The organism is Burkholderia sp. AU4i (assembly GCF_000466765.1).
In the GTDB taxonomy this organism is placed as follows: domain Bacteria; phylum Pseudomonadota; class Gammaproteobacteria; order Burkholderiales; family Burkholderiaceae; genus Burkholderia; species Burkholderia cepacia.
Map to the genome: position 1 here is coordinate 1 of NZ_ASSI01000013.1, position 43,608 is coordinate 43,608.

Here is a 43,608-nt window from a genome sequence, read left to right on the forward strand (position 1 = left end):
GGCGGCCGGCGCGGGGCGGCGGGCACCGGCGCGCACGCCTGCCGACAGTGCCTGCGCGACCGTCGCGCGCGCAGCGGCTGCGATCCGCGCACACGACGCGGCCGGCGTGAGCGTATCGCCGCTCGATGCGCCACCGGCCGTCTTGACCGTCTCGACATGCGCATCCGGAAACAGCGGCTGCGTTTCTTGTGCGAACACGTCGTCGCCGGAGGCCAGCGCGACGTGCGCGCCGTATTCGCGGGCCAGCGCGCCGTACAGCCCGGCTTCGCCGAGCTCGACGCCGTTCAGCCACACCTGCGTGAACGCGAAGCTGTTGATCGTGTGCGCGAGGATGCCGCGCGTCTGCGATTTCGCGTGATAGCCGATCATGAACACGAGGTCGGGCTGCTGTTCGAGGCCCGCCATCATCCCGAGCGTGCGCGGCTTGCCGAGCACGACACGCGCACGCGCATCGAGCCCGTCGGGCAGCAGGTTGCGGAAACCGCCGTGCGAATCGTTGACCCACACGGCCTGCGCGCCGCCCATGAACGCGCCTTCGATCGCCGCATTCGCCTCGGCGGTCATCCAGCGCCGCGCGCGTTCGTATTCCGGATTGCCGGCACGCGTCTGCTCGGTGGCAAACACGCCGGCGACGCCTTCGATGTCGGTCGAAATCAGGATCTTCATGACTGGATAAGACGTCCTTCGTGGCCTTCGTTGGACAGGCGATCGAGATCGGGCACCGCGTCGCGCAGCGATTGCCGCACGTGGCCGTCGCGCCCGGCCACCGTCACGGCCTGCAGCAACGCATCGGCGATGGCGTGCTCGACGCTTTCGGCGGCCGCCATGAACAGCGGATCGAGCGCCGCATCGGCGACGAGGGCCGGCAGCGCGATGGTCGACGCGTCGTGCGCGATCGTGTAGGCGGTGGAGAAGGCGAGCGCGATGTCGCCGCTGCCGTGCCCGTAGACCGAGCCCGTGCGGGCCAGCCCCGCGCCCGCACGGCGCGCGAGCCGCGACAGTTGCCGCGCGTCGAGCGGCGCATCGGTGGCCAGCAACAGGATGATCGAGCCCTGCTCGGGTGGCGCTGCGTGCGCGGCCTCGGCCGCCCGCCGTTGCGCGACGATGCGCCCGAGCGGCACGCCGCCGAGCGTCAGCATCGGCAGCCGGCCGAAATTCGCGAGCACGAGCGCGCCGACCGTATAGGGCCGGCCGGCCGCGACGGCAACGCGCGACGCCGAACCGATCCCGCCCTTCAGGTCGAAGCACGACATCCCGCGCCCGGCCCCCACCGCGCCGCGCGCGACGTCACGCGACGCCGCGCGGCACGCGTCGTCGTAATGCGCTGCCGTGACCGCGAACGCCTGGATATCGTTCAGATAACCGTCGTTGCACTCGAACACGAGCGGGTTGACGGTCGGCCAGTCGCGGCCGATCTGCGGATTCGCCGCGATCGCCGCGCGGATCTGCGCGTGCGCGAGCGCGCCGACGCCGAACGTATTGGTCAGCGCGATCGGCGTCTCGAGCGTGCCGAGCTCGTCGACCTGCACGAGCCCGACGCTCTTGCCGAAGCCGTTGATCACGGCGGCCCCGGCCGGCACCTTGCTGCGGTACACGTCGCCCGGATGCGGCTTTATGACGGTCACGCCCGTCTGCACGTTGCCGGCATCGAGCGTGCAATGGCCGACCGTCACGCCCGGCACGTCGGCGATCGTGCCGCGCGGCCCGGCCGGCAGCGCCGCCGTCCACATCGGTGCGATGCGCATCAGCGGCGCTCCAGCTTCGGATCGAGCGCGTCGCGCAGCCCGTCGCCGAGCAGGTTGAACGCGAGCACGGTCAGGAAGATCGCGAGGCTCGGGAAGATCGCGATGTGCGGCGCCGTCACCATGTCCGCGCGCGCCTCGTTGAGCATCGCGCCCCACTCCGGCGTCGGCGGCTGCGCGCCGAGCCCGAGGAACGACAGGCTCGCGGCCGTGATGATCGACGTGCCGATCCGCATCGTGAAGTAGACGACGACCGACGACACGGTGCCGGGCAGGATGTGCCGCATGATGATCGTCCAGTCCGACGCGCCGATGCTGCGCGCGGCCTCGACGTAGGTCATGTGCTTGAGCATCAGCGTGTTGCCGCGCACGAGCCGCGCGAACGCCGGGATGCTGAAGATCGCGACCGCGCAGATCACGTTGACCATCCCGTTGCCGAGGATCGCGACCACGCCGATCGCGAGCAGGATGCCCGGGAACGCGAACAGCACGTCGGCCACGCGCATTGTGATGCGGTCCCACCAGCCTTCGTAGTAGCCGGCGAGCAGCCCGAAGAACGTGCCGATCACCGCGCCGAGCGCGACGGAGAAGAAGCCGGCCGCGAGCGAGATGCGCGTGCCCGTGATGATCCGGCTGAAGATGTCGCGGCCGAGCGAATCGACGCCGAACCAGTGCACGGCCGACGGCCCCGCGTTCAGTGCGTCGTAGTCGAAATAGTTCTCCGGATCGAACGGCACGACGTGCGGGCCGACGAACGCCAGCACGACGAGCGCCAGCACGAAGCCGCCCGCGACGAGCGCGACGGTCTGCTTGCGGAACTTGCGCCAGAATTCGCGCCACGGCGTGCGGATCGCGGTGGGTGCGGCCGGCGCCGCGGTCTGGACAGTCGCGTTCATGCGCGCCTCACTTGAACCGGATGGTCGGGTTGATGACCGCGTACAGCACGTCGACGGTCAGGTTGATCAGGATGAATTCGAGCGAAAACAGCAACACGATCGCCTGGATCACGGGGTAGTCGCGCATCGTCACGGCATCGACGAGCAGGCGCCCGAGCCCCGGCCAGTTGAACACGACCTCGACGACGATCGAGCCGCCCAGCAGGAAGCCGAACTGCAGCCCCATCATCGTGACGACCGGGATCATCGCGTTGCGCAGGCAGTGCTTGAGCACCACCATCGGCTCATGCACGCCTTTCGCGCGCGCGGTGCGCACGAAATCCTCGTTCAGCACCTCGACGAACGACGCACGCGTGAAGCGCGCCATCACGGCCGCGACCGCGGCGCCGAGCGTCAGCGACGGCAGCACGTAGCTCCGCCACGAACCGTCCGGCACGACGGGCAGCCAGCCGAGCTTCACCGAGAAAATTTCCATCAGCAGCATGCCGAGCGCGAACGCGGGAAACGAGATGCCCGACACCGCGAGCGTCATGCCGAGGCGGTCCGGCCAGCGGTTGCGCCACACCGCCGACGCGATGCCGATCGCCATGCCGAAGGCCGTCGCCCACGCCATGCTGACGAGCGTCAGCATCAGCGTCGGCATGAAGCGCTCGCCGATCTCGGTCGATACCGGCCGCTTGCTGCGGGTCGACAGGCCGAAATCGCCGTGCGCGATCTTCACGAAGAAGTTCACGAACTGCGCGGGCAGCGGCTGGTCGAGGCCGAGATCGGTGCGCACCAGCGCGACCGTCGCGTCGTCGGCTTCGGGCCCGGCCGCGAGCCGCGCCGGGTCGCCCGGCAGCAGGTGGACGAACAGGAACACCAGCACCGCGACGATCGCGAGCGTGGGCAGCAGGCCGAACAGGCGTTTGACGAGAAAATTCAGCATGGGGCACCGATCGAATCAGCGTGCCGGCGGCTTGCACCGCCGGCACCGCGTGGCGGACGAACCGCCGTCATCACCACTGTCATTTCAGCGAGATTTCGTCGAAGTTGAACGAGCCGTCCGGCATCACGTACGCACCCTGAAGCCGCTTGCTGCGCGCATACACGATCTTCTCCTGCACGAGGAAGATCCACGGCGCATCGGCCCAGATCTGCTTCTGCGCATCGGCGTAGAGCTCGGCCTTCTTCGAGCGGTCGACCGTCTCCAGTGCCTTCGAGAGATCGCCGTCGACCGTGTCGTTCTTGTAGTACGCGGTATTCAGGAGCTTCGGCGGCGCCGACGCGCCGGCGAGCAGCGGCGTGATCGCCCAGTTCGCCTCGCCGGTCGACGACGACCACCCGATGTAGTACATCCGCACCGGCGCCTTCGCCGGATCCGGCGCGCTCTCCACCTTCGCGACGCGCTCGCCGGCTTCCAGCGCCTGCACCTGCACCTTCACGCCGACCTGCGCGAGCTGCTGCTGCACGAACTGGATCGCCTTCTGCGACGTCGAGTTGTTATAGGCGGACCACAGCGTCGTCTCGAAGCCGTTCGGGTAACCGGCCTCCTTCAGCAGCGCGCGCGCCTTCGCCGGGTCGTACGGCCACGGGCCCGGCTTCGTCGCGTAGTCGACGCCCTGCGGCACCACGCCGGTGGACGGCGTCGCGAAGCCGGCGAACGCGACCTTCGCGAGCGCTTCCTTGTTCACCGCGTAGTTCAGCGCCTGGCGCACCTTCGGGTTGTCGAACGGTTTCTGCTGCAGGTTCAGCGACACGTAGCGCTGCACGATCGACGGCCGCTCCACGACGTCGACCTTCGGGTTGCCCTTCAGGTCGGCAGCCTGCTCGAACGGAATGCGGAACGCGAAATCGGCCTCGCCCGTCTTGATCAGCGCCGCGCGCGTGTTGTTGTCGACCACCGGCTTCCAGTCGATCGCGTCGATCTTCGGGTAACCCTTCTTCCAGTAGCCCGCGAACTTCTTCACCTTCAGGTCGTCGGTCTGCTTCCATTCGACGAATTCGAACGGCCCCGTGCCGACCGGATGCAGCGCGATGTCGCGGCCCCACTTCTTCAGCGCGGCCGGCGAGATTATCACGGCCGACGGGTGCGCGAGCGTGTTGATCAGCGCGGAGAACGGCTCGCGCAGCGTGATCTTCACCGTGTACGGATCGACCACTTCGGTCTTCTCGATCACGCGGAACATGTTGTAGCGCTTCAGGTGGTTCGCGGGATCGGTCACGCGGTCGAAGTTCGCCTTCACGGCCGCCGCGTTGAAATCGGTGCCGTCATGGAACTTCACGCCCTGGCGCAGCTTGATCGTGTAGGTCTTCGCATCCGGGCTCGCGTCGTAGCCGGTTGCCAGCACGTTGACGAGCTTCATGTCCTTGTCGAAGCCGAACAGCCCCTGGTAGAACGACTTGACGACGGCCTGCGACACCGTGTCGTTCGCGTCGTACGGGTCCATCGTCGTGAACGTCGAATCCACCGCCATCACCGCGGTCTGCTGCGCGAACGCGGGCACCGCGGCCGACAGCGCGAGCGCGCCGGCACCCGCTGCGAGCAGTGCGCGTGGACGGAACATCGGGAACGAATACGGCTTGTTCATCTTGCTGGGCTCCTGTGGGTGATTCGATAACGCGTGGTGAGAGTCGCGGCGGGACGGCGCCCGCTCGGGGAAAATGCGTCGGTTCCTCGCTCGTGCGCAGCTGCGGTCCATGGCAACCTGCGCGTGTTCAGTACGCGCCGCCGACGCGGTGCGTCGCGACGTAGTGATCGGGGCCGACCGCGACGAGCGGCGCGACCACCGGCTCGTCGCCGGCCGCGCGGATCGGGCTCGGGATTTCGTCCGCCGCGAGCTGGCGCGGGGCGTGCCGGCGCGCGGGGTCGGCCACCGGCACCGCGCTCATCAGCTTCTTCGTGTACGGATGCTGCGGCGCCTCGAACACCGCGCGGCGCGGGCCGATCTCGACGATCTGGCCGAGATACATCACCGCGACGCGATGGCTGATGCGCTCGACGACGGCCATGTCGTGCGAGATGAACAGGTACGCGACGCCGAGTTCGCGCTGCAGGTCGAGCATCAGGTTGACGATCTGCGCCTGCACCGACACGTCGAGCGCCGACACCGATTCGTCGGCGATCACGACCTTCGGGTTCAGCGCGAGCGCGCGCGCGATCGCGATCCGCTGGCGCTGGCCGCCCGAGAATTCATGCGGATAACGCCGCGCGGCCTCGGGCGGCAGGCCGACCTTGTCGAGCAGCCAGTCGACCCGCGCCTGCGCGTCGCGGCCGCTCGCGACACCGTGCACGAGCAGCGGCTCCATGATCGAGAAACCGACGGTCAGGCGCGGGTTCAGCGATGCGAACGGGTCCTGGAAGATGAACTGGATGTTCCGGCGCAGCGCCTGCAGGTCGGGGCCTTTCAGCGCGCTGATGTCGCGGCCGTCGAACTCGATCGAGCCGCTCTGCGATTCGACGAGGCGCAGCAGCGAGCGGCCGGTGGTCGACTTGCCGCAGCCCGATTCGCCGACCAGCGCGAGCGTCTCGCCCGCGCGCAACTCGAAGCTCACACGCTCGACCGCATGCACGTATTGCGATACGCGGCCGAACACGCCGCTCTTCACCGGGAAGCGCGTCACGAGATCGCGCACGCGCAGGATCGGCGACGCGGATTGATCGAAGCCCGGCTGCGCATCGTCTTTCACCGCCGGTGCGGGCGCCGGTGCGGGCGCCGGTGATGCCGCCGGTGCTGCCGTGTTTGCGCCCTCCACCTTCAGCAGCGGGAATTTCTCGGGCGCGTCGGTGCCCTGCATCGAGCCGAGCTTCGGCACGGCCGCGAGCAACGCACGCGTGTAGCGATGCGCGGGCGCCGCGAAGATGCGATCCGACTCGCCCTCTTCGACCTTCTCGCCGCGATACATCACGAGCACGCGGTCGGCCACTTCGGCCACCACGCCCATGTCGTGCGTGATGAAGATCACGCCCATGTTCATTTCGTCCTGCAGCCCGCGCACCAGTTGCAGGATCTGCGCCTGGATCGTCACGTCGAGCGCGGTCGTCGGCTCGTCGGCGATCAGCAGCGCGGGCCGGCACGACAGCGCCATCGCGATCATCACGCGCTGCCGCATCCCGCCCGACAACTGGTGCGGATAGCGCGCGAACACGCGGCGCGCCTCCGGAATGCGCACGAGTTCGAGCAGCCGCAGCGTCTCCGCGCGCGCTTCCGATGCACTCTTCGACTGATGCAGCGCGATCGCCTCGCTGATCTGGTCGCCGACCGTAAACACCGGGTTCAGCGACGTCATCGGCTCCTGGAAGATCATCGCGATGTCCGCGCCGCGAATGCCGCGCATCGTCGCACCGCTTGCGTGCGCAAGATCGACGAGCGCGCCGCCGCGCCGGCGGAACGCGATCCGGCCGTTCGTGATCGCGCCGCCGCCGTGCTCGACGAGCCGCATCAGCGCGAGCGACGTGACCGACTTGCCCGAGCCCGATTCGCCGACGATCGCGAGCGTCTCGCCGCGATCGACGTGAAACGACACGTTGCGCACCGCGTCGAACGTCGCGCCTTCGCGGCGGAACGTGACCGACAGGTCGTCGACGGCCACCACGCGCTGCTCGGGCAGCACCAGGCCGGACGGGTTACGGCTCGAAGTCATCGTGGCTCTCCTCTTCATGCTGGCCGGGATCAGGCGGTGTCGTCGTCGCGATAGATGCCGACCACCGGCGCTTCACCGACGCGCGCGTAACCGCGGTACATCCCTTCGGTGTTGAACGGCATCGCAACGTTGCCCTGCGCGTCGACCGCGATGATCCCGCCGCGGCCCGCGAGGCGCGGCAGCTTGTTCATCACGACGTCGTGCGCGGCATCGGCGAGCGACGCGCCGCGATACGCAATCTGCGCGGCAACGTCATGCGCGGTCGCGAGCCGGATGAACATCTCGCCGGTGCCCGTCGCCGACACCGCGCAGGTCGCATCGTCCGCATAGCAGCCGGCGCCGATGATCGGCGAATCGCCGACACGCCCCGGCTGCTTGTTCGTGATGCCGCCCGTCGACGTCGCCGCCGCGATGTGGCCGTGCCGGTCGCACGCGACCGCGCCGACCGTGCCGTGCTTGCGATCCGGATCGAGCGGCTCGGCCGGCTGCGGTTGCGACGGTGATTTGCCGAACGCGAACGTCGCTGCGTCGTGGTCGAGCATCGCGCCGGCTGCCGTGCGCGCCTTGACCCACTGCGCGTGACGCGCTTCGGTGTCGAAATAGCCGGGCTCCGCGAGTTCGAGCCCCTGTGCGGCCGCGAACGCATCGGCCCCCGCGCCGGCGAACAGCACGTGTTCGCTCGCCTCCATCACGCGCCGCGCGGCGAGCACCGGATTGCGCACGCGCGTCGCGCAGCAGATCGCACCCGCGCCGAGCGTCGCGCCATCCATGACCGCCGCGTCGAGTTCGTGCTTGCCTTCGGCCGTATAGACGGCACCGCGCCCGGCGTTGAACAACGGACAGTCCTCGAGCATCCGCACCGCGACGGTGACGGCGTCGAGCGCGCTGCCGCCGTCGGCCAGCACCTGCTGGGCGGCCGTCAGGATCGCGGTCAGCTCGGCACGGTACTGACGTTCGGTGTCGGAATCCATCGCATCGCGCAGGATCGTGCCTGCGCCGCCGTGAATCGCAACGATCGCGGATGAAGTCATGTTTTTTTCGGACGGTGGGAAGAAGGGTTGGCGGCCGGCTGCGTCGCTTGCGGCTGCATGAGCCACGGCAGCAGGAATTCGGTCATCTCGGCGGCGGATTTCGCGGACCGGTGCGTGCGCAGCGCGACCGCGTCGATCAGCGCCTCGATCATCGTGAGCACCGCTGCTTCCGACGTGGCCGCGAAGCGCCGTTCGGCCTTGACGTACAGGTTCAGCGACGCGATCGGCGCCAGCGGCGATTGCGGGCCGTCGGAGATACCGAGCACGCGTGCGCCGCGCGCCGCCGCGCGGCGGGCCAGTTCGATCGTGTCCTTCACGTAGCGCGGAAACGCGAGCGCGATCACGAGATCGCGCGAGTCGGCCGTATAGAGCCGCCGGGCCGCGTGCGACGGGCCGCCGAGCAGCGCGAGCGACTGCACGTTGTCGTGGCAGACGGACAGCCCGTGCTCCATCAGCCCGGTGAGGAACGCGCTCGACCCCGCGCCGAGGATCAGCACGCGCCGCGCGCCGACGATCGCCTCGACCGCGGCCTCGACATCGGCCGCGTCCAGTTGCGCGCGCGTGTTCTCGATGTTCGCGACGGCCTGGTCGAATACCGCGTCGATCCATGCGGCACCGCGTACCCCGGACTCCTGCTCCTGCGCGGAACGCAGCCGTTCGACCGGCCCGAGCGTCGCCTCGAAGCCGCGCACGAGCGCCGCGCGCATCGCCGGATAGCCGTCGAAACCGAGCGCCTTCGCGAAACGGTTCGCGGTCGCGATCGACGCATTCACGGCCTGCGCGAGTTCGTCGATGCGCATCGTCGCCGCGCGGAACGGATTCGCGAGCACGAACTCGCCCATGCGCCGGTGGATCGGCGTCATCAACGGCATCGCCGACGCGATCCGTTCGGCGATCGCGGGTTCGTCGTGACTGGCATCGTGCGGAGCGAGAGACGTCATGCGAAGGGTCGTTGAAAGAATGATGGAAATGAATTTACACAATCAATGTCGCGAAAAGAAATAAATTTTCATCAGCGTTGTCACGTCCCGTTCCGGCGCCCCGCGATCGCCCGACGCCCGCACAGCCCCGCCGCACGGGCCTTTGGCATGAGATCGCCGCAGGTCTGCGCGTGCGTCGCCTGCGCCCGCCTATCGGGAAAACCCCGAGCAAGTTCGTTCGAATGCAATTTCGCGTTGACCGGATTCGAATTCGAACATAGGATGTTCGAAAATGATCAGTCGTCAGATAACTTCGGACTTCGATGACGGCGAAGTGTTCGCTTGAACGCCATCATTCCACGTCAAACCGGGAAATCTGGCGCCCCTCAAGATCGGACATCGTACAAATAAAGCGAATCAGGCCATCCCCAACGGATGGTCGTCATGGATCGGCCCGGCGCCGCGCGCCGGCCCTGCCCGACAGGAGACAGCAGTGAAGACAGTCAAGGCGTTGCGCTGGTGGATCATCGTGCTCGTATGTCTCGGCACGATCCTCAACTACCTCGCACGGAATTCTCTCGCGGTGCTCGCCCCCGAGCTGAAGCACGTGTTCGCGATCTCGACGCAGCAGTATTCGTACATCGTCGGCGCGTTCCAGATCGGTTACACGATCATGCAGCCCGTGTGCGGTTTCATCGTCGACCTGATCGGCCTGCGGCTCGGGTTCGCGCTGTTCGCGATGCTGTGGTCGGTGGTCGGCGTCGCGCACGGCTTCGCATCGGGCTGGCTGTCGCTCGGCATCCTGCGCGGCCTCCTGGGCCTGTTCGAAGCCGCCGCGATTCCGTCGGGGATGAAGGCGGTTGCGGAATGGTTTCCCGATCGCGAAAAATCCGTCGCGGTCGGCTATTTCAACGCGGGCACGTCGCTCGGCGCCGCGATCGCACCGCCGCTCGTCGTGTTCCTGTCGATGCGGTTCGGCTGGCAGGCCGCGTTCATGGCCACCGGCGCGCTCGGTTTCCTGTGGGCGGCGCTCTGGTACACGCAATACCGGTCGCCCGCCGACCATCCGCGCATCACGCCGCAGGAGCGCGCGCTGATCCGCGACGGCCAGGCGACGATGCCGCCCGTGTCGAAGCGCCGCATTCGCGACGTCGTCACCGCGCGGCGCTTCTGGGCCATCGCGCTGCCGCGTTTCTTCGCCGAGCCTGCGTGGCAGACCTTCAGCTTCTGGATTCCGCTGTACCTCGCGACCGAGCGCCACATGCCGCTCACGCAGATCGCGATCTTCGCGTGGATGCCGTTTCTCGCGGCCGACGCCGGCGGCATCGCGGGCGGTTACCTGTCGCCGTATCTCGCGAAGCGGTTCAGGCTGCCGCTCGTGTGGTCGCGCGTCGCCGGCGTCGCGCTCGGCGCGGTGCTGATGCTCGGGCCCGCGATGATCGGGCTCGTGTCGTCGCCGTACACGGCCATCGCGCTGTTCTGCGTCGGCGGCTTCGCGCACCAGATGATCTCCGCGCTCGTCAACACGCTGTCGGCCGACGTGTTCGATTCCGAGGAAGTCGGCACCGCGAGCGGCTTCGCCGGGATGGCCGCGTGGATCGGCGGGCTCGGTTTCTCGCTGCTGGTCGGCGCGCTCGCCGACAAGATCGGCTATGCGCCGCTGTTCGCGTGCCTCGGCCTGTTCGACATCATCGGCGTCACGCTGCTCGCGGTGCTGATCCGCGGGCAGTCGAAGCAGGAACGCCTGCTCGCACGGCACGCCTGACCTTCGCCCTTAACAGGAATCGCACTCATGACTTCGCTTCTTCATCCGCCCGTGTTCCGCGTCGCCGGCCAGCACGCGAACCGTGTGCTGCTCGCGTCCGATACGGGCGCGACCCTCGAGATCTTCGTGCTCGAGGACGACATCGTGCGGGTACGCGTGCTGCCCGACGCGACGGCGCGCAACCCGCGCACGTGGACGATCGCGCCGGGCCTCGACGACGTGCCGCTCGAAGGGCGCGACCGCCTCGACCTCGATGGCTTCGCACTGCCCGCCTTTTCGCTCGCCGAAGACGACGACGGCCTGCACATCGAAACCGAGCAGATCCGGCTCGCCGTGCGCCGGCACGGCGGCCACTGCACGTGGTCGATGCGCGGCGCCGACGGCGCGTGGCGCGTCGCACTCGCCGACCGCGCGACGCAGGCGTACAACTTCGGCTGGTGGGACGATCGCGCCTATCACTATGTCGCCCGCGAACGCGGCGACAAGGTATTCGGCCTCGGCGAACGCGCGGGCGAGCTCGACCGCACCGGCGCGCGCTTCGAGATGCGCAACATCGACGCGATGGGCTACAGCGCGAAGCACACCGACCCGCTGTACAAGCACATCCCGTTCTACATCACGTGGTCGCCCGATGCGTGCCAGGGGTTCGGGCTGTTCTACGACACGCTGTCGGATTGCACGTTCGACATGGGCCGCGAGCTCGACAACTATCACGGCCCGTACCGCTACTTCGTCGCCGAGCATGGCGATCTCGACTACTACTTCATCGCGTCGCCCGACACGCCGCTCGCGGCCGCGCGGCGCTTCACGTGGCTCACGGGGCGCCCCGCGCGCACCCCGAAATGGGGGCTCGGCTACTCGGGCTCGACGATGAGCTACACCGATGCGCCGGACGCGCAGCAGCAGATGAACCAGTTCGTCGAACAGTGCGACACGCACGACATCCTGTGCGACTCGTTCCACCTGTCGTCGGGCTATACGTCGATCGGCGCGAAGCGCTACGTGTTCAACTGGAACCGCGACAAGTTTCCCGACGCGAAGGGCTTCGTGCAGCATTACCGCGACCACGGCATCCGCCTGTGCGCGAACATCAAGCCGTGCCTGCTGCGCGACCATCCCGCCTTCGAAGACGCGGCAACGCGCGGGCTGCTGATCCGCTCGGCGTCCGGCGAGCCGGCCTGGGTGCAGTTCTGGGACGAGGTCGGCGCGTATCTCGACTTCACGCAGCCGGACGCGTACCGCTGGTGGCGCGAGCAGGTCACGTCGGCGCTGCTCGAATACGGGATCGAGTCGACCTGGAACGACAACAACGAATACGAGATCTGGTCGCCCGACGCGATCGCGCACGGCTTCGGCCAGCCGTTTCCCGCGCGCGAGGCGAAGGTGCTGCAGACGATGCTGATGATGCGCGCGTCGCGCGAAGCGCAGCGCGCGCATGCACCGGCGCAGCGCCCGTTCCTCGTGTCGCGCTCCGGCGGCGCCGGCATGCAGCGTTATGTGCAGACCTGGTCCGGCGACAACTACACGTCGTGGGAAACGCTGCGCTACAACCTGAAGATGGGCCTCGGGCTCGCGCTGTCGGGCGTGTCGAACATCGGCCACGACATCGGCGGCTTCTCCGGGCCCGCGCCTTCGCCCGAACTGCTGCTGCGCTGGGTGCAGTTCGGCATCTTCATGCCGCGCTTCAGCATCCATTCGTGGAACGACGACGGCACCGTCAACGAACCGTGGATGTACCCGGAGATCACCGCGCAGATCGCGGCGCTGATCAAGCAGCGCTACCGGCTGCTGCCCTACCTCTATCACCTGCTGTGGCTGTCGACGACGCGCTGCGAGCCCGTGCTGCGGCCGACCTTCGCCGATTTCCCCGGCGACGCGCGCTGCTACGACGCATGCGACGACATGATGCTCGGCGACGCGCTGCTCGTCGCGCCGGTCGTCGATCCGGGCCTGACGGAGCGCACCGTCTACCTGCCGTCGGGCGCGCGCTGGATGTGCTGTGCGAGCGCGCGGTCGTTCGACGGCGGCGCGAGCGTGACGCTGCCCGCGCCGCTCGACACGCCGGTGATGCTGCTGCGCGAGGGCCGCGTGCTGCCGCTGAACGTCGCGGAACAGTATTTCGGCGCACGTGCCGACGCGCGCGGCTTCGTCGTCGCGCCGCGTATCGAGGACGGCGTCGCGTACGGCGAATGCATCGAGGACGACGGCGAGACGGAAGCATGGCGCGACGGCGAATACGGGCTGTGGCGCGTCGAAACCGGCCGCGAGGCGTCGGGCGTGCTCGGCGTGTCGGTGCGCTGGGACGGCCGACCGGCACGCCCGGCCGACCGCGTCGAGATCCTGCTGCCCGCGTCGGTGCAAGGCGCGGTCGCCGTGCGCGGCGCCCGCATCGAACAGGATGCGCAGAGTGGTACATGGCGCCGCATCGTCGTCGCCTTCGACTACTGAAGCAAACCCGATCGGGCGGGCCGTTCATGCGGCCCGCCGCCCGCTGCAGAGGAGGCGACCGAGCCTCCCGCCCACCTTGAAAAGATGAAGAGACCTGGAGATCGACAATGAAAGCACCCGTCAACTGCTATGCAATCCTGATTTTGTCGACCGCGTCGCTCGGCGCGACCGCTGCCCATGCGCAGAGCAGCGTAACGCTGTACGGCGTCGTCGATGATTCGCTCGCGTACGTGAACAACCAGCAGGGCCATTCGAACCTCTACATGCGCGACGGCAACCTGTATGCGTCGAAGTTCGGGCTGCGCGGCGACGAGGATCTGGGCGGCGGCACGCATGCGATCTTCGACCTGCAGTCCGGCTTCAACCTGAACAACGGCGCGCAATCCGCCGCCGGCCTGATATTCAATCGCCAGGCCTTCGTCGGCCTGCGCAACGATCGCTACGGCACGATGACGGCCGGCCGCCAGTACACGCCCTACTTCCTGTTCGTCGGCCCGTATGCATCGAGCAGCTGGCTGACCGGTGCGACGGGCGCGCACCCGGGCGACATCGACGGCCTCGACACGACGATCCGCGTGAACAATTCGGTTACTTATACGTCGCCGACCTTCGCCGGACTGACCGCGAGCGCGATGTACGCATTCGGCGGCATTGCCGGCGCGACCGGCAAGGGCAACACGTTCAGCGCCGCACTGCGTTATGCGAACGGGCCGATCGGCGTCGCGGCCGGCTACCTGCGCATCAACAGCTCGGGCTCGTCGGCAGGCTTCCTGAATCCGGCGACCGCCGCGTCGGGCAGCTTCGCGGTGTCCGTGCTGAACCAGGGTTACCTGACCGCGAAGGCCGTCGAGCAGGTCGCGGCGGCCGGCAACTATACGCTCGGCAACCTGACGATGGGCGTGAACTATTCGAACGTGAAGTATCTGCCCGGCAACGGCTCCGCGTTCACGGACACGGCCGTGTTCAACACCTACGGCGCGCTCGCCGCATACCGTTTCACGCCGGCATTCTCGGTGGCCGGCGCGTTCGCGTACACGCTCGCGTCGAAGGCGAACGGCATCGACAGCGCGGCCCGCTACCAGCAGTATTCGCTGAAGGAGTCGTACAGCCTGTCGAAGCGCACGACGCTCTATGCGCTGCAGGCGTACACGCATTCGAGCGGCCGGACGCTCGGTGCGCAAGGTGCCGGCCACGTGATCGACGCGGCGCCGATCGTCGGCGATTCGCAGCAGCTCACGCCTTCGACGACGCACGGCCAGTTCGTCGGCATGGCCGGCATCGCCGTCACGTTCTGAGCCATCGCGGCAGCGCCTTCGGCGCGCTGCCCCTGCCCCGGGCGACACGTATTTCGCCGATGCCTCGCGTGCTGTCCGGGCATCCGATACGCGGCCGCCGCGGGGCGTTTTCAGCACCCCGTCCGCGCACCGCGCAAACTGCACGGGTTTTCTCGATCCCCTCGATACCTTACAATTCGTCAGGTTCACCCATCCTGCATACCCCTTCTTGCAGTCCTGACACCGCGGTACACTCGACGCACGCCGTATCAGGGTCCGACGCGCGACACGCGCGCCGGGCGGCGTCGCGCCTCGTTGCGCCCACAACTGGATGCCAGCCATGCCAGATTCCCGCCCCTCGCCCCGCACGACATTCAAGCCGCAGGTCGTCCTGCCCGCGCTCGCAGTCATCGGCGCACTGCTCGTCGTGTGTGCGCTGCTCCCGAGCGAAGCCGGCGCGCTGTTCTCCGCCGGCCAGCAATGGGTCGTCGCGCGCTTCGACTGGTTCTACGTGCTCGCCGTCACCGGCTTCCTCGTGTTTCTCGTGCTGATCGCCGCGAGCGATTTCGGCAACATCCGGCTCGGCCCCGACGATGCCGAACCCGAATTCAGCTTCGTGTCGTGGACGGCGATGCTGTTCGCGGCCGGCATGGGCATCGGCCTCATGTACTTCGGCGTCGGCGAGCCGATGCAGCACTTCCTGAAGCCGCCGACCGTCGACCCCGGCACGCCCGCCGCCGCCCGCGAGGCGATGCTGATGACCTTCTTTCACTGGGGCTTCCACGCGTGGGCGATCTACGGACTGATGGGGCTCGTGCTCGCGTACTTCGGCTTCCGCTACAACCTGCCGCTGACGCTCCGCTCGGGGCTGTATCCGGTGCTGCGCGAGCGTATCAACGGCTGGATCGGCCACACGGTCGACGCATTCGCGCTGGTCGGCACGGTCGCCGGCATCGCGACGACGCTCGGCTACGGAGTCATGCAGATCAGCGCGGGCCTGCATACCGTCGCCGGCTGGGATACGGGCAGCAATGCGTTTCGCATCGGGCTCGTCGCGCTCGTCGTGATCCTCGCGGGGCTGTCGGCCGCGAGCGGCCTCGACAAGGGTGTGCGTCGACTATCCGAACTGAACCTGCTGCTCGCGTTCCTGCTGCTCGCGTTCGTCGCCGTCACGGGCCCGACGGCGTTCCTGTTGCGCGCGCTCGGCGACAACATCGGCCAGTATCTGTCGAGCCTCGTCGACCTGTCGTTCCGCACGTACGCGTATGCGTCGCCGCGCGAGGAAGGCTGGTTCGGCGGCTGGACGATCCTCTACTGGGCATGGTGGGTGTCGTGGTCGCCGTTCGTCGGCATGTTCATCGCACGCATCTCGCGCGGCCGCACGATCCGCCAGTTCGTGATCGGCGTGCTGCTCGTGCCGACCGCGTTCAACCTCGTGTGGATGACCGTGTTCGGCAACAGCGCGATCTGGCTCGATACGCATGGCGCGGCCGGCGCGCTCGCGCAGACGGCCACCAATGTCGACGCGCTGCTGTTCCGCTTCTTCGATTTCCTGCCGCTGTCGCAACTGCTGTCGATCGCCGCGATCGTGCTGATCGCGGTGTTCTTCGTCACGTCCGCCGACTCGGGCGCGTTCGTGATCGACCAGATCGCGACGCGCGGCCACGCGCACTCGCCCGTCTGGCAACGGCTGTTCTGGGCGTTGCTGCTCGGCGTGACGGCCGCGGTGCTGCTCGTCGCCGGCGGGCTCGGCGCATTGCAGGCGATGACGCTGATCGCCGCGCTGCCGGTAGCGATCATCATGATCGCGCTCTGCTACGGGCTGTGGCGCGGGCTCGCGGCCGACCGCGTGCACTATTCGCAGGACGTCGCGCCCGCGACGAGCTTCTGGACCGGCCAGCACTGGCGTCACCGCCTGACGCACATCCTGCGGCAGACGACCGAAGCCGAAGCACGCCAGTTCGTCGCCGAAACGGTCGAGCCGGCGTTGCGCAAAGTCGCCGACGAGTTGCGCGCAGGCGGCGTCGATGCGCACGTGCAGCGCGACAGCGACGACGCCGTGCGCCTCACCGTGCCGACCGCCGACCACCGCGATTTCGTGTACGGCGTGCGCGTGACGGTGAAATCCGCGGCCGCGTTCCTCGTGCGCGAGACGGCCGGGCCGGAAGCGGCACGAGCTCACGTGTACGGGATCGTCACGTTCTTCGAGGACGGGCGGCTCGGCTACGACGTCGAATACCTGCGCGGCGACGAAGTGATTGCCGACGTGTTGCGCCAGTACGAACGCTACGTGTCGCTCGCGGCCGACAAGCGCACGCATCTGCTGAGCCGCGCGCCGGGGCATGCGACGGAGGCCGAATGAACCTGCCCGCCGTCTTTACTGCGCCGCGGCGACCTGCCATGCCCGACGGAGCCGCACGATGACCGGGCTCCTGCAAAGCCGCGCCTCCGACGTCATCGCGCTCGGCACGCTCGCCGTGCTCTATCTCGGTGGAGCCGGCATCGCACTGTGGCGGATCCGCGCCGCGGCGCCGCGCGGCAAGGTCTACTGGATCGTCTGCGCGGCGCTGCTCGCCGGCGGCGCCGTCGCGATGGGCATCAACCTGTCGCCGATGCCGGACACCGGGGACATGCCGCCCGGGTTCGCGCTCGGTGTCGAGGCCGTCCTGCTCGGTCTCGCATTGGTCGCCGGCGGTTGCGCGTGGCTGATGCTGCGCGCGCGGCGACGCTGACGCGCGTATGTCGTGCGGCCCGGCCACGTCCCGCGCGAACGACGACGCGCGGGACGTGGCCGCCCCTTCCCCGATCCGCTTCCTTGCCGCCGCGCGTCACGCGGACGGTGCACGCGCCGTCACGAGCCAGCAAGCCGCGTCGAAGCGCACATCCGCGCCGTCGACGTAAGGCTCGAACGCGGCGCGCATCGTGTCGACCACGCGCCGCCGCGTTGCGTCGTCCACTTCCAGCAACGCCAGCCCGACCGGGCCCAGCCGGGTGATGTAGTCGTCCAGCGCGGACGCGGGTAGCGCGCATGCCAGTTCGACCGGCTCGATCGCCACGTCCGCCCAACCGCTGTCCGCCAGCACCGACGCGATCCGCTGCCGGTCGCCGAACCCGAACTGCCCCGGCGCGCCGGGCCGCCGTGCGGGCAGGTTCGGCAGCAACGGCGCCGCGGCCCGCTCGGCGATCGTCATGAACGGATTGTCTGCCGCGCTGCGCCATGCGACGAACCGCATCCGCGCATCCGGCCGCGCCGCATGGCGCAGATTCGCGAACGCGCGAACCGGATCGTCGAAGAACATCACGCCGAGGCGCGACACGATCAGGTCGACGCTCGCGGGCTCGAACGCGTGCGTCTGCACATCGGCACGCACGAAGCGGGCGTGGACGCCGCTGCGTTCGGCACGCGCCTGCGCAGCGTCGATCATCCGCGCCGAGATATCGATGCCCGTGCATTGCGCATGCGCGCCGAGCCGCCGCGCGATCGCAACCGTGACCGCGCCCGTGCCGCAGCCGACATCGAGCACGCTGCGCGCGGACGACGTGGCAACCGCCTCCACGAGCAACCGCTCCAACGGCTCGAACATCCGGTCGATCAGCGCCTGTGTCTCGACCCAGGCGCGGCCCGACGGGCCGTTCCAAAGCGCGGATTGTTCGTCATTGGGCCGTCTGGTTTCCATCGTCGATTCCCCTTCTGGTTCATTGATCGTGCCTCGCACTCTGCTGCTTCAAGCCGGCTTGAAGTCAAGCCCCTCCCGGCTGCGACCTGCCGCCGCAACGGCGACGCCCTGCCGGCGTGCGAGTTCTCGTTACGCGCCGTAGTTTTCACATTTCTTACATTCGCGCTGCGTATCGTTGACGACTTTCCCACGGTGCCTCCCATGCGACGACTCCTCCCGCGCGCGCTGCTCGTCCGCTGCGCTCCCCTTGTTGCTTTCGCCGTGCTGTCCGCGTGCTCGAACCACATCGATTCGCCGGACGATCCGGCGAGTGCGTCGGTCAACGTCCAGGCCGCATGGGTCGAGATCGGCGATACGAACCAGGCGATCGCGCGCGTCATCACGAACTACACCCCCGCTTCAACCGGCGATCCGTTGTGCCCGCAACTGAGCGTCGACGGCAAGCTGTCGCGCATGTCCCTGCGCGCGGGGGCCGCGACCATCGCCCAGCGGCCGACCGCCAGCGATCCGTCCGATTCGAAGCCGTCGAGCTTTCCGGTGTCCGTCTGCGAGGCAACGCTGCCGGCCGGTGCGCAGGCGGCGAGCGTCGCGGGCCACACGCTGCCGCTGCCGAAGGCGCAGCCGCAACGTATCGCGATCATCGCCGACACCGGCTGCCGCATGAAGAAAGCCGACAACGCATGGCAGGCGTGCAACGACGCGACGGTCTGGCCGCTCGACACGATCGCGGCCAGCGTCGCGAAGCTGTCGCCCGACCTGGTGATGCACATCGGCGACTACCACTACCGCGAAAACGCATGCCCGCCGGACATCGCCGGCTGCAAGGACAGCCCGTGGGGCTACGGCTGGGATACGTGGCAGGCCGACCTGTTCCGCCCGGCCGCACCGTTGCTCGCGAAGGCCCCATGGGTCGTCGTGCGCGGCAACCACGAGGAATGCGCGCGCGCGGGCCAGGGCTGGTTCCGCTTCCTCGATCCGCGCCCGTATTCGGCCGCGCGCTCGTGCGACGATCCGGCCAACGACAACAACGCGAACTATTCTGAACCCTATGCGGTATCGCTCGGCGGCGGCTCGCAGGTGATCGTGTTCGACACCGCGAAGGTCGGCCGCACGCCGCTCAAGACGACCGACGCGCAGTTCGGCATCTACCAGAAGCAGTTCCAGACGGTCGCCGCACTCGCGTCGAAGGCCGGCATGACGACGACGATCTTCACGAACCACCATCCGATCCTCGCGTTCGCGCCGATCGCCGGCAGCACGCCCGCGCCGGGCAACCTCGCGCTGCAGTCGGTGATGGCGAGCCTCAACGCCCAGGCGTACTACCCGCCCGGCGTGCACGTGGCACTGCACGGGCACGTGCATGATTTCCAGGCGATTAACTTCTCGTCCGGGCACCCGGCGACGATCGTGTCCGGCAACGGCGGCGACAACCTCGACGTCGCGCTGCCCGACCCGTTCCCGGCCGGCCTGACACCGGCACCGGGCGCCGTGATCGAGCGGCTGTCGCACAACAACAGCTTCGGCTTCCTGATCATGGAACGCCGCGCCGCCCCGGCGACCGGCTGGGTCTTCCACGCGTATTCGGCGGCCGGCAAGCTGCTCGCGTCGTGCAACCAGTCGGGCACGACGCTCGCCTGCGACAAGACAGGGTTCATCGCGCCGTGAGTGAAGGAGTTCGATGTGACGGCCGCCATGCGCGCGGCCGGCAAGCGCTGCGCACGCTGGCCGCTGCCGTGCTCGCGGGCCTGACGCTCGCGGCGCACGCCGCGCCGGCCGAAACCGTCCTGCTTCCCGGTGCGCCGCCGTCGCGAGTCGTCGACACGATCGGCAACGGCACGCCGCAGGTGACGGGCAAGATCGATGCGGCGACCGCGCGCTTCGCCCCCGACCCGACACTCGTCGCGCTCGGCCGCCGGATCTTCTTCGATTCACGGCTGTCCGAGCCGCGCGGCATGTCGTGCGCGGGCTGCCACGACCCGGGCCACGCGTTCGCGCCGACGCTGTCGGCCGCCTCGCTCGCGGGGCCCGGTGTGCCGGAAGGCAGCCGTCCCGGGCGTTTCAGCCGGCGCAACGCGCCGTCGCTGCTCTATGTGCGCTACGTGCCGCGCCGCCACTTCTACCAGGACGACGACGCGCCCGCACCGTCGCCGTTCGGCGGCCTGTTCAGCGACGGCCGCGCGGATACGCTCGCCGAGCAGATCCGCGGGCCGCTGTTCGATCCGAACGAGATGAACAACCGGTCGCCGGCCGCGCTGCTGCGCAAGGTCGACGCGACCGAACTCGCGCCCGATCTCGCCGCGCGCTTCGGCGCGTCGGTGCGGCGCGATCCCGGGCAACTGGTGCGGGCGCTGGGCCTGGCCGTCGAGGCCTATCTGCAGAGCGACGAGATGGCGCCGTTCACGTCGCGTTTCGACGCGTTCCTGCGCTCGCGCAAGCCGCTCGCGCCGGCCGAGATGCGCGGCCTCGCGCTGTTCCGGAATCCGGACAAGGGCAACTGCATGAGCTGCCACACGCTGTCGGAGACGTCGAGCCGACCGGAACGTTCGCTCTTCACCGATTTCGGCTACGACGCGATCGCGGTGCCGCGCAACCGCGCGCTGCCGGCGAACCGCGATCCGCGTCATTTCGACAACGGGCTGTGCGACACCGCCCGGCGGCTGCGCTGGCCCGAGCCGACGCAATGGTGCGGCTACCTGCGCACACCGGGGCTGCGCAACGTCGCGCTCAAGCAGACGTTCATGCACAACGGCGTGTTCACGACGCTGCGCGACGCGGTCGCGTTCTACAACACGCGCTCGACCGACCCGGGCTTCTGGTATCACGGGGCCGGAACGTTCGACGATGTGCCGGCCGCCTATCGCGGCAACATCAACGTCAACTCGACGCCGATGAACCGCCGGCCCGGCACGCCGCCCGCGCTGACCGACGCGGAGATCGACGACATCGTCGCGTTCCTCGGCACGCTGACCGACGCGCGCTATACGGAGGGCATCGCCTCCGCGGCTCCCGCTGCCCCGGTCGCCCCTGCGGCCGCTGTTACCCGGGTCACACGCACCGCCGCGCCGGCTCGCTGATCCTGGCCGAACGGCCAGCCGCATACGCACCCGCTTGCGGTCGCCCCAAACACTGGTTATATTTACAGTACTGTATTTATGAACAGTGAGGTGCGTGATGGAACAACTAGTTCGTATCGTCAACGACGCCGATCGCCAAGTGCTGGCATGGCTCCGCGCCCAGGTCGGCGACGCCCGCGTCGAGCGCGCGGCTCGCCAGCTCGGGCATACGCGCAAGCCCTTCCCGTCCGCCGTTTGCCGTTACCTGGGCATGAGCGCACCGGCCACGCTGCGCCAGGCCGAACGGCCGCGCGCCGCGCGCGATTTCTCGGTCGGCGATCGTTACCTGTCGCTGATCCGCCAGCACCTCGCCACACACTCGGCCAGCCGATGAAATGGCGGCGGCTGGCCGCGTCGATGGCCCGGAAGACCAGTGCAATGGCGGTTTCGCAAGCCCGGCCGGCGGCCACCGCGCTTATCTGGCCGCCATGGCTTCCCGTACGAGGCGGCCGAGCGTTTCGAACGCCGCTTCGTGCGCTGCATCGAACACGCGCGTGCAAGCAAGCCGGATATAGCCGTCGAAGCGGTCGGAGTTCGAGAAGATCGCCCCGGGCGCGATCCTGACCCCGTGCGCCAGCGCGGCATCGAACAGCGCCTCGGAGCGCACGCCGTCCGGCAACGCGATCCACAGCAGCATCCCGCCCGGCGGCCGGTTCATCCGGGTTCCGGCCGGGAAATGCCGTGCGATCGCGTCGATCGTTACGTCGCGCTGCACGCGCAACTGTTCGCGGAACTGGCGCAGATGTCGATCGAACGCGCCCGAACCGACGAATTCGGCCGCAACGGCCTGCAACAACGCGGCGTTGTGCCGGCTGTGCGCGAATTTCAGCATCTTCACGCGCGCGTGCCAGCGCCCCGCGCTTATCCAGCCGAGCCGCATCCCGGGGGCCAGCACCTTGTTGAACGACGGGCAGTAAATCACCGTGCCGTCGCGATCCCATGCCTTGACCGGCTTGACCGATTGCGGCGCCTCGACGAGTTCGCGATAAGGCTCGTCCTCGATCACGGCCACGCCGTGGCGCGAACAGAGCGAGACGAGCGCGGCCTTGCGCCCGTCGGGCATCACACAGCCGAGCGGGTTCTGCAGGTTCGGCACGACCACCACGGCGCGAATGTCCGGATACGCGGTCAGCGCCACTTCGAGCGCCTCGATCGACAGGCCGGTCGTCGGGCTGGCCGGGATTTCGAGTGCGCGCAAGCCGAGGCTTTCGAGCAACTGGATCAGGCCGAAGAACGCTGGCGATTCGATCGCGATCGTGTCGCCGGGGCGCGCGACCGCACGCAACGCGAGATTCACCGCATCGACGCCGCCGCTCGTCGACATCACGTCGTCCGGCGTCAACGTCACGCCGTAAGACAACGCGCGCTTGGCCATCGTCTGCCGGAACTCGGGCGAACCGCCGACGGGCCCCGCATCGGTCAGCAAGGTGGGCTTGCGCCGCAACAACCGGATCGCGAGCGCCTGCAGGCGCTCGGCCGGATACAGCGTGGCCAGCGCGGACGCTCCGCCGAGATTCAGCGCATCGGGTGTCGCGTTGGCGCGGTCGATCACACGCGACACGCGCTCGTGCAGCCCCGCGAACGGCGGCTCGACGCTCAGCGGCGGCCCGTCGCTTTCCGGCAGCGTTTCGAGCGCGACTGCCGCGCGGCGCCGCACGAAGTAGCCGGAGCGCGGCTTCGCCTCGCACCAGCCCGTATCCTCGAGCCGCCGGAACGCCTGAATCGCGGTCGACAGACTCACGCCGTGCTGTGCCATGAACGCCCGCACCGACGGCATCCGGTCGCCGGGCGACAGCGTGCCGGCCGAGATGATGCGGCGGTAATGCTCGGCGAGCCGTTCGTAAAGCGGCTCGCCGTCCATCGGCAACGGTGGGCGGGATGAATCGGTGAAAGGCGTCATGCAGGCGATCGTGCCCGCGCGGCCGATGGCACGCCAGATACAGATTCCAGGGAAACCCACCGATACAGCGGCGCAAAATCGTCATCTGCACCGCAACAGATTCCCGTCCCCTGAATCTGTCGTGCCGGTGCCCGTTTCCCTAACCTGACTGCACGCTGTCGCCTCGCCGTCGCGAGGCCGCGCAATCGCGAAAGGGAATCGCCATGCGAACGCATCACATCCGGCTCGACGCCGGGCAAAGCCACTTTGCGTGGTTCGACAAGGGCAGTCAGGTGATCGTGCTGGACGGCGCGCTTGCGGTCACGCTGCGCCACGGCGGGCTCGACTGGCTGCCCGACGCGCCACAGCACATCCGCCGCTTGCTCGGCGAAGGGGAATGCCTGACGCTCGAGACAGCCGGCCACGTGGCGCTGTCGGCCGGTGGCGCGGGCGCGGTCAGCATGGCCGTCGTGGAACCGGCAAGCCGGAGCGGCTGGCTCGTGGCATGGCGCGCGATCCTGCGCCGGTTGTCCGGGAGGATGCGCGGCGGCCATCGTGTACACGAGCATTCGTGAAATGGAAACTTGCCGTGGCGTCATGGAGGAGCGTCACGCCGCGCCGCATCAGCCGATGGAAATCCGGCGCGATCCGGTGGGGCCGTGCTCATGCGGATCGACCGACCTTGACCACCGGCGCAACCGCCGCAGCGCGCCTCCGGCATGCGGCGGTCACCGCATCACCGCACGCTTCTGCGCCGTTCGAACCACTCGAAGATCGCCATCCCGGCCAGCATCGCGACGACGAACGCGATCCCCTTCGCCGACCCGAAGCCGATCGACACGATCGCGGGCCCCGGGCAGAACCCGGCGATCCCCCAGCCGATGCCGAACACGGCACTTCCGGCAACCAGGCGCACGGTGATCGCCCGCAGGGCCGGCAACTGCATCGGCAGGCCGAGCCATGACCGCGTCCGGCGCTTCGCCCATGCGAACGCGAACACGGCCACCCCGGTGGCGCCGGCCATCACGAACGCGAGCGATGGATCCCAGCGGCCCGCCAGGTCGAGAAAGCCGAGCACCTTCTGCGGATTGGCCATGCCCGACACGATGAGGCCGATGCCGAACAGCAGCCCCGCCAGAAACGCGAATCCTGCCTGCATGTCAGCCTCCCAGCACGTGCCGTCGCACGAATACGGTCGCGAAGCCCGCGACCATGAAGACCGCCGTCGCGACCACCGAACGCAGCGCGCCGCGCGACATCCCGCACACGCCGTGGCCGCTCGTGCAGCCTCCCGCGTACCGCGTGCCGATTCCGACCAGCAGCCCGGCCGCCACCAGTTCGAACCAGCCCGCATCGACCTGCGGCGTCAGGCTGTTCCCTGCGACGCGCATCGCAAGCGGTGCCGCGACCAGCCCGGCGACGAACGCGGCACGCCAGCCGCGCTCGCCGGCGCGTGCCGTGAGCAAGCCGCCGACGATGCCGCTGATGCCCGCAATCCGGCCGTTGAACGCGACGAGCCACGCGGCGGCAAGCCCGATCAGCACGCCGCCGGCCAGCGACAGCCACGGCGTGAAATGAAGCGCATCAAGCTGCATCGCGCCGCCCCTTCGCGGCCGGGCCGCAGAACTGTTCGTACAGCACGCCCATCACCGCGATCGCGGCGGGGCTGTCGAGCGAGTAGTGGATGTTCTTGCCGTCGCGGCGCGTGCGGACCAGCGCGTTGTCGCGCAACACGCCGAGCTGCTGGGACAGCGTCGGCTGACGGATGTCCAGCGCTGCCTCGAGATCGCTCACGCAGCGCTCACCCTGGGACAGCTCGCAGAGCAGCATCAACCGGTCGGGATTCGACAGCACCTTGAGCAGCGCGCAGGCCGATTCGGCGGCCGCGCGCATCTGGTCGGGTTCCGGAAACCCGGCGGAAAGATCGTCGTTCATCGGCACTGGGAGACAATTAAAAAATCAATATTATATTGATTTATATAATGTTGCATCTCCCTGTCTGCCGACGAGCGGCCTTGCGCCCTCCTTCACTCAGGCCCGCTCGCCCGCCATCGTCTTCGCGGCGGGCACGCGCGCCGCACCGGCACGAACCGCGCCGAGCGCGAGCACCGCGATCGCGGCGATCACGCACGGCGCCGCGACGACCCCAAACGCGGTCGACAACGGCACGCCCATCGCCAGCATCGCCCCGCCCGCCATCGATCCGACGACCGAGCCGCCACGGCCGATCCCGTTCGCCCAACTCACACCGGTGGTGCGGCACTCGGTCGGATAGAACGCGGCCGACAGCGCATTCGCGCCGACCTGTGAACCCGACACGCAGAAACCGGCCGCGAACACGGCGAGCGCGGCGCCCCACGGCGACGCGGCAACCACACCGATCGCCGCGACGAACACGCCGGCCGCCGCGTAGCTGCAGGCCAGGACGCGATGCGGGTCGAAACGGTCCATCAGCCAGCCGAGGACGATCGCGCCGAGCGTGCCGCCGACCTGGAACATCGCGGTCACGTGCGCGGCCGTCCGCAGCGTCGCGCCGGTCGTGCGCAGCAGCGTCGGCAGCCAGCTGGACAGCAGGTAGATGACCAGCAGGCTCATGAAGAACGTGAGCCACAGCAGCAGCGTGCCGCGCAACAGGTCGGGGCCGAACAGGCGGCCAAGCGGCGATCCGGCCGGCTTGCCGGCGGGCGCGGTGAACGACGCGTTCGCAAGCCGGGGATCCGGCGCAATGCGGCCCAGCATCGCTGCGATCCGCGCGGAAGGTGCGTGTCGATTGACCATATAGCGCACCGATTCCGGCAGCCGCCACGCAAGCACCGGCAGGAGCAGCAGCGGCGCCGCGCCGCCGACGACGAGCACCGCACGCCAGCCGTGGTGCTCGATCAGCGCAGCGGCCGCGAGCCCGCCGAGCGCGGAGCCGATCGTGAAGCCGCAGAACATCGTCGTCACCAGCAGCGAACGGCGCCGGGCCGGGCAGTACTCGGACGTCAGCGTGATCGCATTGGGCATCGCGCCGCCGAGCCCGAGCCCGGTCACGAAACGCCACGCGATCAGCTCGGTCAGGCCGCCCGCGCTCGCCGACGCGGCACTCGCGATGCCGAAGCACGCGACGCATGCGAGCAGCAGGCGCTTGCGGCCGAACCGGTCGCCGAACGGCCCGAACACGAGCGCGCCGGCCATCAGCCCCGCGAGCCCCGCGCCGAACACCGGGGCGAGCTGCGCGGGCGACAGGCCCCATTCCGCGCGAATGACGGGGGCGATGAAACCGATCGAAGCGGTATCGAAACCGTCGATCGCGACGATCAGGAAGCACAGGACGACGATCGCGGCCTGAAAAGGCGCAACGCGATGCCGGTCGATCCATTCGCTGACGTCGATGGACAGCGTATCGGTCATGGTGATGTCTCCTCCAGGAAGGCGGTCGCGCGTCGTGTCGTTGAATTGCGCGCCGCCGGAATCGGGCTCGTCGAGCTGCGTCACGCAGCCGGCGTCAGGCAGTCCTCCGCGCGCCAGCCGTGCAGCCAGTCGAGCGCGTCGTAGAACTGCGCCTGCGTACGGCCGACCCAGAGCCCGTTGCGCACCAGCCGCTCGACGCCCTTCGCGTGATAGACCCGCCCCATCTCGCGCGCCGAATACAGCACGCGCGCGGTGCGCGGAATCCGCACGCGTTCGTACAGCGCGAACGCGGCCTCGAAATCGCCGTCGGCCTGAGCGACGGCCGCACCGAGCGTCACCGCGTCCTCGAGCGCCTGGCACGCGCCCTGCGCAATGTATTGCGTCATCGGATGCGCGGCGTCGCCGAGCACCGTCGCGCGGCCCTCGCTCCAGCGCTCGACCGGATCGCGGTCCGCGGTCGCCCAGCGTTTCCACGACGTCGGCCGGTCGAGCATCTGCTTCGGCAGCGGATGAATGCCGTCGAAGTACGACAGCACCTCTTCCTTGCTGCCCTCGCGCACGTCCCAGGTTTCCTGCTCGCGGCTGTGGAACGTGACGACGAGGTTGTACTGCCGCCCGCCGCGCAGCGGATAGTGGACGAGATGGCAATGCGGGCCGGCCCACACGACCGGCGCATTGATCTGCAGATCCTTCGGCATGTTGTCGACGTCGACCACCGCGCGATACACGACGTGGCCCGTCACGCGATGCGCATCGCCGATCAGCGCGTGGCGGATCGCGGATTTCACGCCGTCGCAGCCGATCACCGCATCGGCGCGATAACGTTCGCCGTGCTGGTCGGTCACGGTCACGCCGTTGCCGTCCTGCTCGAACCCGCACACCTGCGTGCTCGTCCGGAACTCGATCAGCGGATGGTCCTTGACCGCCTCGTAGATCGACAGGTGAATGTCCGCTCGATGAATCACCGCATACGGATTGCCGAAGCGCTCGCGGTACGCGGCGCCCGTATCGATGCGCGCGACCTCGCGCGCATCGACCGCATCCATCAGTTGCAGCCAGTCGGTGAACACGGCCCGGCTGCGCGCGGCCTCGCCGACACCCAGCGCATCGAGCGCGTTGAACGCGTTCGCCGCGAGCTGAATCCCCGCGCCGATCTCTCCGATCTGCTCCGCCTGTTCGAGCAGCTTCACGCGGATGCCCTGGCGTGCGAGCGCGAGCGCTGCCGCGAGCCCGCCGATGCCGCCGCCGATCACCAGCACGCGCCGGCCGTTGTCTTGTGTCTCGCCCATCTTTGTCTCCTGCTTCGTGTTACGCGACGTAATCCGGTTGCCGCTGCGGCTGCGCCGCGTCGAACGCCGGCTCGTGCCGTGCGTATTCGTACACCGCGAGGCTGCGGGGATACGCGCTCAGGTCGCAATCCATCCGCAGCGCGTTCGCGACCTGCGGCACGAGGCACACGTCGGCCAGCGTCGGCGCGTCGCCGAAGCACCACGGGCCCTCGTCCGCGCGCGCGAGCAGCCGCTCGACGCCGGCCATCCCTTCCGCGACCCAGTGCCGGTACCACGCGGTCTTCTGCTGCGGCGTGATCTTCAGCTCGCTGTCGAGATAGCGCAGCACGCGCAGGTTGTTGATCGGATGGATGTCGCAGGCGATCAGCGCCGCGAGTTCCAGCACGCGCGCACGATGTCGCAGTTCGAGCGGAATCAGTCGCGGCGCCGGCTGGATCTGGTCGAGGTAATCGACGATCGCGAGCGACTGGCCGAGACCGAAATCGCCGTCGACCAGCGCCGGCACTGCCGCGGACGGGTTCACATTCGCGACGTAGGCCGCGTCGCGATGCTCGCCGGTGCGGATGTTCACCGGCAGCGTGTCGTAGGGCAGCCCTTTCAGCGCGAGCGCGATGCGCACCCGGTAGGAGGTCGAACTGTTGAAGAAGCTATGCAGTTGCACGATGTCGCCTTTCGGGGAAGATGCGTCAGACCACGCGCACGGCCAGTTCGCCGAGCCGCTCGACGCCGACCTTCATCACGTCGCCCGCGACCACCGCGCCGACACCTTCCGGCGTGCCCGTGAAGATCACGTCGCCCGGTTCGAGGCGGAAGAATTTCGACAGGTCGGCCACCGTTTCCGCGACCGACCAGATCAGGTGCGACACGTCGCTTTTCTGCTTCGTCGTGCCGTTGACGGTCAGCCACAGGCCGCCCTGTTCGAAATGGCCGACGTCGCTCGCCGGATGCACGGGGCCAATCGGCGCCGAGCGGTCGAACGCCTTGCCGATCTCCCACGGCCGGCCCATTTCGCGCATCTTCATCTGCAGGTCGCGACGCGTCATGTCGAGGCCGACCGCGTAACCCCACACGTGTTCGAGCGCGCGTTCGAGCGGAATGTCCGCCCCGCCCTTGCCGATCACCGCGACGAGTTCGGCTTCGTAGTGATAGTTCTGCGTCTGCGACGGATACGCGAGATCGAGCGTTTCGCCGTACGCGACCGGCACGATCGAATCGGCCGGCTTGCAGAAGAAGAACGGCGGCTCGCGATCGGGATCGAAGCCCATTTCACGCGCGTGGGCCGCGTAGTTGCGGCCAACACAATAGACGCGGCGTACCGCAAACCGGGCATCGCTGCGGGCGACGGGGAGCGCCACGGGCGCTTCGGGCGGAAAAACGAAAGTCATCAATGGCTCCAGCGTAAACATGAATGAAGGGGTCGCGCCGCGCCAGCGGCGCGCGGAAAACGGAATCCTTGAACGCTGCCGGCGTCAGTCGCGCGCTTCGCGCAGCAGGTTCAGCGCGGACAGCACGGGCCGGTCGGAATAGCTGAACAGCACGCTGTCGGACGACGCCGACAGCCGCACCGGCTCCCACGACGGCACGACGAAGATGTCGTGCGGCTCGAATTCGAATGCGTTGCCGCCGATGAACGCGGTGCCGCTGCCCTCGACGACGCAGTAGATCGTCGCGTCGGTGCTGCGGTACGTGCGGCCGTCGAAACCGGCGGGCAGGAACTGCATGAAGGTGGCGATCGTCGGCATCGGCCAGCCGCCCGTCGCGGGGTTCACATAACGCAGCTTCACGCCGTCCCACGCATCGAGTTCGCCGTTCCGGTACAGCACGTCGAGCGCCTCGCGGGTGCGTGCGTACGGATAACTGAACACCGGCGACGTCGGATCGCTCGCGCGATGCCGCACCGGCACCATGTTGTGACCGAAGCGGGCGAGGCTGTCGCCTTCCGGGCGATTCACGGGCTGCACGGCTTCCGGGTAGTTCTCCGCGAAGCCTGCGTCGAGGTGCGCGACGAGCGGAATGTCGAGCCCGTCGAGCCACACGACCGGCTCGCCGCCCGCTTCCTCCGACGGGTTGCCGTGGTCGTGCCACGCCCACGACGGCGTGATGATGAAGTCGCCCGGATGCATCGTCGTGCGCTCGCCGTTCACGGCCGTCCACGCGCCGCGCCCTTCGACGATGAAGCGCAGCGCCGACTGCGTATGCCGGTGGCTCGGCGCGATCTCGCCGGGCAGGATCAGCTGCAGCCCCGCGTACAGGCTCGGCGTCATGCTCGACTTGCCGGGCAGCCCGGGGTTCTCCAGCACCAGCACGCGGCGCACGGCTTCTTCCGCGCTGATCACGCTGCCGGCCTGCATCACGAGGTCGCGCACCTGCGCGTACTTCCAGATCGCGGCCTGCGCGGCCGGCTGCGGGGTTTTCGGCACGAGGTTGTGCAGCGATTCCCACAGCGGTGCCAGGCGTTGCTCGGCGATCCGTGCGTAGTAGGCGGCGCGCGACGCGTCCGGATGGGTCGTCATGATGTCTCCTGGAGTCGGCCGATCGGCGTCGGCGCTATGTCGGGTCGGGGACCGTACTGCAGTCCGTCAGCAGATTTATATTCGACCCAGACATACCCGGTAAAATGGTCAAATCATCTAATCCATATCATTCTGGATATACCTTCTAGCGACGAGGCATGCGATGGACTGGACCCACCGGCTGCGACTGCGGCATCTGCAGGTACTGTTGAGCCTTGCCGGCACCGGCAACCTGAGCCAGTCGGCGGTGACGCTCGCGACCACGCAGCCCGCGCTGTCGAAATGGCTGAAGGAACTGGAAGAGGACGTCGGGCTGCCGCTGTTCGAACGGCATGCGCGCGGGCTGCGGCCGACCTCCTACGGCGAAGCGCTGATCGAGCATGCGCGCCGCGTCGAAGCGCAGCTCGACGTCGCGCGCGACGACATGGCCGCGTTGCGGGAAGGCGGCAGCGGCCTCGTGACGATCGGCACGTCAGGCGTCGCGGCGGCCGACACGGTGCCGCTCGCGGTGTCGCAACTGCTCAAACGGATGCCGCGCGCGCAGGTGCGGCTCACCGAAAGCACGATGAACCAGCTGATGCCGCAGCTCGCGCGCAGCGAACTGGACATCGTCGTGGGCCGCTCGGGGTCGACATCCGTCGATCCGCTGCTGCATGCCGAAGCGCTGTATGTCGATCCGGTCGTGTTCGTCGCGCGGCCCGGTCACGCGCTCGCCGGTGCGGCGTCGGTCGGCTGGGACGACGTGCTCGCCTGTTCGTGGATCGTGTGGCCGTCGGGCACGCCCGTGCACAACGCGCTCGAGACCGCGCTGACGGCCGCCGGCCGCGTTCGGCCGCCCCACTGTGTCGAATCGAATTCGTCGATCCTCAACCTCACGCTGCTGAACAACACCGACCTGCTCGGTGTCGCGTCGTATCGTGCCGCGCAGCGCTTCGCGCAATTGAACGCGATCCGGATCCTGCCGATGCAGCTCCAAGGCCAGGGCGCGGTGTCGATGTACTGGCACCCCGACAGTGCGAATCGCGCGGCGGTGGCCGCGACGATCGAGTGCCTGCGCGCCTGTGCGGCGCCGCAGGTGGGCGGATGGGAGAAAGTGACGGCGGAATGAATGACGCGGCCCGGTGTCAACCGGGCCGCGATGTTGCGATGTTGCGATGTTGCGATGTTGCGATTCCGTAATTCCGCGATGCGTCACGCGCCGTCGCAGGAGGCCGTGCCGTCCAGCATAAGCGTACCGACCCGCGCGGGCACGAGCGGCGTGCGCGGTACCGGCGGCGTCCAGCCGAACAACGCCTGCGCAGCCGCACCGCACACGCGGCCCTGGCATGCGCCCATCCCGCAACGCGACTGCAGTTTCGCGGCCGTCCAGCCCGGCGCTTGCGCGACTGCCTCGAAACGCACGTCTTCGCAGCGACACAGCAGCGTATCGGGCCGCGCCAGCCGGCGGATCGGTTCGCGGATCGCAAACCGCTCGCGCACGGCGTCCGCGAACGCCTGCCAGTGCGCGCGCCGCTCGACGAGCGCCGCCAGCGGCGCCGTCTGCCCGGTTGCCGCATGGCCGGCAATCTCGCCTTCGACCATCGCCAGTTCGCTGCCGCCGACACCCGTGCACTCGCCGGCCGCCAACACCCCGTCGCAGCTCGTACGCTGGTGCGCATCGACCGCGACCGCGCCGTTGTCGATCCGGCAACCGAGATGGCTCGGCAGCACCGTATTCGGCACGAGGCCGAAACCGCACGCGAGCCGGTCGCAGTCGACGTCGAACTCGCGGTCGCCGTGCCGGATCCGCACGCGTTCGAGCCGCTTGTCGCCAAACGCCTCGACGACGTGCGCATCGGCCCGGTACGCAGCCGTGACGAGCTTCGCGGCCTGCGCGAACTTCGACGGCCAGCGCCACAGCCCGGCGCCGAAGCCGGCCACATCGCCCCAGCCTGCCTGTTCGAGCACGTGCGACACGCGCGCACCGGCCTGGCGGGCCGTCGCCGCGCTCGCCAGCAGCAGCGGCCCGCTGCCCGCGATCACCGTGCGCTGTCCGCGCACGTCGAGGCCGTACTTGACCAGCGCCTGCAGGCCGCCCGCACCGGTGACGCCCGGCAGCGTCCAGCCCGGAAACGGCAGCAGCAGTTCGCGTGCGCCGCAGCAGAGAATCAGCGTCCGGAAATCGAGCAGCAGCCCGCGTTCGTCGTCTTCGAGCAGCAGCGTGCCCGGCTGCGTTTCGGCGACGATGCGCGTCGCCGCGAGATGCGTGACGTTCGGCTGCCGCAATACGGCGAGCCGCTCGGTGGCGACCGGCGCGGGCGTGGCCGCTGCGCCCTGCCGCCAGATCTGCCCGCCCGCGCGCGGGTTGTCGTCGACGATCGCCACCGTCGCACCACTTCGTGCGGCGGCCCGCGCGGCCGACAGCCCCGCCGGGCCCGCGCCGACGATCGCGATGTCGACGCTCAGTCGTTCCTGTTTCATCGCGTGCGCTCCACCTGCATGCCGTCGCGGCACAGCGTCTGACACGCTAGCCGACGGCGGCCGTCGATCGTCATCCGGCATTCCTGGCAGATGCCCATCCCGCAAAACGGCGCGCGCGCCGCGCCCGTGCACGACACGCGGGTCGTGTCGTCGCCGCTCGCCGCGACGGCGGCCGCGACGGTCGCGCCGTCGGCCACCGTCAGCGCGCGGCCGTCCAGATGAATGATCATGTCAGCCTCCGCCGGGCCGCCCCAAGGAGGCTGACGGCCCCCTCGGGGGGCAGCGAACGAAGTGAGCGTGGGGGTCGTTTCATGTCAGCGCTCCGGCTACGAGGGACGCGCTCAGGAAGCGTCCCGGCAAATACGGTTCGATATCGATGGGCGGCCGCTCGCCGGCCATCAGCGAGGCGACGAGCCGCGCGCTGCCCGGCGCGGTCGTCACGCCGAGCCCTTCGTGCCCGACCGCGAGCCACACGCCCGGCCGTGCCGGGTGCTCGCCGAGCAGCGGCAGGCCGTCGGGGCTCGCGGAACGGAACCCCGTCCATGCGCGAATGCCGTTCAGGTCGGTCAGGTCCGGCAGATAGCCCACCGCGCGGCGCAGCATGCGCGCGAGCACGGGCGGCTCGACTTGCGCGTCCTCGGTATCGAACTGGCGCGACGAGCCGATCAGCAACTGGCCGGTCGGCCGCGGCTGCACGTTGAACGCGACCGACGTGCCGTCGCTCGCATGCGCGCTCGCCGCATAACCCAGCTCGACGAGCTGGTGCGACACCTGGCCCGGATAGCGGTCGGTAATCAGCAGATGGCCCTTTTTCGGGCGCAGCGGCAGTTCGGGCAGCAGCGTGCGCGCCGCAACGCCGTTCGCGACGACCACCCGCTCCGCGCGCAGCGTGTCGCCGCTGGCGAGCGTCACGCTCGGGCCGTCGACCGCGACGGCGCGGTCGCGCCGCAGCGTGATGCGCGGCGCGCGCTGCAGCAGCCAGTTCGCGGTGACGGGCGCATAGAGGATCGCGTCGCCCGGAATCTTCAGCGCACCGCCGAGGCCCGCGCGCAACATCGGCTCCAGTTGCGCGAGCGCCGCCGCGTCGACCAGTTCGCCGGTCACGCCGTGCGCGGCGAGCGCCGCCTGCTTCGCTCGCGCGAGATCCATCTCGTGCGCATCGGCCGCGAGCCACAGCGTGCCGCAGTTGCGGTACGCGCAGCCTTCGGGCATCTCGCCGCTCAGCGCGCGCCACAGTTCGATCGAGTAATGGCTCAGCGCGAGTTCGGCCGCGTTGTCGTCCATCGCGACGAGGTGCCCCATGCCCGCGCCGGTCGCCCCGCCGCTCGCGTCGTCGACGACGAGCACGCGCAGCCCGCGCTGCGCGAGTTCGTGCGCGCACGCGGCGCCGACGATGCCGGCGCCGATCACGACGACATCCGTCTTCGCGTCGCTCACGGCGCGATACCCCAGCCGAACGGATCGTCTTCCTCGATCAGGAGCGTCGCTTCCGCGCTCAGGTGCGCACTGCCGCGGATCGTCGGCACGATCCCGCCGTCGGCTTCTTCGTAGCTCGCGTGGAACACGCTGCCGATCACGCTCGCCTGCCGCCACACGACGCCCGGCGCGAGCTTGCCGTCGGCCGCGAGGCACGCGAGCTTCGCGCTCGTGCCGGTGCCGCACGGCGAACGGTCGTACGCGAGGCCCGGGCACAGCACGAAGCTGCGGCTGTCGTGCTCGGGATCGTCGGCGAACAGCTCGATGTGGTCGATCTCGCCGCCGTTCGCGCCGGTGATGCCCGCACGTTCGAGCCCTTCGCGCACGGCCGACGCATACGCGGTGAGCGCCGCGACGTTGTCGCCGGCGACGCGCTGCCCGTGGTCGCTGATCAGGAAGAACCAGTTGCCGCCCCACGCGATGTCGCCCTTCACGGGGCCGTAACCCGGCACGTCGAGCGCGACGCCCTTCGCATGGCGATACGCGGGCACGTTGCGCACGCTGACCGACAGGTCGTCGTGCAGCGTCGCCTCGACGGTACCGACCGGCGTTTCGATCCGGTGCACGCCGGGCGCGATGCGCCCCATGTGGTGCAGCGTGCGCACGACGCCGATCGTGCCGTGTCCGCACATCCCGAGATAGCCGCTATTGTTGAAGAAGATCACGCCGGCCGCCGCATCGGGCGACACGGGCTCGCACAGCAGCGCGCCGACCAGCACGTCGCTGCCGCGCGGCTCGAGGATGCATGCGGTGCGGTAGCGGTCGTGCTCGCGCGCGAGCACGTCGCGGCGCTCGGCCATCGTGCCGCTGCCGAGCGCGGGGAAGCCGGACACGACGAGCCGAGTGGGTTCGCCGCCCGTGTGCGAATCGATGATCTGGATGCGCTTCATCATGAGCCGTCCGAAGTGGGGAAAGGAGCATAGCTTCCTCCGTCGCGCGTCCGTCCGCTTGTGGCTTTTCGATGAGGACGACGACGAAATCGGCATAGTGCGAGGCACCCTTCGCGCCCCTGCCGGCCGCTGTGCCGATTTCGTCATTTTGCTCCGCGATACGACTCAAGCGTGATGGGCATTTGCGCGGCGATACTGGTTGCCACACCGACACACCCGTCGGCCGACCGATACGAACGTAGGAGATTTCAGTGAGCCGCAAAGCCATTCAATGGACCGGGGTTTTCCCGGCCGTCAGCACCCAGTTCAAGCCGGATTTTTCCCTCGACATCGACGCCACGCACCGCGTGGTGAAGAACCTGGTGAACGACGGCGTGTCGGGCCTCGTGGTCTGCGGCACGGTCGGCGAAAACACGTCGCTGTCGACGAGCGAGAAACTCCAGGTGATCGAGGCCGCCCGCGACGCGGCAGGCGGCAAGATTCCGGTGATCGCCGGCATCGCCGAATTCACGACCGAATTCGCGCGCAACACGGTGCGTGAAGCGCAGCGCGTCGGCGTCGACGGCGTGATGGTGATGCCCGCGCTGGTCTACTCGGCCAAGCCGCACGAAACCGCCGCGCACTTCCGCGCGGTCGCGACGAGCACCGACCTGCCGGTGATGGTCTACAACAACCCGCCGATCTACAAGAACGACGTGACGCCCGACGTGCTGATCGCGCTGCAGGATTGCGAGAACATCGTCTGCTTCAAGGATTCGTCGGGCGATACGCGCCGCTTCATCGACCTGCGCAACGCGGTCGGCGATCGCTTCGTGCTGTTCGCGGGCCTCGACGACGTCGTGGTCGAGAGCATCGCCGTCGGCGCCGAAGGCTGGGTGTCGGGCATGTCGAATGCGTTCCCGAAGGAAGGCGAGACGCTGTTCCGCCTCGCCAAGCAAAAGCGTTTCGACGAAGCGCTCGCGCTGTACCGCTGGTTCATGCCGCTGCTGCACCTCGACGCGCGCCCCGACCTCGTGCAGTGCATCAAGCTGTGCGAAGAGCTGGTCGGCCGCGGCAGCGCGATCACGCGCCCGCCGCGCCTCGCGTTGCAGGGCGACACGCTCGCGGAAGTGAAGGCCATCGTCGCGAAGGCGCTCGAAACGCGCCCGGCGCTGCCCGACGTCGGTCTCTGATCGACTTCCCCAGCGGCGGCTTGCAGGCTTTCCCCCTGCGCGCCGCCGTCTCCGGTCCGGCATGGCCTGCAGGCCCGTTCGCCCCGGCGCCCGCCTGCGCCGCGCGTGAACGGCCCGCGGCCCGCCCCGGTCGTTCGAACCGGGCGACGCCGGCCGGCAGGCGTGCGCCGCTGCTCCGTCGGAGCGCGGCGCATTCGACGCCTGCACCGCCATTCCCCCAGGAGACAAGCCCATGCCAGGCCAAGGCAACGCACACCCGTCTGTCCCGCTTTCCCGTTCCGCGCACCCCGACGCGGGTCACGGCAAGTTCAAGAAACAGCTGTCGCTGACCGATCTCACGTTCATCGGTCTCGGCGCCATTTTCGGTTCGGGGTGGCTGTTCGCCGCGAGTCACGTGTCGACGATCGCGGGCCCGGCCGGCATCTTCTCGTGGCTGCTCGGCGGCTTCGCGGTGCTGCTGCTCGGCATCGTCTACTGCGAACTCGGCGCCGCGCTGCCGCGCGCGGGCGGCGTGGTCCGCTACCCGGTGTTCTCGCACGGCCCGCTGCTCGGCTACCTGATGGGCTTCATCACGTTGATCGCCTTTTCGAGCCTGATCGCGATCGAAGTCGTCGCCGCGCGCCAGTACGCGGCCGCGTGGTTTCCGGGCCTGACGGTCGAAGGATCGAGCGACCCGACGACGATCGGCTGGCTCGTGCAGGCCGCGCTGCTGTGCTTCTTCTTTTACCTGAACTATTCGAGCGTGAAGACGTTCGCGAAGGCGAACAACATCATCAGCGTCTTCAAGTTCATCGTGCCGCTCGCGGTGATCGGCGTGCTGTTCACGTTCTTCAAGCCCGCGAACCTGACCGTGCACGGCTTCGCGCCGTTCGGCATGCCGGGCATCGAGATGGCCGTGTCCGCCGGCGGCATCATCTTCGCGTACCTCGGGCTCACGCCGATCGTGTCGGTCGCGAGCGAGGTGCGCAATCCGCAGCGCACGATCCCGATCGCGCTGATCCTGTCGATCCTGCTGTCGACGCTGATCTACGTGCTGCTGCAGCTCGCGTTCATCGGCAGCATCCCCACCGCGATGCTCGCCGGCGGCTGGCACGACATCAGCAAGGCGTTCACGCTGCCGTACCGCGACATCGCGCTGGCACTCGGCGTCGGCTGGCTCGCGGTGATGGTCGTCGCGGACGCGATGATCTCGCCGAGCGGCTGCGGCAACATCTACATGAATGCGACGCCGCGCGTGGTCTACGGCTGGGCGAAGACGGGCACCTTCTTCAAGGTGTTCACGCGCGTCGACGAAGCGTCGGGCATCCCGCGCGCGGGCCTGTGGCTCACGTTCGGCCTCGCGATCTTCTGGACGATGCCGTTTCCGTCGTGGGAAGCGCTGATCAACATCGTGTCGGCCGCGCTGGTGCTGAGTTATGCGGTCGCGCCGGTCTCGGTTGCCGCACTGCGCCGCACCGCGCCCGACCTGCCGCGGCCGTTCCGCGCGAGCGCGTTCGGCATCACCGGCCCCGCATCGTTCGTGATCGCCGCGCTGATCGTCTACTGGTCGGGCTGGAGCACGGTGTCCTGGCTGCTCGGCCTGCAGATCGTGATGTTCGTCATCTATCTCGCGTGCCGCCGCTGGGTGCCGACCGCGCACCTGAGCCTCGCCGAGCAGGTGCGCTCGTCCGCGTGGCTGATCGCGTTTTATGCCGCGATGATCGTGCTGTCGTATCTCGGCGGCTTCGGCGGCACGGGCCGGCTCGCCCATCCGTACGACACGGTCGTCGTCGCGGCCGTCGCGCTCGTCATCTACTACTGGGGGGCGAATACCGGCGTCCGTTCCGGCAAGCTGCAGCTCGACGACGACGAGGACTGACGCGCCCCCGCCGTTTCCCATGATCCCTTCGGCCGGGCGCCCCACGCCCGGCCCCTGTTTTTTTCCGAGGAAAACCATGCAACTCACAGGTCAGCTCCTGATCGGCCAGTCCGCCGTCGCCGGACAGAACGGCACCCTCCACGCGATCGCCGCCGCCACCGGCGAACGGCTCGAGCCCGCCTTCGGCGGCGCGAGCCTGCACGACCTGGAGACGGCCTGCGCGCTCGCCGACGACGCGTTCGACATCTATCGCGAAACGTCGCTCGAAGTACGGGCAGCGTTTCTCGACGCGATCGGCCGCCACATCATGGCGCTCGGCGACGACCTGATCGAGCGCTGCGTCGTCGAAACAGGCCTGCCGCGCGCGCGCATCGAAGGCGAGCGCGGCCGCACGGTCGGCCAGCTCGCGCTGTTCGCGTCGCTCGTGCGCGACGGCGGCTTTCTCGACGCGCGGATCGATCCGGCGCGCCCCGAACGCAAGCCGCTGCCGCGCGTCGACCTGCGCCTGCGCAACGTCGCGGTCGGGCCGGTCGCCGTGTTCGGCGCGTCGAATTTCCCGCTCGCGTTCTCGGTCGCCGGCGGCGATACGGCGTCGGCGCTCGCGGCCGGCTGCCCGGTGATCGTCAAGGCACATTCGGCGCATCCCGGTACGTCGGAACTCGTCGGCCGCGCGATCCAGCAGGCCGCGCGCGAATGCGGGATGCCGGCCGGCGTGTTCTCGCTGCTGTTCGACGCATCGCGCGAGATCGGCCAGGCGCTCGTCGCCGATCCGCGCATCAAGGCCGTCGGTTTCACCGGCTCGCGCCGCGGCGGCGTCGCGCTGATGCACATCGCGGCTGCGCGCCCCGAGCCGATTCCCGTCTACGCGGAAATGAGCTCGATCAATCCCGTGCTGCTGTTTCCCGCCGCGCTCGACGCGCGCCACGACACGATCGCGCCGCAGTTCGTCGCATCGCTCACGCTCGGCGCCGGCCAGTTCTGCACGAATCCGGGCCTCGTGCTCGCGGTCGACGGGCCCGCGCTGCGCGCGTTCGAAGCTGCGGCGGCCGATGCCGTGCGCGCGGCAGCCGCGCAAACGATGCTGACACCGCACATCCACGCGAGCTACGCGCAAGGCGTCGCGGCGCTGCGCGGGCACGATGCGGTCGAACGGCTGGCGGAAGGCGTCGAGGGCGGTCGCTACCAGGCCCGCGCGGCACTGTTCGCGACGTCGGCCGACGCGTTCATCGCACGCCCCGAACTGCGCGAAGAAGTGTTCGGCCCCGCTTCGCTGATCGTGCGCTGCGCGGACGCCGACACGCTGCATCGCGTGCTGAAGTCGCTCGAAGGCCAGCTGACGATCGCCGCGCATCTCGCCGATGGCGACGCAGCGCTGTTCGCCGCGCTGCGCCCGACGCTCGAGCGCAAGGCCGGCCGCATTCTCGTCAACGGCTTCGGCACGGGCGTCGAGGTCGGCCATGCGATGGTGCACGGCGGCCCGTTCCCGGCGACGTCCGACACGCGCACGACGTCCGTCGGCGCGCGTGCGATCGAGCGCTTCCTGCGCCCCGTGTCGTATCAGGACCTGCCGGATGCGTTGCTGCCGGACGCGATCCGCAACGGCAATCCGCTGAACGTGCCGCAGCGCATCGACGGCGTGCCCGCGCCGCGCGAGGTGAACCATGTCTGAGCAAACCGCCGAAGTCGTCCTGTCGCTCGATGAAGTCCACGCGCTCGCGCTGCGCGTGCTGACGCACCACGGCATGTCCGACGCTCATGCCCGGGCCATCGCCAACGTGATCACGCAGGGCCAGCGCGACGAATGCCATTCGCATGGCGTGTACCGGCTGCTCGTCTGCGTGCGTTCGCTGAAGAAGGGCAAGGTCGATCCGCAAGCCGTGCCGACGCTGCGCCGGCTGTCGTCGTCGATCGTCGCGGTCGACGCGCATCGCGGCTTCTCGCTGCTGAGCTTCGAAACGGGCCTGCCGGTGCTCGTCGAGATGGCGAAACAGCACGGCATCGCCGCGATGACGATCAACCATTGCTACCACTTCTCCGCGTTGTGGCCGGAAGTCGAGGCGATCGCGGCCGAGGGGCTGGTCGGCATCGCGATGAATCCGAGCCATAGCTGGGTCGCGCCGGAAGGCGGCAGGGAGCCCGTGTTCGGCACGAACCCGATCGCGTTCGCGTGGCCGCGCCCGGGCGGCGTGCCGTTCGTGTTCGACTTCGCGACGAGCGCGATCGCACGCGGCGACATCGAGCTGCATGCGAAGCAAGGCAAGGCGATCCCCCCGGAATGGGCGATCGACGCCGATGGCCGGCCGACCACCGATCCGAAGGCCGCGCTGCAGGGCGCGATGCGCACGTTCGGCGGTCACAAGGGGTCGGCGCTCGCGGCGATGGTCGAGTTGCTCGGCGGCGCGCTGATCGGCGACATGACGAGCCGCGAGTCGATGGACTTCGACGAAGGCGTCGGCGCGACGCCGTGCCATGGCGAACTCGTGATCGCCTTCGACCCGAAGGTGTTCCTCGGCGACGATCTCGACACGGGGCTCGCGCGCGGCGAGCGGATGTTCGAATCGATCGTCGCGCAGGGCGCGCGGCTGCCGTCGCAACGGCGCTTCGACGCCCGCGCGCGCAGCATCGCGAACGGCGTGCGGATTCCGAAGGCGCTGTACGACGAGATCCTGACGCTGCTCGACTGATCGCCCGCGCACGGGGCCGGATCGCGCGGCGATCACCGATCGATGCGCGGCCCGGCACCTCCCCGCCCGGTCGCGCGGCCGTTCCGCGGCCTTCGGCACGTTTTACGCCGGGCATGCCTGCGGCGCCGGTTGCCGGCCCCGCGGGCGCCACGCCCGCGGCGGCTGTGGGATAATCGCCGGGTTTGCCCAGGGCGCAGCTCAAGAGGTTGTTCGCACGGGCGCGAGAGAGGCCCTTATTCCCCGTGCCTCCACCCTTTTCCCGCGATATTTCTTCAGCAACGACAATGCCCACTTACCGTTCCAAAACTTCCACCGCCGGCCGCAACATGGCGGGTGCGCGCTCGCTCTGGCGCGCCACCGGCATGAAAGACGACGATTTCTCGAAGCCGATCATCGCGGTCGTCAACTCGTTCACCCAGTTCGTGCCCGGGCACGTGCACCTGAAGGATCTCGGCCAGCTCGTCGCGCGGGAGATCGAGGCTGCCGGCGGCGTCGCGAAGGAATTCAACACGATCGCGGTCGACGACGGCATCGCAATGGGCCATGACGGCATGCTGTATTCGCTGCCGAGCCGCGACATCATCGCGGATTCGGTCGAATACATGGTGAACGCGCACTGCGCGGACGCGATGGTCTGCATCTCGAACTGCGACAAGATCACGCCGGGGATGCTGATGGCCGCGATGCGCCTGAACATCCCGGTGATCTTCGTGTCGGGCGGCCCGATGGAAGCCGGCAAGACGCGCCTCGCGAACCCGGTCACCAAGACCGTCGAACTGAAGAAGCTCGACCTCGTCGACGCGATGGTGATCGCGGCCGACCCGTCGTATTCGGACGCCGACGTCGCCGAAGTCGAACGCTCGGCCTGCCCGACCTGCGGTTCGTGCTCGGGGATGTTCACCGCGAACTCGATGAACTGCCTGACCGAAGCGCTCGGCCTGTCGCTGCCCGGCAACGGCACCGTGGTGGCCACGCACGCCGATCGCGAGCAGCTGTTCAAGCGCGCCGGCCGCCGGATCGTCGAGCTCACCCGCCAGCACTACGAGCAGGACGACGAACGCGTGCTGCCGCGCTCGGTGGGCTTCAAGGCGTTCGAGAACGCCATGACGCTCGACATCGCGATGGGCGGTTCGACCAACACGATCCTGCACCTGCTGGCGATCGCGCAGGAAGCCGGCATCGACTTCACGATGAAGGACATCGACCGCCTGTCGCGCGTCGTGCCGCAGCTGTGCAAGGTCGCGCCGAACACGAACAAGTACCACATCGAGGACGTGCACCGCGCAGGCGGCATCATGGCGATCCTGGGCGAGCTCGACCGCGCCGGCAAGCTGCACACCGACGTGCCGACCGTGCACGCGCCGTCGCTGAAGGATGCGCTCGACCAGTGGGACATCGTCCGCACGCAGGACGATGCGGTCCGCACGTTCTACCTGGCCGGTCCGGCCGGCATCCCTACGCAGGTCGCGTTCAGCCAGGACACGCGCTGGCCGAGCCTCGACCTCGACCGCGCGGAAGGCTGCATCCGCTCGTACGAGCATGCGTTCTCGAAGGAAGGCGGCCTCGCCGTGCTGACGGGCAACATCGCGCTCGACGGTTGCGTGGTGAAGACGGCCGGCGTCGACGAGAGCATCCACGTGTTCGAAGGCTCGGCTCACGTGACCGAATCGCAGGATGAAGCGGTCGAGAACATCCTCAACGACAAGGTCAAGGCCGGCGATATCGTGATCGTCCGCTACGAAGGCCCGAAAGGCGGCCCCGGCATGCAGGAGATGCTCTACCCGACCAGCTACATCAAGTCGAAGGGGCTCGGCAAGGCATGCGCGCTGCTGACGGACGGCCGTTTCTCGGGCGGTACGTCGGGCCTGTCGATCGGCCACTGCTCGCCGGAAGCCGCGGCGGGCGGCGCGATCGGCCTCGTGCGCGACGGCGACAAGATCCGCATCGACATCCCGAACCGCACGATCAACGTGCTCGTGTCCGACGAAGAGCTGGCGCGCCGCCGCGAAGAGCAGAACGCGAAGGGCTGGAAGCCTGCGCAGCCGCGTCCGCGCAAGGTGTCCGCCGCGCTGAAGGCCTACGCGAAGCTGGTCATGTCCGCCGACAAGGGTGCCGTGCGCGACCTGTCGTTGCTCGACGACTGACGCGAGCAGCACCGCCGGCTGCCCGCCACGCGCAGCCGGTCGGCCTGGGGGCAGGACAACCCGCCCGCACCGCTGTGGAAGCCGCTCTCCGGAGCGGCTTTTTTTCGTCCGGCGCCCGGGAATCCCCGGCGCCGGCGACATCAGTGACGGAAATCCTCGGGGCCACCGCCTCCGCCACCACCGTGGTTACCGCCACCGTTTCCACCACCTTGCGGCCGCGCATAACCGCCGCCGCCCCCGCCTCCCTGACGCACCGGCGGCGGCATCGGACGCCCCTCGCCTCCCTGATGCACCGCCGGCGGCATCGGACGCGCGTCGCCACCCGGCGCGGGCGGCGGGCGCAGCACGGCAGATCGGAAGA

37 protein-coding genes are annotated in these 43,608 nt (G+C 68.9%); 15 read left to right on the forward strand and 22 right to left on the reverse strand.

The features are described 5' to 3' along the window. The 8 genes from L810_RS01780 to L810_RS01815 all read right to left on the reverse strand — a co-directional run. On the reverse strand, window positions 1-666 hold a 666-nt coding region (locus tag L810_RS01780), incomplete at its 3' end, for a M55 family metallopeptidase (protein WP_042972831.1). After that, the gene (locus tag L810_RS01785) at window positions 663-1,745 is read right to left on the reverse strand and encodes a DmpA family aminopeptidase (protein WP_021156638.1); all 1,083 of its coding nucleotides are present in this window, start codon (window positions 1,743-1,745) and stop codon (window positions 663-665) included. The genes L810_RS01780 and L810_RS01785, both read right to left, overlap by 4 nt. After that, on the reverse strand, window positions 1,745-2,638 hold the full coding sequence (gene gsiD / locus L810_RS01790; RefSeq protein WP_021156639.1) for a glutathione ABC transporter permease GsiD: 894 nt from the start codon (window positions 2,636-2,638) through the stop codon (window positions 1,745-1,747). The genes L810_RS01785 and gsiD overlap by 1 nt, the downstream gene beginning before the upstream one ends. A gap of 7 nt (window positions 2,639-2,645) precedes the next feature. Beyond that, window positions 2,646-3,566 carry a glutathione ABC transporter permease GsiC gene (gene gsiC / locus L810_RS01795; protein ID WP_042972832.1) on the reverse strand — a complete coding sequence of 307 codons (921 nt, stop codon included), beginning with the start codon at window positions 3,564-3,566 and terminating at the stop codon, window positions 2,646-2,648. 79 nt (window positions 3,567-3,645) lie between these two features. Continuing rightward, a complete protein-coding gene (gsiB, locus tag L810_RS01800; RefSeq protein WP_021156640.1) occupies window positions 3,646-5,208 on the reverse strand; it encodes a glutathione ABC transporter substrate-binding protein GsiB in 1,563 nt (520 codons plus the stop codon). Between the two features lie 127 nt (window positions 5,209-5,335). After that, window positions 5,336-7,261: a dipeptide ABC transporter ATP-binding protein gene (locus L810_RS01805; RefSeq protein WP_021156641.1), complete on the reverse strand. Its 1,926-nt coding sequence runs from the start codon at window positions 7,259-7,261 to the stop codon at window positions 5,336-5,338. Between the two features lie 29 nt (window positions 7,262-7,290). Next, window positions 7,291-8,292 carry an isoaspartyl peptidase/L-asparaginase family protein gene (locus tag L810_RS01810; protein ID WP_021156642.1) on the reverse strand — a complete coding sequence of 334 codons (1,002 nt, stop codon included), beginning with the start codon at window positions 8,290-8,292 and terminating at the stop codon, window positions 7,291-7,293. After that, window positions 8,289-9,233 (reverse strand): MurR/RpiR family transcriptional regulator, encoded by a 945-nt coding sequence (locus tag L810_RS01815; RefSeq protein WP_021156643.1) that lies wholly within the window; start codon window positions 9,231-9,233, stop codon window positions 8,289-8,291. The genes L810_RS01810 and L810_RS01815 overlap by 4 nt, the downstream gene beginning before the upstream one ends. Before the next feature lie 472 nt (window positions 9,234-9,705). Between L810_RS01815 and L810_RS01820 the strand changes: the two genes are divergently transcribed. The 5 genes from L810_RS01820 (at window position 9,706) to L810_RS01840 (ending at window position 17,431) form a co-directional block, all read left to right on the forward strand. After that, window positions 9,706-10,977: an MFS transporter gene (locus L810_RS01820; protein ID WP_021156644.1), complete on the forward strand. Its 1,272-nt coding sequence runs from the start codon at window positions 9,706-9,708 to the stop codon at window positions 10,975-10,977. 27 nt (window positions 10,978-11,004) lie between these two features. Continuing rightward, complete coding sequence (locus L810_RS01825; RefSeq protein ID WP_021156645.1) at window positions 11,005-13,425, forward strand: glycoside hydrolase family 31 protein; 2,421 nt, start codon at window positions 11,005-11,007, stop codon at window positions 13,423-13,425. A gap of 107 nt (window positions 13,426-13,532) precedes the next feature. Next, a complete protein-coding gene (locus tag L810_RS01830; RefSeq protein ID WP_021156646.1) occupies window positions 13,533-14,720 on the forward strand; it encodes a porin in 1,188 nt (395 codons plus the stop codon). Window positions 14,721-15,039: 319 nt separating this feature from the next. Beyond that, window positions 15,040-17,061, forward strand: a complete 2,022-nt coding sequence (locus tag L810_RS01835) for a BCCT family transporter (RefSeq protein WP_021156647.1) — start codon at window positions 15,040-15,042, stop codon at window positions 17,059-17,061. A gap of 58 nt (window positions 17,062-17,119) precedes the next feature. Next, a complete protein-coding gene (locus L810_RS01840) occupies window positions 17,120-17,431 on the forward strand; it encodes a hypothetical protein (protein ID WP_021156648.1) in 312 nt (103 codons plus the stop codon). Between the two features lie 96 nt (window positions 17,432-17,527). On the opposite strand, the gene L810_RS01845 is transcribed toward L810_RS01840, so the two are convergent. Continuing rightward, entirely contained in the window at window positions 17,528-18,376 is an 849-nt protein-coding gene (locus L810_RS01845; protein ID WP_021156649.1) for a class I SAM-dependent methyltransferase, read from the reverse strand. A 201-nt stretch (window positions 18,377-18,577) separates the two neighbouring features. Here L810_RS01845 and L810_RS01850 point away from each other — a divergent pair, with 201 nt between their 5' ends. The 3 genes from L810_RS01850 to L810_RS01860 all read left to right on the forward strand — a co-directional run bounded on the left by L810_RS01850 (window position 18,578) and on the right by L810_RS01860 (window position 21,823). Then, entirely contained in the window at window positions 18,578-20,041 is a 1,464-nt protein-coding gene (locus L810_RS01850; protein WP_042972833.1) for a metallophosphoesterase family protein, read from the forward strand. Beyond that, complete coding sequence (locus tag L810_RS01855) at window positions 20,038-21,450, forward strand: cytochrome-c peroxidase (protein WP_021156651.1); 1,413 nt, start codon at window positions 20,038-20,040, stop codon at window positions 21,448-21,450. The genes L810_RS01850 and L810_RS01855 overlap by 4 nt, the downstream gene beginning before the upstream one ends. A gap of 97 nt (window positions 21,451-21,547) precedes the next feature. Continuing rightward, a complete protein-coding gene (locus L810_RS01860; RefSeq protein WP_027791352.1) occupies window positions 21,548-21,823 on the forward strand; it encodes a hypothetical protein in 276 nt (91 codons plus the stop codon). A gap of 81 nt (window positions 21,824-21,904) precedes the next feature. Here L810_RS01860 and L810_RS01865 read toward each other — a convergent pair whose 3' ends face one another. Beyond that, window positions 21,905-23,389, reverse strand: coding sequence for an aminotransferase-like domain-containing protein (locus tag L810_RS01865; RefSeq protein ID WP_021156653.1), 1,485 nt, complete (start codon window positions 23,387-23,389; stop codon window positions 21,905-21,907). A 203-nt stretch (window positions 23,390-23,592) separates the two neighbouring features. Here L810_RS01865 and L810_RS01870 point away from each other — a divergent pair, with 203 nt between their 5' ends. Next, window positions 23,593-23,943, forward strand: a complete 351-nt coding sequence (locus L810_RS01870; RefSeq protein WP_021156654.1) for a hypothetical protein — start codon at window positions 23,593-23,595, stop codon at window positions 23,941-23,943. 161 nt (window positions 23,944-24,104) lie between these two features. Here the strand turns inward: L810_RS01870 and L810_RS01875 are convergent, their stop codons facing one another. The 8 genes from L810_RS01875 to gtdA form a co-directional block, all read right to left on the reverse strand. Next, on the reverse strand, window positions 24,105-24,527 hold the full coding sequence (locus tag L810_RS01875; RefSeq protein WP_021156655.1) for a DUF6691 family protein: 423 nt from the start codon (window positions 24,525-24,527) through the stop codon (window positions 24,105-24,107). Window position 24,528: 1 nt separating this feature from the next. Continuing rightward, entirely contained in the window at window positions 24,529-24,963 is a 435-nt protein-coding gene (locus tag L810_RS01880) for a YeeE/YedE family protein (RefSeq protein WP_021156656.1), read from the reverse strand. Then, the gene (locus L810_RS01885) at window positions 24,953-25,303 is read right to left on the reverse strand and encodes an ArsR/SmtB family transcription factor (protein WP_027791347.1); all 351 of its coding nucleotides are present in this window, start codon (window positions 25,301-25,303) and stop codon (window positions 24,953-24,955) included. The genes L810_RS01880 and L810_RS01885 overlap by 11 nt, the downstream gene beginning before the upstream one ends. Before the next feature lie 96 nt (window positions 25,304-25,399). Further along, a complete protein-coding gene (locus L810_RS01890) occupies window positions 25,400-26,761 on the reverse strand; it encodes an MFS transporter (protein ID WP_042972839.1) in 1,362 nt (453 codons plus the stop codon). 80 nt (window positions 26,762-26,841) lie between these two features. After that, a complete protein-coding gene (locus tag L810_RS01895; RefSeq protein ID WP_021156659.1) occupies window positions 26,842-28,050 on the reverse strand; it encodes a 3-hydroxybenzoate 6-monooxygenase in 1,209 nt (402 codons plus the stop codon). A 19-nt stretch (window positions 28,051-28,069) separates the two neighbouring features. Beyond that, window positions 28,070-28,711: a maleylacetoacetate isomerase gene (gene maiA / locus L810_RS01900; protein WP_021156660.1), complete on the reverse strand. Its 642-nt coding sequence runs from the start codon at window positions 28,709-28,711 to the stop codon at window positions 28,070-28,072. 25 nt (window positions 28,712-28,736) lie between these two features. Then, window positions 28,737-29,435, reverse strand: a complete 699-nt coding sequence (locus tag L810_RS01905) for a fumarylacetoacetate hydrolase family protein (RefSeq protein ID WP_021156661.1) — start codon at window positions 29,433-29,435, stop codon at window positions 28,737-28,739. A gap of 84 nt (window positions 29,436-29,519) precedes the next feature. Then, window positions 29,520-30,563 carry a gentisate 1,2-dioxygenase gene (gtdA, locus tag L810_RS01910; protein ID WP_021156662.1) on the reverse strand — a complete coding sequence of 348 codons (1,044 nt, stop codon included), beginning with the start codon at window positions 30,561-30,563 and terminating at the stop codon, window positions 29,520-29,522. 163 nt (window positions 30,564-30,726) lie between these two features. Here gtdA and L810_RS01915 point away from each other — a divergent pair, with 163 nt between their 5' ends. Then, window positions 30,727-31,671 (forward strand): LysR family transcriptional regulator, encoded by a 945-nt coding sequence (locus L810_RS01915; protein WP_021156663.1) that lies wholly within the window; start codon window positions 30,727-30,729, stop codon window positions 31,669-31,671. Between the two features lie 83 nt (window positions 31,672-31,754). Here the strand turns inward: L810_RS01915 and L810_RS01920 are convergent, their stop codons facing one another. The 4 genes from L810_RS01920 to L810_RS01935 all read right to left on the reverse strand — a co-directional run bounded on the left by L810_RS01920 (window position 31,755) and on the right by L810_RS01935 (window position 35,389). Continuing rightward, window positions 31,755-33,023 (reverse strand): NAD(P)/FAD-dependent oxidoreductase, encoded by a 1,269-nt coding sequence (locus L810_RS01920; RefSeq protein ID WP_021156664.1) that lies wholly within the window; start codon window positions 33,021-33,023, stop codon window positions 31,755-31,757. Continuing rightward, window positions 33,020-33,253, reverse strand: a complete 234-nt coding sequence (locus tag L810_RS01925; protein WP_012338331.1) for a 2Fe-2S iron-sulfur cluster-binding protein — start codon at window positions 33,251-33,253, stop codon at window positions 33,020-33,022. The genes L810_RS01920 and L810_RS01925 overlap by 4 nt, the downstream gene beginning before the upstream one ends. 79 nt (window positions 33,254-33,332) lie before the next feature. Next, complete coding sequence (locus L810_RS01930) at window positions 33,333-34,460, reverse strand: NAD(P)/FAD-dependent oxidoreductase (RefSeq protein WP_021156665.1); 1,128 nt, start codon at window positions 34,458-34,460, stop codon at window positions 33,333-33,335. Next, window positions 34,457-35,389 (reverse strand): 4-hydroxyproline epimerase, encoded by a 933-nt coding sequence (locus tag L810_RS01935; RefSeq protein WP_021156666.1) that lies wholly within the window; start codon window positions 35,387-35,389, stop codon window positions 34,457-34,459. Before L810_RS01935 ends, L810_RS01930 begins: the two co-directional genes overlap by 4 nt. Window positions 35,390-35,640: 251 nt before the next feature. Between L810_RS01935 and L810_RS01940 the strand changes: the two genes are divergently transcribed. From L810_RS01940 to ilvD, 5 genes are all read left to right on the forward strand, one after another. Continuing rightward, window positions 35,641-36,561: a dihydrodipicolinate synthase family protein gene (locus L810_RS01940; protein WP_011547925.1), complete on the forward strand. Its 921-nt coding sequence runs from the start codon at window positions 35,641-35,643 to the stop codon at window positions 36,559-36,561. Window positions 36,562-36,793: 232 nt separating this feature from the next. After that, window positions 36,794-38,419, forward strand: coding sequence for an APC family permease (locus tag L810_RS01945; protein ID WP_021156667.1), 1,626 nt, complete (start codon window positions 36,794-36,796; stop codon window positions 38,417-38,419). 76 nt (window positions 38,420-38,495) lie between these two features. Beyond that, window positions 38,496-40,088, forward strand: a complete 1,593-nt coding sequence (locus L810_RS01950; RefSeq protein WP_021156668.1) for an aldehyde dehydrogenase (NADP(+)) — start codon at window positions 38,496-38,498, stop codon at window positions 40,086-40,088. Then, window positions 40,081-41,103, forward strand: coding sequence for an Ldh family oxidoreductase (locus L810_RS01955; protein WP_021156669.1), 1,023 nt, complete (start codon window positions 40,081-40,083; stop codon window positions 41,101-41,103). Before L810_RS01950 ends, L810_RS01955 begins: the two co-directional genes overlap by 8 nt. A 284-nt stretch (window positions 41,104-41,387) precedes the next feature. Continuing rightward, a complete protein-coding gene (gene ilvD, locus L810_RS01960; protein WP_042972837.1) occupies window positions 41,388-43,247 on the forward strand; it encodes a dihydroxy-acid dehydratase in 1,860 nt (619 codons plus the stop codon). Window positions 43,248-43,608 lie beyond the last annotated feature (361 nt).

Coding starts and splice junctions, on each gene's coding strand:
- L810_RS01785 (WP_021156638.1), bottom strand. CDS start 1,745: ATGCGCATCGCACCGATGTGGACGGCGGCGCTGCCGGCCGGGCCGCGC.
- gsiD (WP_021156639.1), bottom strand. CDS start 2,638: ATGAACGCGACTGTCCAGACCGCGGCGCCGGCCGCACCCACCGCGATC.
- gsiC (WP_042972832.1), bottom strand. CDS start 3,566: ATGCTGAATTTTCTCGTCAAACGCCTGTTCGGCCTGCTGCCCACGCTC.
- gsiB (WP_021156640.1), bottom strand. CDS start 5,208: ATGAACAAGCCGTATTCGTTCCCGATGTTCCGTCCACGCGCACTGCTC.
- L810_RS01805 (WP_021156641.1), bottom strand. CDS start 7,261: ATGACTTCGAGCCGTAACCCGTCCGGCCTGGTGCTGCCCGAGCAGCGC.
- L810_RS01810 (WP_021156642.1), bottom strand. CDS start 8,292: ATGACTTCATCCGCGATCGTTGCGATTCACGGCGGCGCAGGCACGATC.
- L810_RS01815 (WP_021156643.1), bottom strand. CDS start 9,233: ATGACGTCTCTCGCTCCGCACGATGCCAGTCACGACGAACCCGCGATC.
- L810_RS01825 (WP_021156645.1), top strand. CDS start 11,005: ATGACTTCGCTTCTTCATCCGCCCGTGTTCCGCGTCGCCGGCCAGCAC.
- L810_RS01830 (WP_021156646.1), top strand. CDS start 13,533: ATGAAAGCACCCGTCAACTGCTATGCAATCCTGATTTTGTCGACCGCG.
- L810_RS01835 (WP_021156647.1), top strand. CDS start 15,040: ATGCCAGATTCCCGCCCCTCGCCCCGCACGACATTCAAGCCGCAGGTC.
- L810_RS01840 (WP_021156648.1), top strand. CDS start 17,120: ATGACCGGGCTCCTGCAAAGCCGCGCCTCCGACGTCATCGCGCTCGGC.
- L810_RS01845 (WP_021156649.1), bottom strand. CDS start 18,376: ATGGAAACCAGACGGCCCAATGACGAACAATCCGCGCTTTGGAACGGC.
- L810_RS01850 (WP_042972833.1), top strand. CDS start 18,578: ATGCGACGACTCCTCCCGCGCGCGCTGCTCGTCCGCTGCGCTCCCCTT.
- L810_RS01860 (WP_027791352.1), top strand. CDS start 21,548: ATGGAACAACTAGTTCGTATCGTCAACGACGCCGATCGCCAAGTGCTG.
- L810_RS01865 (WP_021156653.1), bottom strand. CDS start 23,389: ATGACGCCTTTCACCGATTCATCCCGCCCACCGTTGCCGATGGACGGC.
- L810_RS01870 (WP_021156654.1), top strand. CDS start 23,593: ATGCGAACGCATCACATCCGGCTCGACGCCGGGCAAAGCCACTTTGCG.
- L810_RS01875 (WP_021156655.1), bottom strand. CDS start 24,527: ATGCAGGCAGGATTCGCGTTTCTGGCGGGGCTGCTGTTCGGCATCGGC.
- L810_RS01880 (WP_021156656.1), bottom strand. CDS start 24,963: ATGCAGCTTGATGCGCTTCATTTCACGCCGTGGCTGTCGCTGGCCGGC.
- L810_RS01885 (WP_027791347.1), bottom strand. CDS start 25,303: ATGAACGACGATCTTTCCGCCGGGTTTCCGGAACCCGACCAGATGCGC.
- L810_RS01890 (WP_042972839.1), bottom strand. CDS start 26,761: ATGACCGATACGCTGTCCATCGACGTCAGCGAATGGATCGACCGGCAT.
- L810_RS01895 (WP_021156659.1), bottom strand. CDS start 28,050: ATGGGCGAGACACAAGACAACGGCCGGCGCGTGCTGGTGATCGGCGGC.
- L810_RS01905 (WP_021156661.1), bottom strand. CDS start 29,435: ATGACTTTCGTTTTTCCGCCCGAAGCGCCCGTGGCGCTCCCCGTCGCC.
- gtdA (WP_021156662.1), bottom strand. CDS start 30,563: ATGACGACCCATCCGGACGCGTCGCGCGCCGCCTACTACGCACGGATC.
- L810_RS01915 (WP_021156663.1), top strand. CDS start 30,727: ATGGACTGGACCCACCGGCTGCGACTGCGGCATCTGCAGGTACTGTTG.
- L810_RS01920 (WP_021156664.1), bottom strand. CDS start 33,023: ATGAAACAGGAACGACTGAGCGTCGACATCGCGATCGTCGGCGCGGGC.
- L810_RS01925 (WP_012338331.1), bottom strand. CDS start 33,253: ATGATCATTCATCTGGACGGCCGCGCGCTGACGGTGGCCGACGGCGCG.
- L810_RS01935 (WP_021156666.1), bottom strand. CDS start 35,389: ATGAAGCGCATCCAGATCATCGATTCGCACACGGGCGGCGAACCCACT.
- L810_RS01945 (WP_021156667.1), top strand. CDS start 36,794: ATGCCAGGCCAAGGCAACGCACACCCGTCTGTCCCGCTTTCCCGTTCC.
- L810_RS01950 (WP_021156668.1), top strand. CDS start 38,496: ATGCAACTCACAGGTCAGCTCCTGATCGGCCAGTCCGCCGTCGCCGGA.
- L810_RS01955 (WP_021156669.1), top strand. CDS start 40,081: ATGTCTGAGCAAACCGCCGAAGTCGTCCTGTCGCTCGATGAAGTCCAC.
- ilvD (WP_042972837.1), top strand. CDS start 41,388: ATGCCCACTTACCGTTCCAAAACTTCCACCGCCGGCCGCAACATGGCG.